This is a genomic window from Deltaproteobacteria bacterium, from assembly GCA_021737785.1.
In the GTDB taxonomy this organism is placed as follows: Bacteria; Desulfobacterota; DSM-4660; order Desulfatiglandales; family Desulfatiglandaceae; genus AUK324.
Genome location: JAIPDI010000035.1, coordinates 1 through 57,507, shown reverse-complemented (window position 1 = coordinate 57,507; position 57,507 = coordinate 1). Strand labels below are relative to the sequence as shown.

51 protein-coding genes and 2 rRNA genes are annotated in these 57,507 nt (G+C 54.0%); 36 read left to right on the top strand and 17 right to left on the bottom strand.

Translation table 11 applies throughout. The features are described 5' to 3' along the window. Positions 1-414: 414 nt before the first annotated feature. Both K9N21_16705 and K9N21_16700 read left to right on the top strand, forming a co-directional pair. Complete coding sequence (locus tag K9N21_16705; GenBank protein ID MCF8145555.1) at positions 415-897, top strand: cyclic nucleotide-binding domain-containing protein; 483 nt, start codon at positions 415-417, stop codon at positions 895-897. Positions 898-1,138: 241 nt separating this feature from the next. Next, the gene (locus tag K9N21_16700) at positions 1,139-2,671 is read left to right on the top strand and encodes an SDR family oxidoreductase (protein MCF8145554.1); all 1,533 of its coding nucleotides are present in this window, start codon (positions 1,139-1,141) and stop codon (positions 2,669-2,671) included. Positions 2,672-2,839: 168 nt separating this feature from the next. On the opposite strand, the gene K9N21_16695 is transcribed toward K9N21_16700, so the two are convergent. From K9N21_16695 to K9N21_16670, 6 genes are all read right to left on the bottom strand, one after another. After that, positions 2,840-3,505, bottom strand: coding sequence for a nitroreductase (locus K9N21_16695; protein ID MCF8145553.1), 666 nt, complete (start codon positions 3,503-3,505; stop codon positions 2,840-2,842). An 82-nt stretch (positions 3,506-3,587) separates the two neighbouring features. After that, the gene (locus K9N21_16690; protein MCF8145552.1) at positions 3,588-5,426 is read right to left on the bottom strand and encodes an aldehyde ferredoxin oxidoreductase family protein; all 1,839 of its coding nucleotides are present in this window, start codon (positions 5,424-5,426) and stop codon (positions 3,588-3,590) included. A 2-nt stretch (positions 5,427-5,428) separates the two neighbouring features. After that, positions 5,429-6,724 carry an iron-containing alcohol dehydrogenase gene (locus tag K9N21_16685; protein MCF8145551.1) on the bottom strand — a complete coding sequence of 432 codons (1,296 nt, stop codon included), beginning with the start codon at positions 6,722-6,724 and terminating at the stop codon, positions 5,429-5,431. 29 nt (positions 6,725-6,753) lie between these two features. Continuing rightward, positions 6,754-7,107: a hypothetical protein gene (locus tag K9N21_16680; GenBank protein MCF8145550.1), complete on the bottom strand. Its 354-nt coding sequence runs from the start codon at positions 7,105-7,107 to the stop codon at positions 6,754-6,756. 52 nt (positions 7,108-7,159) lie between these two features. Next, entirely contained in the window at positions 7,160-8,944 is a 1,785-nt protein-coding gene (locus K9N21_16675) for an MBL fold metallo-hydrolase (protein ID MCF8145549.1), read from the bottom strand. A gap of 362 nt (positions 8,945-9,306) precedes the next feature. Then, a complete protein-coding gene (locus K9N21_16670) occupies positions 9,307-10,332 on the bottom strand; it encodes a hypothetical protein (GenBank protein MCF8145548.1) in 1,026 nt (341 codons plus the stop codon). Between the two features lie 679 nt (positions 10,333-11,011). On the opposite strand from K9N21_16670, the gene K9N21_16665 reads away from it, so the two are divergent. The 15 genes from K9N21_16665 to K9N21_16595 all read left to right on the top strand — a co-directional run bounded on the left by K9N21_16665 (position 11,012) and on the right by K9N21_16595 (position 26,962). Beyond that, entirely contained in the window at positions 11,012-11,491 is a 480-nt protein-coding gene (locus tag K9N21_16665) for a sigma-70 family RNA polymerase sigma factor (protein ID MCF8145547.1), read from the top strand. An 82-nt stretch (positions 11,492-11,573) separates the two neighbouring features. Beyond that, positions 11,574-12,020, top strand: a complete 447-nt coding sequence (locus K9N21_16660) for a zf-HC2 domain-containing protein (GenBank protein MCF8145546.1) — start codon at positions 11,574-11,576, stop codon at positions 12,018-12,020. Further along, positions 12,010-12,510: a periplasmic heavy metal sensor gene (locus tag K9N21_16655; GenBank protein ID MCF8145545.1), complete on the top strand. Its 501-nt coding sequence runs from the start codon at positions 12,010-12,012 to the stop codon at positions 12,508-12,510. The genes K9N21_16660 and K9N21_16655 overlap by 11 nt, the downstream gene beginning before the upstream one ends. A 94-nt stretch (positions 12,511-12,604) precedes the next feature. After that, on the top strand, positions 12,605-13,855 hold the full coding sequence (locus tag K9N21_16650; GenBank protein ID MCF8145544.1) for an ABC transporter permease: 1,251 nt from the start codon (positions 12,605-12,607) through the stop codon (positions 13,853-13,855). Further along, positions 13,848-14,516 (top strand): ABC transporter ATP-binding protein, encoded by a 669-nt coding sequence (locus K9N21_16645; GenBank protein ID MCF8145543.1) that lies wholly within the window; start codon positions 13,848-13,850, stop codon positions 14,514-14,516. Before K9N21_16650 ends, K9N21_16645 begins: the two co-directional genes overlap by 8 nt. Beyond that, the gene (locus K9N21_16640; GenBank protein ID MCF8145542.1) at positions 14,513-14,932 is read left to right on the top strand and encodes a hypothetical protein; all 420 of its coding nucleotides are present in this window, start codon (positions 14,513-14,515) and stop codon (positions 14,930-14,932) included. The genes K9N21_16645 and K9N21_16640 overlap by 4 nt, the downstream gene beginning before the upstream one ends. Positions 14,933-14,939: 7 nt before the next feature. Continuing rightward, positions 14,940-16,178, top strand: a complete 1,239-nt coding sequence (locus K9N21_16635) for an ABC transporter permease (GenBank protein ID MCF8145541.1) — start codon at positions 14,940-14,942, stop codon at positions 16,176-16,178. 155 nt (positions 16,179-16,333) lie between these two features. Next, entirely contained in the window at positions 16,334-17,038 is a 705-nt protein-coding gene (locus tag K9N21_16630; protein MCF8145540.1) for an ABC transporter ATP-binding protein, read from the top strand. Beyond that, positions 17,031-18,269: an ABC transporter permease gene (locus K9N21_16625; GenBank protein ID MCF8145539.1), complete on the top strand. Its 1,239-nt coding sequence runs from the start codon at positions 17,031-17,033 to the stop codon at positions 18,267-18,269. Before K9N21_16630 ends, K9N21_16625 begins: the two co-directional genes overlap by 8 nt. A 111-nt stretch (positions 18,270-18,380) precedes the next feature. After that, a complete protein-coding gene (locus tag K9N21_16620; GenBank protein MCF8145538.1) occupies positions 18,381-19,115 on the top strand; it encodes an outer membrane lipoprotein-sorting protein in 735 nt (244 codons plus the stop codon). After that, positions 19,112-20,428 (top strand): hypothetical protein, encoded by a 1,317-nt coding sequence (locus tag K9N21_16615; protein ID MCF8145537.1) that lies wholly within the window; start codon positions 19,112-19,114, stop codon positions 20,426-20,428. Before K9N21_16620 ends, K9N21_16615 begins: the two co-directional genes overlap by 4 nt. Positions 20,429-20,589: 161 nt before the next feature. Continuing rightward, on the top strand, positions 20,590-21,009 hold the full coding sequence (locus K9N21_16610) for a hypothetical protein (protein MCF8145536.1): 420 nt from the start codon (positions 20,590-20,592) through the stop codon (positions 21,007-21,009). Between the two features lie 143 nt (positions 21,010-21,152). Then, a complete protein-coding gene (locus K9N21_16605) occupies positions 21,153-22,532 on the top strand; it encodes a TolC family protein (protein MCF8145535.1) in 1,380 nt (459 codons plus the stop codon). After that, positions 22,529-23,788, top strand: a complete 1,260-nt coding sequence (locus K9N21_16600; GenBank protein MCF8145534.1) for an efflux RND transporter periplasmic adaptor subunit — start codon at positions 22,529-22,531, stop codon at positions 23,786-23,788. The genes K9N21_16605 and K9N21_16600 overlap by 4 nt, the downstream gene beginning before the upstream one ends. 81 nt (positions 23,789-23,869) lie before the next feature. Beyond that, a complete protein-coding gene (locus K9N21_16595) occupies positions 23,870-26,962 on the top strand; it encodes a CusA/CzcA family heavy metal efflux RND transporter (GenBank protein MCF8145533.1) in 3,093 nt (1,030 codons plus the stop codon). Between the two features lie 371 nt (positions 26,963-27,333). Here the strand turns inward: K9N21_16595 and K9N21_16590 are convergent, their stop codons facing one another. Continuing rightward, on the bottom strand, positions 27,334-27,990 hold the full coding sequence (locus tag K9N21_16590) for a magnesium transporter (GenBank protein MCF8145532.1): 657 nt from the start codon (positions 27,988-27,990) through the stop codon (positions 27,334-27,336). A gap of 633 nt (positions 27,991-28,623) precedes the next feature. Here K9N21_16590 and K9N21_16585 point away from each other — a divergent pair. From K9N21_16585 to K9N21_16560, 6 genes are all read left to right on the top strand, one after another. Beyond that, complete coding sequence (locus tag K9N21_16585) at positions 28,624-31,122, top strand: plasma-membrane proton-efflux P-type ATPase (GenBank protein MCF8145531.1); 2,499 nt, start codon at positions 28,624-28,626, stop codon at positions 31,120-31,122. A gap of 126 nt (positions 31,123-31,248) precedes the next feature. After that, complete coding sequence (locus K9N21_16580) at positions 31,249-31,857, top strand: hypothetical protein (GenBank protein ID MCF8145530.1); 609 nt, start codon at positions 31,249-31,251, stop codon at positions 31,855-31,857. Between the two features lie 34 nt (positions 31,858-31,891). Continuing rightward, complete coding sequence (locus K9N21_16575) at positions 31,892-32,275, top strand: hypothetical protein (GenBank protein MCF8145529.1); 384 nt, start codon at positions 31,892-31,894, stop codon at positions 32,273-32,275. Between the two features lie 224 nt (positions 32,276-32,499). Further along, positions 32,500-32,976, top strand: coding sequence for a hypothetical protein (locus K9N21_16570; protein ID MCF8145528.1), 477 nt, complete (start codon positions 32,500-32,502; stop codon positions 32,974-32,976). Between the two features lie 196 nt (positions 32,977-33,172). Next, positions 33,173-33,697: a DUF302 domain-containing protein gene (locus tag K9N21_16565; GenBank protein MCF8145527.1), complete on the top strand. Its 525-nt coding sequence runs from the start codon at positions 33,173-33,175 to the stop codon at positions 33,695-33,697. A 651-nt stretch (positions 33,698-34,348) separates the two neighbouring features. Then, positions 34,349-34,927: a diheme cytochrome c gene (locus tag K9N21_16560; GenBank protein ID MCF8145526.1), complete on the top strand. Its 579-nt coding sequence runs from the start codon at positions 34,349-34,351 to the stop codon at positions 34,925-34,927. A 299-nt stretch (positions 34,928-35,226) separates the two neighbouring features. Here K9N21_16560 and K9N21_16555 read toward each other — a convergent pair whose 3' ends face one another. Genes K9N21_16555 through K9N21_16540 form a run of 4 tightly spaced genes read right to left on the bottom strand, consistent with a single transcriptional unit; the run spans position 35,227 to position 38,272 of the window. After that, positions 35,227-36,186, bottom strand: coding sequence for a sulfite exporter TauE/SafE family protein (locus tag K9N21_16555; GenBank protein ID MCF8145525.1), 960 nt, complete (start codon positions 36,184-36,186; stop codon positions 35,227-35,229). Positions 36,187-36,231: 45 nt separating this feature from the next. Further along, complete coding sequence (locus K9N21_16550; GenBank protein ID MCF8145524.1) at positions 36,232-36,966, bottom strand: ABC transporter permease; 735 nt, start codon at positions 36,964-36,966, stop codon at positions 36,232-36,234. Then, positions 36,963-37,958, bottom strand: a complete 996-nt coding sequence (locus K9N21_16545) for an ABC transporter ATP-binding protein (GenBank protein ID MCF8145523.1) — start codon at positions 37,956-37,958, stop codon at positions 36,963-36,965. Before K9N21_16545 ends, K9N21_16550 begins: the two co-directional genes overlap by 4 nt. Then, positions 37,931-38,272: a metalloregulator ArsR/SmtB family transcription factor gene (locus K9N21_16540; protein MCF8145522.1), complete on the bottom strand. Its 342-nt coding sequence runs from the start codon at positions 38,270-38,272 to the stop codon at positions 37,931-37,933. The genes K9N21_16545 and K9N21_16540 overlap by 28 nt, the downstream gene beginning before the upstream one ends. 305 nt (positions 38,273-38,577) lie before the next feature. Between K9N21_16540 and K9N21_16535 the strand changes: the two genes are divergently transcribed. Next, on the top strand, positions 38,578-39,483 hold the full coding sequence (locus K9N21_16535; protein ID MCF8145521.1) for a substrate-binding domain-containing protein: 906 nt from the start codon (positions 38,578-38,580) through the stop codon (positions 39,481-39,483). Between the two features lie 31 nt (positions 39,484-39,514). After that, positions 39,515-40,210 carry an ABC transporter permease gene (locus tag K9N21_16530; protein MCF8145520.1) on the top strand — a complete coding sequence of 232 codons (696 nt, stop codon included), beginning with the start codon at positions 39,515-39,517 and terminating at the stop codon, positions 40,208-40,210. 788 nt (positions 40,211-40,998) lie between these two features. On the opposite strand, the gene K9N21_16525 is transcribed toward K9N21_16530, so the two are convergent. Further along, on the bottom strand, positions 40,999-41,562 hold the full coding sequence (locus K9N21_16525; protein ID MCF8145519.1) for a hypothetical protein: 564 nt from the start codon (positions 41,560-41,562) through the stop codon (positions 40,999-41,001). A 209-nt stretch (positions 41,563-41,771) separates the two neighbouring features. On the opposite strand from K9N21_16525, the gene K9N21_16520 reads away from it, so the two are divergent. The 7 genes from K9N21_16520 (at position 41,772) to K9N21_16490 (ending at position 48,404) form a co-directional block, all read left to right on the top strand. Further along, the gene (locus tag K9N21_16520) at positions 41,772-42,221 is read left to right on the top strand and encodes a hypothetical protein (GenBank protein ID MCF8145518.1); all 450 of its coding nucleotides are present in this window, start codon (positions 41,772-41,774) and stop codon (positions 42,219-42,221) included. 277 nt (positions 42,222-42,498) lie between these two features. Continuing rightward, positions 42,499-42,843, top strand: a complete 345-nt coding sequence (locus tag K9N21_16515) for a YtxH domain-containing protein (protein MCF8145517.1) — start codon at positions 42,499-42,501, stop codon at positions 42,841-42,843. A gap of 34 nt (positions 42,844-42,877) precedes the next feature. Next, complete coding sequence (locus K9N21_16510) at positions 42,878-43,366, top strand: hypothetical protein (GenBank protein ID MCF8145516.1); 489 nt, start codon at positions 42,878-42,880, stop codon at positions 43,364-43,366. Between the two features lie 247 nt (positions 43,367-43,613). After that, positions 43,614-43,790: a DUF1328 domain-containing protein gene (locus K9N21_16505; GenBank protein ID MCF8145515.1), complete on the top strand. Its 177-nt coding sequence runs from the start codon at positions 43,614-43,616 to the stop codon at positions 43,788-43,790. Between the two features lie 225 nt (positions 43,791-44,015). Beyond that, positions 44,016-44,327, top strand: coding sequence for a hypothetical protein (locus tag K9N21_16500; GenBank protein ID MCF8145514.1), 312 nt, complete (start codon positions 44,016-44,018; stop codon positions 44,325-44,327). Positions 44,328-44,907: 580 nt separating this feature from the next. After that, the gene (locus K9N21_16495; GenBank protein MCF8145513.1) at positions 44,908-46,494 is read left to right on the top strand and encodes a peptide chain release factor 3; all 1,587 of its coding nucleotides are present in this window, start codon (positions 44,908-44,910) and stop codon (positions 46,492-46,494) included. Between the two features lie 425 nt (positions 46,495-46,919). Then, complete coding sequence (locus K9N21_16490) at positions 46,920-48,404, top strand: sodium:proton antiporter (protein MCF8145512.1); 1,485 nt, start codon at positions 46,920-46,922, stop codon at positions 48,402-48,404. Between the two features lie 22 nt (positions 48,405-48,426). Here the strand turns inward: K9N21_16490 and K9N21_16485 are convergent, their stop codons facing one another. The 3 genes from K9N21_16485 to K9N21_16475 form a co-directional block, all read right to left on the bottom strand. After that, complete coding sequence (locus K9N21_16485) at positions 48,427-49,584, bottom strand: cation:proton antiporter (GenBank protein ID MCF8145511.1); 1,158 nt, start codon at positions 49,582-49,584, stop codon at positions 48,427-48,429. Between the two features lie 83 nt (positions 49,585-49,667). Continuing rightward, complete coding sequence (locus K9N21_16480) at positions 49,668-50,165, bottom strand: cation:proton antiporter regulatory subunit (GenBank protein MCF8145510.1); 498 nt, start codon at positions 50,163-50,165, stop codon at positions 49,668-49,670. A gap of 187 nt (positions 50,166-50,352) precedes the next feature. After that, a complete protein-coding gene (locus K9N21_16475) occupies positions 50,353-51,207 on the bottom strand; it encodes a universal stress protein (protein MCF8145509.1) in 855 nt (284 codons plus the stop codon). A 346-nt stretch (positions 51,208-51,553) separates the two neighbouring features. Here K9N21_16475 and cdaA point away from each other — a divergent pair, with 346 nt between their 5' ends. From cdaA to corA, 4 genes are all read left to right on the top strand, one after another. Then, positions 51,554-52,756, top strand: coding sequence for a diadenylate cyclase CdaA (cdaA, locus tag K9N21_16470; protein ID MCF8145508.1), 1,203 nt, complete (start codon positions 51,554-51,556; stop codon positions 52,754-52,756). Positions 52,757-52,840: 84 nt separating this feature from the next. After that, positions 52,841-53,146, top strand: a complete 306-nt coding sequence (locus tag K9N21_16465; GenBank protein MCF8145507.1) for an isoamylase early set domain-containing protein — start codon at positions 52,841-52,843, stop codon at positions 53,144-53,146. A 279-nt stretch (positions 53,147-53,425) separates the two neighbouring features. Continuing rightward, positions 53,426-55,705 (top strand): mechanosensitive ion channel family protein, encoded by a 2,280-nt coding sequence (locus tag K9N21_16460; protein MCF8145506.1) that lies wholly within the window; start codon positions 53,426-53,428, stop codon positions 55,703-55,705. Further along, positions 55,702-56,766, top strand: a complete 1,065-nt coding sequence (corA, locus tag K9N21_16455) for a magnesium/cobalt transporter CorA (protein ID MCF8145505.1) — start codon at positions 55,702-55,704, stop codon at positions 56,764-56,766. The genes K9N21_16460 and corA overlap by 4 nt, the downstream gene beginning before the upstream one ends. Before the next feature lie 48 nt (positions 56,767-56,814). On the opposite strand, the gene rrf is transcribed toward corA, so the two are convergent. Continuing rightward, a 5S ribosomal RNA gene (rrf, locus tag K9N21_16450) occupies positions 56,815-56,931 on the bottom strand. Between the two features lie 57 nt (positions 56,932-56,988). Beyond that, positions 56,989-57,507 (bottom strand): 23S ribosomal RNA (locus K9N21_16445); the annotation flags it as partial.

Here is a 57,507-nt window from a genome sequence, read left to right as displayed (position 1 = left end):
CCTCAATCAAGCACCATATGCCAATAGCCGAGGCTAAGAGCCCTTGGGTGTGACGACCTAACCGCTGGAATCGCCCAGTCAGAAAAATGAGCCCAGCGTCAGCACCAAATTAGGGCTCTAAGCCCGACAGGCTGCTAGGTTTGTGATTGGATTTTGTGGTCAGGTTGTAATAAGGATCAGGTCTCCTTTTGAATCATATTTCTGAATGGCATAGACTTACCCTGAAAAGACACTATTGTCAATCTAAGGAAAAAAGGGCGAAACGGATGGGATATCTCCATCGGCATTACATAATCTTTTTTCATTTTCTTTGTTATCAGAGGCTGATTGCTGTATATTAGGTATTCTACAACCCGTCTGGCTGGACAGTTTTCTGAGTTTACCATGTCTTAATCCTGAAGAGAGTAAGGAGCCATGTTCAAGAGCAAAATTGCAGAGATCTTATCACACGTGGAAGTATTTTCTGGATTGACAAGAGATGATTTAAAGGTCATTTCCAAAGAGTGCCAGCGGGTCCGTTTCTCAGAAGGAGAGATCCTGATCGAAATGGGAACGCCGTCGGCTGCTTTTTATATCCTCATCAAGGGGCAGGTCAAGGTCATTCTTCCGAAACGGATCGAAGGAGGGAGGGAGCGTCGGGTATCGGAAATCACCCTGAATACCTTGAACCAAGGCGATTGCTTTGGTGAGTATTCCCTCATTGAAAAAAAGCCTGGATCCGCTTCTGTTATCGGATCCCAGCCTGGTGAAGCCCTGAAGTTGGAGAAGAGAAGTTTCGAGGAGTTGATGACCAATGATCGTATCGGCAAGACCGTATATCGAAATCTGCTCCGGATACTCATTAGAAGGCTTCGGAAGAAAGAGGAGGAATTGGATCTCGTGCTGATTGCGGGGTAGAAGAATGGCCGGCTGGCGGATTGGTCGGCGCGATGATTATATTTGATCCGGTGGGATAATGGCGTGCAACCGGCTTGATCGGCCTCCTGGCAGAATGCAGATACTTGAGCAAGGCTATTTTTTGCCAACGCCACGCAGTCACCTGGGTCCAGGACTTCAGAACAATAACTTCAACTGCCGTTTTATAAGTGTTCTGCAGCCGTGCATATGACAACTGACAGACCAGAGGAGGGATAGACGCATGAGATCCGAACCGGTTTTGGTTACCGGGGCAACCGGATATGTAGGCGGCCGGCTTGTTCCTCTGCTGCTCGATTCAGGGCACCGGATCAGGGTCATGGGCCGTTCAATGGCCAAGCTCGACTGCCGTCCCTGGGCCGGACACCCGAATGTAGAATTGATAAAGGGCGATGTTTTTGACGCGGATTCCTTGAAAGCGGCAAGTCATGGCTGTTGGGCAGCCTTTTATCTGGTCCATTCCATGACGTCCCGCACCAGGGATTTTGCCGAGGCCGACCGAAGGGCGGCCCACAACATGGCCGAAGCATCTGCCGCCGCGGGGATTGAGCGATTGATCTACCTGGGAGGGCTTGGGGATGATAGCCCGGATTTAAGTGAGCACCTGCGTTCGAGGATCGAGGTGGCCCGCATCCTGGAATCCAGCACGGTCCCGGTCACCTTCCTTCGTGCAGCTGTTATTCTGGGTTCAGGCAGTGCCTCCTTTGAAATGCTCCGCTACCTGACGGAGCGCCTTCCGGTCATGACCACGCCCGCATGGGTGCGAACGCCCTGTCAGCCGATTGCCATTCGAAATGTCCTGGGTTACCTGAAAGGGTGTCTCGAGAATGAAGAGACTGCTGGCAGACGCTTCGATATCGGCGGCCCGGATATCCTGACGTACGAGTCGCTTATCCAGCTCTATGCAGAGGAGAGGGGACTTTCCAGACGCATCATTGTTCCAGTTAAGGCCCTCTCGCCCCGTCTTAGCTCGTGGTGGGTCCATCTGGTGACGCCCGTCCCGTCATCCATCGCACGGCCCCTTATCGAGGGGTTAAAAAGCCCGGTGGTGTGTAAAGAAAACAGCATCCGTGAGCTGATCCCTCAGGAGCTGATAAGCTGTCGCCAGGCCATCCGCTTTGCTCTTCAGCGGGTTAGGCAGCAATGCGTGGAAACCTGCTGGTCGGATGCCGGCGCACTTGAGATGCCGGAGTGGACCCAGTGCGGGGATGCGGATTATGCAGGCGGCACGATCTATGAGTGCGGATATCGGGCGGTTATTGAGGCCTCGCATCAGGAGGTTTGGGACCGCATCAAGGTCATCGGGGGCCGCACGGGCTGGTATTTTGGTGATTTTCTCTGGAAGATCCGCGGCGCCCTGGATCGTTTGGTCGGGGGTATCGGTCTGAGGCGTGGTCGACGGGATTCGGCTGAACTAATGATCGGCGATGCCCTCGATTTTTGGCGGGTCCTGGATATGAAGCCCCCATCGAGCCTAAAACTGCTGGCGGAGATGAAGCTTCCCGGAGAGGCAGTGATGGAGTTTCGCCTGCACCCCCTCGGGAAAGATCGGACGGAACTCCAACTCCTCTCTCGATTTCTGCCAAAGGGCCTCTGGGGCATGATCTACTGGTATGCGCTTTATCCTTTTCATCAATGGATCTACGCAGGCATGTTGAAACAGCTCGCCCTGTCCGTAGGAAGACCTGTTTCGGAGGGTCCGGACCGGTTTGCACCGCGCAGACAGCATGTATGCCATGTCCCGCCGAAGGAGTGAAAACTTGACCGGTAAATTCTTCGCATGTTCCGCCAAAGGCGAGAACGTCATGCGCAAGGACGCACGGTCATGGTCGGGACTGTCCTCGAAGGACGGGGGATGTTGTGAGACAAGCCCTCCACGGTACAACGTACCTTTGCCTGTCAGTGTTGTTCGTTTATGGTCGCATCAACTCAACCAGGTTACAAACTCCTCCAATCCCGCCCTTTTCCTTTCGAAATTATTGACCGGCGAGTCCCAGTCGGGGTATCCCATAGCCGTTCCGATAACCACAACCCGGTCCTCAGAAATAGACAAGATTTCCCTTAAAAGGTGTGGGTATCGTACGGATGCGGCCAGCATACAGGTTCCAAGTCCTTTGGCATGGGCAAGGAGGCAGAAAGTCTGCATCATAAGCCCCACATCCAGCATCGCATATTCTATTTTGAGGCTTTTGCCAAGGCATACCAGAATCATGCACGGAGCACCAAAAAGGTTAAACATCTCCCCATAATATTGATTACGGGCGGCGGCATCTTCCCGGGCGATAGAGAGAGCGGTCAAGACACTTTTTCCCACGTCAACATATCTTTTTTTCATAATCTCCGGCCATACTTCCGGCATTGTGATCTCAGACATGTGAGGCTCGCCGTCCAGGCACTTGTCACGATTTGCCTTTTTAAATCTCTCCAGCGCCTCTCCGGTAACCACATAGAGTTCCCAAGGCTGAGAGTTACCCCACGAGGGGGACCAACGGGCGTCTTCCAGGATTTGACGGATAACCTCCTTCGCTACCGGTTCCGGTTTGAACATGCGAATACTTCTTCTTTGTCTGACTGCAGTCTCAATATCCATGACTAAACCTCCCAGAAAAGATTACAGTCAACGTCAGGGGATAACCAAACCACAGGCAACATTGTGGTCGCACAGTGCAGTGTTAGGCATATAAATCATCCGCCACGCGATCCAGCCCCAATTCCTTCAATTTTTCCTTTTGGGGCTTTCCGGTCTCCGGGTCCCACTGGCTCACGGCGTAGAATTCCTTGAGCATCCTATCCATGTCCGGCTCAATGCCGGCAGTGGCGCCTTCGGAGAGCGCCTTTCTGACAATGGCAGGGATGCGGTCATCGACGCCGGTGACCCCCAGCTTGTTGTTGATGGCGCGTTTTAAATTCAGGGACCGTTCGCCGAATGTCAGCAGGTCCATGGTCTTGAAATCGGTCCCCGTAATGTCGCCCATGATCCGGGCAATGATGGAAGCGGGCAGGGGGGAGAACTGGCAGAGGGTGAAGCTGTTATACAGTTCGCAAAACTGAAGCAACTTTGCGGTAAGCGCTCCTTTCTGATCGGGATCGTTTTTGTCGGTAAAGGTGATGCCCAGAGAAAGCCCCACTTCAGTGCCCGGCGCATCCAAGCTGTAGAGGGCACCTTTCAGGTGGCAGGCCCCACGGGGTCCGACAGCATATGCCAGGGCCGCGCCCTGGTAGGCGCGGGGATCGTGCATGGGAAACTCGAGGCCTTTGACATGGGCGGCCATCTCCGGATCCGCCTCCAGTTCCGCGGCCATCTGCTTCACCCCTTTGGACAGCATCTTTCCGATCCCTTCCTGTCTGATAATCATTCGAACCAGTTTCAGGATGGTTTCCGCATCGCCCCAACGGATTTCCATGCCGGCAGTCTCCTGAGTAAGGATGCCATGTTCATACAAATGCATGGCAAACGCGATGGATACGCCGGTGGAGATGGTATCAATGCCGTGAGCATTACACAGATGGTTGGCCATGACAATGGAATCCATGTCAAAATTCATGCAAAGCGGGCCGAATGCGGCCACCGTTTCATATTCCGGGCCGTCCACCTGTTTGATATCTTTTGAAAATTCCTTGATCGTTCTCCCGCATCCGATGGGGCAGCCGGTACAGGCGTAATTGGACATTCGATAGCGCTCCCGAAATGCCGGCCCGTGGATCCTGGCCGCAGGGAATACGCTCCTGGTAAAGTATTTGGCCGGTGCGTCTCCCAGCCGCATGCCCAGATCCATATAGATATTGGTGCCGTAGAGCTTGTATGCCTGGGTGTAGGCATTGCTTTCAATGGCGTCTCTGGCCTGGCTGATCGCCAGCTTGAGTCTTTCCGGGTTGGCAATTTCCGCTTTTCGGCCTCCTGACACAACCAGTGCCTTTAGATTTTTGGCGCCCATCAGCGCCCCCATTCCGCAGCGACCGGCGGCACGGCCCTCGTCGTTCATGACACCGGCGTAATGGATACGGTTTTCGCCCCCCAAACCGATACAGGCCACGGCGGACTTTCCATCCACTTCGGATTTGATTTGTTTCTGCGTTTCGTAAATGTCGCCCTTACCCCAGAGGTGAGAGGCATCCCGGATTTCCATCCTGTTTTCATTTATGTAAAGGTAAACCGGTTTTTCCGCGTTGCCCACAACCAGGATGGCGTCATAGCCGGTGCCTTTCAAACGCATGGGAAATTTTCCGCCGGTGGTGGCTTCGCCCCACAGGCCCGTACTGGGCGAGATGCCGCATATGGCGGCCCGGCTGACCATGGGCACATTGGATCCGGTAAATGGGCCGGTGGCAAAGACAATAGGATTTTCAGGGGCCAGGGAATCCATATCCGGTTTGACATCATCATAGATCATGCTGGCGGCCAGGGTCGATCCGCCCACATAGATTTTCTGATCCGCATCGCTGATGGGTATTTCTTCTGTTTTGCGGGCGGTAAGATCGATTTTCAGGAATTTTCCAAAATGTCCTTTCATGGCTACCTCCACGGTTTCGAGCACATATCCAGCAGTCGGCCTTCATAGGCATGTAAGAATATATCGTTGAGCTGGGCTTTGTTCAGGTCGTACCATCCAAAATAGAATGCCGGATCTGTAGGGGTCTGCTCTAGAATCATATCCATATGCTTTTCAAGGTCGTCCCTTCTCACACCCGCATCCTTGAGGCCGATGGGAAGCTTTAACGATGTCATAAAATCCCGGATCTTTTCGATAAGACCGGACAGGCGCTTCTCTTTCGAATCATGGTCCCAGACACCCATCAGGTCGCACAGTTCCAGGTAGCGGTCGGTCACTTTGGCGTACACCTGAAGTTCATAGGGAATAAACAAGAGGACCAGAACGCCGTGGTGGATGTGAAACAGTCCGCCGATGGTATGACCCAGGGCGTGGGAGATGCCCGAACCCGCGTTTGCCAGAGGGATTCCCGCCATCATGGCCGCCTGCTGCATTTTCATTCGGGCCATGATGTCAGATCCGTCCGCATAGGCCCGAGGCAACCATTTAAAAATCATCTCTATGGTTTTTCCGGCAATGGCTTGGTTGATTTCATCACATTTCGGGGCCATAAAGCCGTCAACGGCATGGGCCAGGGCATCAGCCCCCGTGCCTGCCGTCAATTCCGGGGGCATCCCCACCGTGAATGTCGGGTCCAGCAGGGCAAAGTCTGGTACAAACTCCGGCAGTGCCCCTGCCACCGGCAGTTTGACCCCGTCCGGAAAGGAGATGACCGCCACACCCGAGACCTCGGACCCGGTCCCGCTGGTGGTCGGGATGGCTGCCAGTTTGGCCTTGTTTCTCAAATTCAACGGGATCAGGGGGCTCAGTATTTCCAATTTTACATGGGGATGTTCGTACAACAGCCAGGCCGCCTTGGCCGTATCCATGGCCGATCCTCCGCCAAGGCCGAAAATCAGGTCCGGGGCAAATCGCTTCATTTGCTCCGCGCAGTCTGTTACGGTCTCAATGGGCGCGTCCGGCTTGGCGTTGGCCCAGGTTTCAAAGGAAATGCCATGCCGCTTTTGATAAGGGCTCATGACCTTTTCGGCAAACCTGACCGCGTAATCGTCGGTGACGATAAACGCCCGCTTGCTTTTGCACTCACGGGCAATCAGGTCCACCGCATCCGGCAGAAGCTGGGGTACATCCAGAAAGAGATTGAATCCGGAGAATACCCTCGGCACGAAAAACGGCTTCATCACGTCCCTTAAAAATGCCGCCTGCACCATAGGGCCGCCCCATGTTTTCAGTAAATATTCATGGGTCCAGTAGGTCATATCGCCTCCTTTTTGAATAAAACGGGGTTTTACTGCATGACAAACTGAATGGCCGCACCAAACCAGGTGAATGCATGGACCTTCCCTTCAATGCCGACCCTATGGTTTTGAAGGGCATCCATAATCCCTTCTTCCCCCTTTTTCATGGCATGAAAGGCGGTTTTTGAATCGGTCCAGACCATGGCCGCGTCATATTCGTCCAGAATCGCGTCGGATGAAAACTTTCCATCCTTGAAGATGAAGCGTCTGCCTTTCTTATTGCCATTTGTTTTGACCACAATCCGACACTCATGCCCCATCAGGAATTTTTTGAATCCTGGATCGATCTGGGAGGATTTCTTGAATTTGGATGCGAGGAGGGTGAGAAGCAACAGGAATCTCATGATGTTCTCCTTTCAAGAGGTTTATATGCGGATCATAAGTGCCCGTTCGGGCCTAATCCGCGAGCACGGAAGCGGGTTCATAGGCCAGTTTCATTTTGCCGGTCTTGAACAGCTTCATGAAACGGGCGAAGGAGGCCACATTGCCCCTGGGGTAGTCATAGCCGGCCATGATCTTGAGCGGGTTGCCATAACCGGCCAGCATTTCCCGCCAAACCCTGCTATCCGCCTCGACCAGAATCGAGACATCCTCAGCCCGCAGATCCTTGGGGGCCTGTTCGGTTATCTGGGCTACGCCGAAGCGGACATGTATCAAAAAGCCGCGGTTGGCGTCGGGGAATACCAGACCGACCTTCTGGTCGACCTCGGCCGAGGCCTTCGGGTCCAGGTTCACGGACAGGGAGTCCATGAAACGTTCAAGGGGGAACCTATGAAGTGACTCCGGCGAGGCCGCATTTCCCTGTTTCAGCGACTCGCCTTGAGTGATCTCCACCGCCTCGGAAAGATAGTAGTTGCGTGCGTTGGGGTTTTCTTCGTTTTCAGCCAGGGCAATAAGGGCCTTCACCCGCAGGTCTTTGGCGGCCTGGTGAGTGGAGTTAAGGCGCAGTACGTATCCGGTAAGTTCCAGGGCAGCCTGGGGGGTCTTGTCGTCAGCATATTTCTGCGCCCTGGCCAGCAACTTTTCCACGCCCCCGGCCAGGTCGGCGATCATGGCGGCCTTCTCCAGGCGGGTCAGAGGCTGAAGGTTGGCCGAGTCGCCGTCGAACCAGCCCAGGTTGCCGGAAAACATGGCGCGCACCGACCAGGAGACCTTGCCGTAGAAGGGCTGAAGATACGGTGCGGCGGACAGGTGCGGGGGCAGATGGATGGTCTCGGCCAGTTCGTCCGGGGTCAGACCCATGTTGATGCCCCGTATGGCCTGGTCGTGGACGTACCCGATGGCGTCGGCGTAGTTGATGAGTATCTCGCGGATTTTGGCGGCACCCGATACGGGCCGGGTATGGCAGGGAACCAGATGCTCCGGATTCAATTCCCTGGCCGCTATCAGGCTGCTTCGCCAATTCTTGAGACTCCTGAAAGGCGTACCGCGAATGGTGTACAGGTTCGGGAAGGTCCAGTAGAAGTTGTCGCCCGAAATGAGAATCTTCTGATCGGGGAGCCAGACGTTGATCTGGTCGTCGGTCTCACCGGGCGCGTGAAAGAGCCTGAACCTCACGCCCGCCACCTCGGCGTCCAGCTCACCCTCAAAGGTGATGGTCGGCGGCACGAAGCCAAGGGTGCTGTCGGGCAGAAGGCCCAGACGCGGGCCGATGCCGGCGTTGACAAACTGCTCGGCGGGCAGACGGCTGCCGAACATGCGCAGACTCCTGGTGCCGATGATGGGCCGCAGCTCGGTCACGATGCGCATCACCAGGGACTCGGTCGAGGTGTGGGCGTACACCTCGGGCGAAGCGCCCCGAGCAAAGACTTCGGCGCCGAACACGTGGTCGGCGTGGTTGTGTGTATAGATAATGGCCTTGACCGGCTTGTCTGTGATGCGCCGGAATTCGGCCAGGACCTCGGTCGCCTCCTCATTGGTGGTCATGGTGTCCACGACGATAACGCCGTTGTCGCCGACGATCATAATGGAATTGGCCAGACCATAGCCTATGGCGGCATACACGTTTCTGCCAACCTTTTCCACGCCTTTTTTGAAGATGCCGGTGTGTTTGGCCAGATCGACGTGTATCTTTCGGGCCGGCGGGGGAGTCGCTTTTTTAGGGGCAGTGGAGACAAACAACCAAAGGCCGAAGGCCATCAGTATAAGGAGCAGGAACGCCGAAAACGCAAGCTTTTTCATCAACTCCTCCATGCTGTCCTGATCTCGAATGATGCGGCAGGGAATGTGAATCCGAACCCGGATCGACCACAGGCGAAGACTTGCTTTCCTCTAAAAAAAATGTACAACGTCACGGCTTCCGAGTCAAGAGAATCCAAGTGCAGGAGGGATTGAGAATGCTCGTGCAGCGCGTGGCATAGTGGGACATTTCAAATTGTTTTAGATTACATGAAAGGCAACCTCTGCAGAGAACAGGGTCCAGCGGCCCGGCCTTCAAATTGGGGATCGTGCCGGAAAGGGTTTCTACGGCCTTGCCGCCCCATCCACAGGGGCCGATAATGGGATGAGACTTGACCCTGGACCTCAAGGCATTGAAGGCCCGGCTATGTATAGGTATTTCTCAAGAGGTCCGCCATCTGATTCACCGCGGCGAACGCGCGCTCTACGGTCTTTTCCTTGTCCGGGTTTACCAGACAGCAGGTGGCCGGGGAGAGCATGCTGCGGGCGATCATCAGGTCCCGGTCGATCCCCCTGGACCAGAGGATCTTCCAGACGTCTTCCAGGCGTTGGATCAGGGAGGGGATTTCCTCTTGGGCAAAGGCCTCGGAACCCGTGGGCACCATGCCCCAGACGATGACGCCTCCCCGGTCGAGAAATTTTTTTATAGCCCCGGCATAGGAAGCGAAGATCTCCCCGTTGGTATAGACATCCAGGGAGAGCACGTCGAGGTCCATCCTGAGCAGGAAGTCCCAATCCGGGTTGCCGCACAGATGAATGCCCCGGGGCCGGTCCACCTGGGCGAAAAACCGGTCCAGGTCTGCCCTGGCATTTACATCGCCATATCCTGCCATGGCGGAAAAAAGGAATTGGAGCCCCGGCTCATCCACAAACATGAATGCATTGGGGTTGCGCTCTTTGAGCCTGGTCAATTGCACGTTCACCCGCCTGGCCATGAAGTCGAGCATAAACGGCCGAACCGTATCATCAAAAAGGATAGGGCGGTCGTCCTGGTCCAGCACATTGAATCCGAAGCTGATGGGGCCTTCCAGCTGGCCCCGGATGGCGGGCCTGTCCGACAGATCCAGTGCCAGAAAACGGTGGTACACCACTGAATAGGTCTCGCTCACGTCAAAAAAGGTCGGGTCGTCAAATCGCAGGAGGGTCTCTTCCAGCTCCTCGGTGAACTTATCCGCGGAGAACCGGAGGGTCCGCTTTTCCATATCCAGCACCATGCCGGGAAAATGTTCGGCCGCCTGCACATACATATCCTCATAGTAGCTGTAAAGGGGCAATTGCGGCCAGAAAGGCACATCCATCGACAGGGCCATGTCCAAGGCGCGCGCCACATCAGTATGGGGCATGACCGCCATGGCGGTGGTCAACAGGTTTCCGGGGATGGTGCTGGTCATGAAGGTTTCTCCACAGGGTTCGGATCGATGCCCGGCTAAAAGGGTTCGTCATTGTCGACAGACAGCTTCCATCTCAAACCTCCCTGGTAATCCCACACGGCGTGAGTCTCTGAAGTATACGGACTTGATGAGGGAGTTATCACTCCCGGCAAAGAGAATGGATGAATATTGATCAAGAAACCGCCGAATGTCAAAGGAAAACAGGGTCTGTTTGGTGGGGGAGAACGTACCTCATGGTTTGACATTTCTTGTTCAGCGTTCGATATTGTTATGAAGTCCTGCGATAGAAAAAGTGTAATTGGTCACAGGGGGCCCTTCAGGACCTCTACCCCCCGTGATCAGATATAAGAGAGTTCTGTCACAAGAGAGTTCTATCTGGCAGAGATCAAATTCGACAAACTTGTCGAACCAGCATGATCATTTCGACTTTTCTTGTTGGACGGTATGAGAAAACACGGATGCATGGCGGTTTCCATTCGATCAGAAAACCTTTAAATTACATATGCTTATTACGATGAAGCGCGTTCCTTTCCATCTGGCATGAAGGGTGCAAAAGAGGTTTGAGAACCGGGCCATGTGGTCAACATGAATCATTCGCGCAAAACCTATGACCTCTACTGACGATAACGATCTGATCAGACCATTCACGAAGCGAACCCTCCCTGCCTTTGAGGTGCTTGTGCGAAGATATCAGGACAGGGTCTATAATTTCTGCCGTTACATGCTTCAAAATCCAGAAGATGCCCAAGACGCCGCCCAGGATGTTTTCATGAAGGCATACAGGGGCTTGAAAGACTTCCGGCCGGACTCGTCGACTTACACATGGATTTATCGAATTGCCGTAACCACCTGTCTCGATTACAAACGAAAATCTCGTCGGGAGCGATTCAGGAGGGAGCCTCTTCCCGAAGACCTCCCTTCGGACGAGCCGTATCCAGACCAACTCTACGAATCAAAAGAGAGCACCGAGGCTGTACAAGTGGCCTTTCAAAACTTGCCGGAGAAACTGAGAGCGGCCATCGTGTTGAGGGAGATGGAAGGACTTTCCTATGAAGAGATCGCTCGAGTTCTCCATACATCCATGGGCACGGTGAAATCCCGGATATCCAGAGGGCGCGAGCAGCTTCGCCATCTCCTGAAAAAAATAGAGGCGGAATGAAAACTTTTTGGAACAAAATCGACTCTCAGAACGTTTAATTAGGCAAAGGGAAGAAAACATGAAATGCAGGCATGCGAAAAAATTGATCTCCTGGTACGTGGATGATGAGTTGAGTCCGGATGAGAAGAAGGATTTCGACTTCCATATCCAAGAGTGCGCCACGTGCAGAGAAGAACTGGAAGAAACGCAGGCGCTACTCCGGATTTTTGCCTCCGCCGAGAGATTTTCCGCACCTTTCGGATTCACCACGAGGGTATTGGGAAACCTGGGAGAGAAAGAGGAGTCACCACTCCGGGGCCTTCTCGCTGTCAAGCCCTTCTTTCTTCGGTCGGCACAAGTGGCTTTCGCGCTTGTCGTCATAACCATAGGCATAATCTCGGGCAACCTTCTCTTGGCGGAAAGGACAGACACCATCGGACAAGCGGCCGTGGTGCAGGAAGTCTTTTCTCTCGACCTGTTTCAGGCCACGCCTCCTGATTCGATAGGCGGGATCTATAGCACCCTCATGAGACCGAGCCATGAAAGTTAATCATTTGAAGTATACACTCGTTCTGTCCCTGCTCATGAACTTTTCGCTCCTCGGCGCCGCGGGGTACACATATTATTATCAACGGAGCCCGCATCTACCGGCTCCATTGGATTCCGGCGCCCCGGGACGGGTTCCGGTGGCCGCCCCCTTGATCCAGCCCCATCTTTTTGAAGCCCTCTCTCTCAAGCCGGAACAACGAAAGCTGTTCGAGCAAAAAGCGCCGCTGTTCCACGAGGCCCTTGATAAGAGGAAAAAAGAAGTTAACCGGCTCCGGGGATCACTCTTCGACCTCTTGAGGGCAGATCATCCCGACAGCAAAGCCATCGAGGCGACCATAGTCGAAATAAACGGGGTCCAAGAAGAGATGCAGAAAATGATTGTGGCCCACATGCTCGAATTTAAGTCCATGCTGGACACAGGCCAGCAAAAAAAATTCTTCGACCTAATCCGGGGGGCGATGACGAAGAGCCAGGATATCCAGTGTCCCTGATGCGCTATTCGGGCTTGTTTCAGTAAGCGGCGGTTCCGAGACGGCCTTCCTCAGAGTAGAGAAATGTTGAATATGAACGAGATGGAGGGGTGTAATGAACCTGCGTTACTTGAGGAATGAACTTTATTACCAAAAACGGAGAACCCTGGCGGCCGTCATAGGCCTCTCCATCGGCATTGCGCTTCTGATTATCCTTAATGCACTGTCCATGGCCTACCGCCGAGCGGCCCAAGTGCCCCTTCAGGAGATCGGGGCGGATGTCACTGTGCAGCGGTCCGGGAATGTTCCGAAAGATCTGACGGGGGCCGTTTTTCCTTGTTCCGCGGTGACAATCAGGAACGAGGAGGTAAAAAGGATCGAGGCATTGCCGGGGGTGCGCGGGGTGGGCAAGGCCGTCTTGCTGTGGGTCTTCGATCCAGACAGGGCATGGATCGTTCTGGGGGTTGAGCAGAAAAATGCAGTTGGCCCGGCGATTCTCAGCGCTTCCGTGACAGAAGGGAGATTTCTCGAAGAAGGGAAATCAGAGGCCCTGGTTGAGGTCGCCTATGCCCGGCAGTTTGGGATGAAGCTGGGAGATACCCTCTCGGTGGCCGGCAGGGAGTTCCCGGTCGTGGGTCTCGTGGATGCCTCCCGGGCCACAAAACTCGCCGTGGCGAATGTCTACCTGCCTCTGGCGGATGCACAGGACCTGGCCGGTTCCTCTAAACCACTTCAGTCGGTTTCCCCCTTTGATCCCGGGGACGTGAACCTGCTTTTCATTAAGGCCGACCAGGAAAAGATTCCGGAACTGGCAGCCTCCCTCAGGGGCATCCTGGGCAAAAAAGCAACCGTAGCCACCCCGGATTCCTTCCTGAAGCTCCTGGGGAGTCTCTTTGCCCTGTCGGACAAATTTACCATGGCTGCGTCTCTGATTGCCATTATCGTCGCTGTCCTGATTGCCTTCAAGACCATGGCCGGAAACATAGCAGAGCGGGCAAAGGAAATCGGGGTCTTGAAAGCGGTTGGCTGGACCAACCGCAACGTAGTTGTCCAGCTCTTGACGGAATCCGTTGTGCAGTGTTTCCTGGCAGGCCTTCTGGGAATCCTGATTGCCCTGGCGGCGGCATTCGGGTTAGGCTTTATGCAGGTCAGTATCCCCATCCCCTGGGACATGAGCCCGACCCCGCACTTTCTCCCCGGCGGGGGAGACCAGATCTTCAAGACCCTGCGGCTCCCCATTCACGTGCCCTGGACACTGGCTGCCTTTGCGGTTTTGCTTTCCATCGTCATTGGAGGCATGACAGGGGCGTTGCTCGGCAGACATACGGCAAAGATCAAACCATCGGAGGTTCTAAGGCATGAGTAGATCGACGATTTTATCGGGCATGGATTTGAGCAAGAAATATGAAACCCTTGAGGTGGTGAAAGGGGTTTCGATCCGCATTGATACAGGAGAATTTGTTTGTCTCGTGGGAAAATCCGGCTGTGGCAAGACGACCCTGCTTTCTCTTCTCTCCGGATTGGAGCGTCCTACAAAGGGGGATGTTGTCCTCAACGGCAAGAAGATCAACGGCGCCACCGAGGATGAGCTGGCGCTCTTTCGCCGGGAGAACGTGGGTTTCATTTTCCAGTCTTTTAACCTGATCCCCACCCTTTCCGCATGGGAAAACGTGGCACTGCCTCTGTTTCCAATGAAGATGACAGGCGACGAGCGACGCAGGCGGGCGTCCGAACTCCTGGATCAGATGGAACTGGGACAAAGGATGGACCACCTTCCTTCGGCCCTCTCAGGCGGAGAGAAGCAGCGGGTGGCCATTGCCCGGGCCCTGATCAATCATCCCAAGATCGTTTTCGCCGATGAACCCACCGGCAACCTGGATTCCGCAACCGGCGACGCCATTATGGATATCTTAAGAAGACTGCACAGGGAAGAAGGGGTGGCCATTCTCATGGTTACCCACGAGGCCGAGCTCGCCGAACAAGCGGATCGGCTCATACGCATGCATGACGGAGAGGTTATATCATGAAAAAGATTCTTTTAGGTTGCCTGCTGCTGGCTTTCATCTCCTTTTTTTCAAGCACTTACGGTGCAAGCGCCTATGCTGCAACGACCAGCAGGGTCGAGGTGCTTTACATGAACCACGGCCCTCTTATGGACACGCTCGACAGGATTAAAGCCGTCTTCTCTGCTTACGGAGACAGGATCAGGGTCTCCTGGTATGACTTTGAGAGCCGGGAGGGAGAGGCGTTCATGGCAAAGAAAGGAATTCGCCGGCACATTCCCCTGGTCATCTGGTTAGACGATCGGGTCCAGTTCCAGATAGACGGCAAAGAGATCATCTTCGCGGGATTTCCCACAGGGTCAGGTCCCCGGTTTTTTCAGGGAAAATGGACACTCACGGACCTGCAGAAGGTCCTGGATCAATTGACCGGGAATAAGTGAGGGACCTATGAATTATCGCTACGTGTGGAATGAGTTGCGACATCACCGGCACCGCACCCTCGTGAATGTGCTGGGTATCGCAATCGGGATCAGCCTCTTTGTCTCCATCAATGCCGTATCCACTGCCTACCAGGATGCGGTCAGCCTCCCCTTAAAGAACCTTGGAGCCGATCTGGTCGTGCAGCGGCCGGAAAGGCGGGCCGTAGACTCGGCGCAGTCTCCCGCGTCGATGCGGGGCATCCGCGTGCCCTTTTCCAATCAGCTTCTTTCAGTCCGGGATCTTGAGAATCTCAAAACCATTGCCGGTATTGATTCGATGGCCGCTTCTCTGCTGCTCTGGGAATTCGACCAGGGTGGGTTCCGGACCATCATGGGCGTGGACACGGCCCAACCTAATCTGGGACCGGTCAAGGTGAAGGAATGGCTCAAGGAAGGCCGATTTCCAGAAAATCCCGGAGAGGCCGTTCTGGAAAAGCACTATGCCAAGTTTCGCCACGCTCGGCCGGGAGGTTCTTTTCCCATTGGGGAGCGATCTTTCAAGATAGTCGGGCTCCTCGATGTCAAGGAAGGGTCTCAAATCGCCTCAGCCAATATCTACCTGTCCCTTGCAGATGCCCAGACTGTCTTTTCCGGAGAGACAAGAGGTGTCAACGTGGTCTATTTGCACCTCAAGACCCCCTCCCTTCTTGGCCGGGTCAAAACCCGGATTTCCAAAGAACTGAGCGGGGTTTCGGTCACGAGCTCAGACTCATTTCTCGAGCTCATGGGGGGAGTCTCCAAGATCTCAGATCAATTTTCCCTGCTCGTCTCCGTGGCCGCCCTGGCAGGCGCCATATTCCTGATCATCAAGACCATGCTCTCCAACCTTGTGGCCCGTTCGAGCGAGATCGGCATCCTCAAGGCCGTAGGCTGGAGAGAGAAAGACATTCAAAAACAACTGATGGGAGAGGTCTTGCTGCAGGCTCTCCTGGGAGGTATTTTAGGGGTCATGGCCGGATATGGCATCTCTTATCTCCTGGGATTTCTCTCCATTCCGGTCTCCACTCCCTGGGAAGTGAATCTGATGCCCGCCTTTGCCAAGGACCCGGAGGCCGCCTCCCAGCTTGTTCGACTTCCCGTGAGCGTATCCGCAGGTCTGGTTTCAGCCTCCTTGGCTTTGTCTCTTCTTGCAGGAGGCCTGGCCAGTTGGTTCATGGGAAGGCGTACCGCGCGGATGAAACCCGCGGACATACTGAGGAGGCTGTGAAGATCGGTAAGTTGACTTTACCGACCGATGTGCCGATCAGGGGGTTTGGCGTGATATCATAAGGCTCGCCATGTGGAGCAGGCTGGCCTGGGATGATCACGAAGAAAGAAATTTCTCTTCAGATGTTTTTTCAACCACATGAACGGAGGTGTATATTGGAACTGATCGTGGGAAAAGATGTAAGCAAGGTCTATCAAAGCGGGGAGGTGTCCATACAGGCCTTGAAAGAGGTGAACTTCTCCATTGAAAAAAGGGCCTTTGTTTCTTTTGTGGGACCCTCGGGGAGCGGAAAAACGACGCTCCTGAATCTCATCGGCTGTCTCGACAAGCCGTCCGGGGGCAGGCTTTTTGTGGCCGGGATGGATGTGTCGGGGCTCGGCAAGACGGATGCGGCCCTTTTCAGGGGAGCGCACATCGGGTTCATCTTTCAGAGCTTCAACCTGATCCCCATACTTACCGCCTATGAGAACGTGGAATATCCCTTGATCGTGGTCCGGAATATCCCCGCATCCGGACGGCGGAAACAAGTGGAGGACCTTCTTGCGGCCGTGGGGATGAGCGATCAGCAGAAAAAGCGGCCCGACCAGCTCTCAGGCGGGCAGAAGCAGCGGGTGGCCATTGCCAGGGCGCTGGTGACCCATCCCCAACTGGTGCTTGCCGACGAACCCACGGCCAATCTGGACCACGACACGGCCATGGGGATCCTCAGGCTTATGAAGAAGATCCGGGATGAATTGGAGACCACCTTTGTGTTTTCAACCCATGACCACCGGATCATCGGGGAAGCCGAGCGGATCTACCGCATCGAAGATGGCGTGTTAAAAACAAACGGAACCAACGGAGGGCGAGGCAATGGCTAATCTCATCAAGATTGCAGGAAGGAACCTGTTCCGGTACAAGAGGAGAACCCTGTTGACCCTGTCCCTCATCGTCATCGGGGTCCTGTTCGTGACGGGCTTCGTGGCAGTCACAGGCTCCTTCAAGGGGATGATGATCGGCCAGATCACGGATTCCTTTGTGGGTCATTTGCAGATTCATCGGAAAGGATATCTGGCCGCCATCGACACCCTGCCGCTTACCATGAACCTGAAACCGGGGGCCGTTCGAAAGGTTGAAGCCGTACTGAAGGAGATGCCGGAGATTGAGGCCTACTCTAAAAGGATCAAATTCGGCGGCATGTTCAGCAACTTCATTGAAACCACCAATATACGGCTCAATGGAGTGGATCCGGAAATGGAAGCAAAAACGGTCCCGCTCCTCCTGTCCAGGGTCATCGAAGGTGAAAAAGCGCTCAAAAAGGGGGAGATTTTTGTACCGGAGCTTCTTGCCAGGGGCATGAAGGTGAAGGTGGGAGACATGGTGGTGGTCATCGCCACCAACCGGGATGGATCGGTGAACGGGAAACAGCTCAAGGTGGGCGCGATCCTGGAGAGCGCCACCGGCCCCGGCGGGAGGGACGGATACGTCCACATGGATGACGCCGTGGACATCCTGAGGATGGAGGCGCCCGAGATCAGCGAGATCGCCGTGAGGGTCAAGGATTTCGGAAGGCTTCATGAGGTATTCGCTGCCCTGGCGGGAAGGCTTTCCGGCGATGTGAACAAGGAGGGTAAGCCCATCTTTGACGTGCATACCTGGGAGAAAATTTCACCCTTCTACAATATCGCCCGCATGATCGACATGATGACCCTGTTCGTCAAGATCATGCTGGTGGCCATTGTGCTCATCAGCATCATGAACGTGATGATCATGGCCGTGTACGAAAGGGTCCGGGAGATCGGGACCATCGCCGCCATCGGGACCCTGCCGAGGAAGATCCTCGCCATGTTCCTTCTGGAAGGGTTCCTCATGGGGGCCATCGGCGCCGTCATCGGGAGCATCCTGAGCGGTGTGACGATTTACGCCCTCCATGGGGCACGAATATCCTTTGACTTCGGGCGGCAGACCGGGCTCATCCTTGCGCCGACCATCGATCCCGCGGCGCTCATCACCATTTCGGGGATCGTCATTGGCGTGTCCATCCTGGCAAGTTTGCAGCCAGCCCTCAAGGCCGCACGGATGGACCCTATCGAGGCCCTGGGGCATGTATAATGAAAGGCTGGAGGGACGAGGCGCAAGGCGTAAGGAAATAAAACGAACCATTGTTGTTCAACTTTCAGAGAGTTCTTTTGGGTCTCTCGCGGTTAAGGATAGGAGTTTAGAATGACGAAGACCTTTTTTTTCATTATTTTAGTCCTGCTGGCGCTGACAACCCCGGCCTATGCAATGGATGGAAACGAGATCCTGGCCCAGGTGGATAAAAATCTGGCGCCCGATTCCTACGAGATGTACCGGAAGCTCGTCAACGTGGAGCCGGACGGCAGGAAGAAGGAGTTCATCCTCTTTACGGTGAAAAAGGGAAGAGATAAGATCGCGGGTCTCTTTATCTCCCCCGCCAGCGACAAGGGTCGGACCACCCTGAGGCTGGGAGAAAACATGTGGCTCTACATCCCCAATGTGGGAAAGCCGGTCCGCATCACAAGCCTTCAATCGGTTGTGGGCGGCGTTTTCAACAACTCGGATATCCTGCAACTGGACTACACCCAAGAGTATGACGTGACTCGGGTGGAGGACCAGGAAAAGGAACATCTTCTCCACCTGAAGGCCAAGACGAAGACCGTGGCCTATGACCAGCTCCGCATGTGGGTGGACAAGGAGAAGGTGCTCCCCACCAAAATCGAATGTCTGACCGAGGCCGCCATGCTCATCAAGACCCTCTATTTCAAAGAGATGAAGGACTTTGGGGGAGGGATTGTGCGGCCGGCAGTGATGGAGACGGACAGCCCGCTTTACAAGGGATATCGCTCCTACATGATCTTTGCCAAAATTGAGGCAAGGGAGATCCCGGACGAGGCGTTCACCCTCAACTTCATGTCGAGACTCGAGAGCCTTCGATGAGGATAGGGGTGGTCCTCATGGCGACCCTGAGTCTGGTCGGCCTCCTGTGCGGAACATCCATGGCGGAGGAACCCCCCACCTTTGACCTTTCCGAGATTGAAAAGGAGGTGGAGAGGAAGCCCTATACGTTCGGCGGGTTTCTCCAGGCCCAACCCACTGTGTCCGGGCTTGACCGCGATTCCCCCCTATATAAGCTCCGGTTCTTCCCGGACGAGCCCGGGGCGGCCCTTGAGGAGTCGGATGTGGGGGCCCGGCTGGAAGGATCGCTACACTATGGAGACCTGAGCGCCTTTGCCAGGCTGGACAGTTTTCTCATCCACGACCATGACGGGTGGCATGGCGAAATGACCCTTATGGAAGGGTTTCTTTCCTATAAGCCCGGTCCGCACATGGCCGTGGAAGCAGGCAAGCGGGTGACCAAGTGGGGGAAAGGATATGCCTGGAATCCGGTCGCCTTTGTGGATCGTCCCAAGGACCCGGAAGACCCGGAAGAGGCCCTCGAAGGCTACTATATTCTTGGGGGGGATTTCATCCGGAGTTTTGACGGGCCGCTCCAAACCCTGGCCTTCACCCCGATAATCCTTCCCGTCTACGAGGACCTCAACGACGACTTCGGGAAGACCGGCCACTTGAATGTGGCGGCCAAGCTCTATGCCCTCCTCTGGGACACGGACCTGGACCTCGTTTTCTTTACCGGGGACAGCCGTACCTCCAGATGGGGATTTGACTTCTCCAAAAACCTTCTCTCCAATCTGGAGATCCATGGCGAGGTTGCCTGGATCCAGGATTTCCAGGAGATGACCTTTCTGGAAAACGGCCAGGTCCTGACCCATGAATCCGATGTCTGGAGTTATCTGGTGGGGATGCGGTATCTCACGGAAACCGATCTGACCGCCATCTTTGAATACTACCACAACGGCGAGGGCGTGGACCCGGCCGATCTCAAGAACCTGTACGCCTATATTGAGCGGGGCTACGACACCTACAAGCAGACCGGTGATCGTTCCCTATTCGGCCCCATCAACCGGCTCACCAAAGAAGGCTTTACCTGGCGCAACCCGCTCAAGGACTACCTCTATCTCAGGCTTATGCAGAAAGAACCCTTTGACATCCTCTACTTTACCCCGGCCTTCACCACCATGGTCTGCCTCAATGACCGGAGCTTCAACCTGATCCCCGAACTCAACTACAGCCCCGTCACAAACCTGGAACTGAGGCTCCGGGGCGTTATCCCCGTGGGAGGGGACCAGACCGAGTTCGGCGAAAAGCAGAGTGACTGGCGCGCGGAATTCCGGCTTCGGTATTTTTTCTGATACCGCGGCCAACATATCCTGGAATAATGTCCGGTGGTTCCTTTTTCATGGCGGCTTCGGAAATAATTTGATTGCTCAAAAAATTCTCCGGACGCTCGGTGCCGATGACCTGTTGACAGATGGGTCCGTTAAGACTATATTTTTACACGAGCATTGAAAATATGAAAAGAAACCCCCTTACCCCTTTTATAATATTGATTCTGACATGGTCCCTCCTGGCCGGAGGTTCGGTGCAGGGAATGCTTGTCTGCATTCATGAATGCATCCATCATGAAACAGGCGCCGTCCATTTTCATCCGGGCGATTTTCCCCAGCACGGGCATCATCCCTGCGATCCATCCCGGTATGAGACCTGCGAGGCGCACAGGGATACCACTTACCGGCATATTCCGCTCAGCCTGGATGCCATCAGAAATCTTTCAGGCGACGCCGATACCCCCCTTAACACGCCGGTCCTGGCGTGCGGTGATGCTCCCATTCCCCCGTCGCATGTGACCATGCCTTGGTCAAAGGGTTCCTCTTTTCCCCTCCTTAATGATGGAGCCCCAGCATTTCGTAAGACCACTGTTCTGATCATCTGATTACCTCCTCAAAACCCTCATTTAAGATCCTACAGGTGCGGTTTCGGTCTGCATTCGCACCTGCCGAAGGATTCATATCCCAAAATGGGTTTTACGCGCCCGCCCTCTTTTTCGCAGGACGGGGTATACCGAGGAGGTCAGCAATGCTTTGGAAGTCGAGTCTATTCACCACGGGGATGGGTATTCCCCTCCTGTTGCTGGGCATCTTTTGCCATTGTCCGAAGGGCCTGGCACAGGGCCAGATGTTGAAATCACCCTCGACCGGGGAGATTCAGGACCGGGCTGGGACGGAAGCCCTACTTGATGGAGGGGTCCTGACCCTTCAAAAGGCGATCGCCCTGGCCCTGGATTACAATCCTGATCTGAAGGCATCTTCCTGGGAAGAACGGGCCATGGAGGGCCGCATCCTTCAGGCGGGTCTCCTTCCCAACCCTGAAATCGAGGTGGAAACAGAGGACATCGGCGGCTCGGGGGTGTTGAGCGGTTTCAACGCCGCAGAGACCACGATTCAGCTCAACCAGTTGATTGAACTTGGGGGAAAGCGCGCCAAGCGGAGCGCGTCGGCGACGCTCACCCGCGATCTGGCCCGGTGGGATTACCATATTCGGCGCGCGGATGTCCTGGCCCGTGTGGCCATTGCGTTTGTGGACGTCCTCTCAGCTCAGGAACGTCTCGTGCTTATGAAGGAATTGCTTCATCTTGCCGAAGAGGTCTTCAACACCACATCCGAAAGGGTGAAGGCAGGCAAGGTATCACCGGTGGAAGAAATCAAGTCCAGGGTCGAAAGGGCGGCGCGTCAAATTGATCTGAAGCAGGCCGCATTCGATCTCCAGGCGGCCCGAAGGCGGCTTTCAGGGAACTGGGGAGCCGCCGCCCCCCAGTTCCAGGAAGCCCGGGGAGATCTGGATGCGCTTGCCCCGATCCCCCCCTTGGACACTCTGGAAACCCTCATCTCCCAGAACCCGGACGTGGCGCGGTGGACCGTGACCATCCATCAACGGATCGCTGAGATTGAGCTGGAAAAGGCCAGGGGAATCCCCGATCTGACCGTAAGCCTCGGGGCCAAACACCACAATGAGATGGACGATACCGCCTTTGTAATGGGGGTTTCCATACCCATACCCCTCTTCAATCGTAATCAGGGGGCGACCCTTGAAGCCCGCGATCGATTGTCTCAGGCCAGGGAGGAGGCGAGGGCCGTCCAATGGAGTGTGGTGAACACCCTGGCGGAAACCTATCAGAGCCTTTCCAAGGCCTTGATGGAGGCGACCGCTTTGCAGAATGAAGTCCTCCCGGGCGCGCGGGCCGCCTTCGGGGCCACCAGAGAGGGCTACAGGTTGGGAAAATTCGATTATCTGGACATGCTGGATGCCCAGAGAACCCTGGTGGCCGCTCGACTGCGCCATATGGAATCGCTCACCGCCTACCATCAGGCCCGCGTCCGGATGGAGCGGCTGATCGGAATGAATATGGAGGAAATCACCCCCGGGACAGGCATCAAAGAAGATGGAGAAAACTCATGACAAGAAAAATCATCATTGCATCTCTTGCGGTGGTCCTCTCCGCGGCAGCCCTTTATGTCCTCTACCATGGACGGATCGCCGGGGCCAAGCATGCCGCGGACCCGATTCATGGAACAGAGGCCCACAGAGAGAAGGATCTCACACCACCGGTCATGGAGGTCCATGAGGCGGAACAGGACCATGAACCCGGGACCCATGTCTCCCTGAGCGAGGAGCAGATCCGGACCCTGGGGATCGTCGTGGCAACAGCGGGACCCGGCAGGCTTCAAAACGCCTTGAGGCTTAAGGGCGAAATCCTTCTGGACGGGGATCGCGTCGCCCATGTGACGCCCTATGTGTCCGGGTACGTGAAGCAGATTTCAAAGCGAATCGGCGACCCTGTTCGCAAAGGGGAGGTGATGGCGGTCCTGGAGAGTCGCGAGTTGGCCGATGCCAAGGCGGCCTATTTCGCCGCCCTGGAGAAGGTGGTTCTGGCCCAAACGCGGTTTGTTCGTGAGGAGAAACTGTGGAAGAAGCAGATCTCGTCCGAAGAGGATTATCTGGAGGCGAAGCAGGCCCTTGCAGCCGCTCGAATCGAAAAACGATCCGCAAAACAGCAGCTGCTGGCACTGGGCCTGTCCATGACCGCGGTGGATCGATTGCCTCAACAATCAGATACCTCTCTGACCCGCTACGAAATCGTTTCTCCCCTGAAAGGAGAGGTCCTGGAAAAAAACCTCACCCTTGGAGAGATGGTGGAGAGTGACAGGGTGGTTTACCGGGTGGCGGATATGGATGCCGTCTGGGTGAGGGTCTACGTGCACCAGAAGGATCTTTCCCTGCTGAAAAAGGGAATGCCCGTGCGCATTTCGGGGGACGACGGCATGGAGGGGGCCGATGGCAACCTCTCCTATATCTCCCCTGTGGTCGATGAAGAGACCCGAACGGCCACCGGCATGGTAACGCTTCACAACCCGGGGGGAGACTGGAGACCCGGACGCTTTGTCACCGCCGGGATATATTCGGAGTCAGAGGAATTCCCCGTGGTGGTCTCCAAAGATGCGGTTCAAACCATCACCGACCAACATGTGGTCTTTGTCCCTGCAGAAGAGGGATTTGAGGCGAAGGCCGTTTCCCTAAACAGATCCGACCGGAAGCATGTAGAGATCGTTTCCGGTTTATCCGCAGAGGATCCATACGTGGCTGAGGGGGCCTTTGAACTCAAGGCCGCCATGCTGTCCGAAACCTTGGGGGATCATGCAGGACATGGCCACTAGGCAGAAGCGGGCAGCAACCGCCGGCAACGATCCATCGGACATTTCCTGAAGGGCATAAGTCGGCCGGAAAAGGGGACCAAAATGATCAACAGACTGGTTGAAGCAGCCATGAAGTCCCGTATGCTGGTACTCCTGGCCATCGTAGGGGTTATCGGCGTGGGCGTGTACGAATATGAAAAAATGCCGGTAGAGGCATTTCCGGACATATCACCCATCATGGTGCCCATCTTTGCGGAAGCACATGGCATGGCCCCCGAAGAGATGGAGCGTCTCATTACCTATCCGATTGAATCCGCCATGAACGGCCTGCCGGACGTCGCCCAAATCAAGTCCACATCCGCATTCGGTATGGCCGTTGTCTACGTTTACTTTAATGAGGACGTGGACATCTATTTCGCGAGGCAGCTGGTATCCGAAAGACTGGCGAGCGCTGTGGCGGAACTGCCGGAGATGGAGGAACCCCCGATTCTGGGGCCCATATCCACCGGTCTCGGGCAGATTTTCATCTATTATCTGACCCTCGATGGCGATGCAGACACCGGGGGAATGGATCCGGACGCCTATCTGCGAACCATCAACGACTGGGTCGTCAAATTTCAACTCGGGACTGTTTCCGGTGTAACGGATATCCTCTCCATGGGGGGACATGTCCTTCAATATCAGATCCGGGTAGATCCTGATGCCTTGCACAAGTATTCTATTTCGCTGGCGGACCTGGTGGAATCGGTGAGGGCGAACAACCGAAATGCCGGCGGCCAGTTTCTGGTGCTGGGCTCCGAAGAGCACCTGGTCCGGGGGATCGGGCTGTTACAGGACCTGGACGATATCAGGGGCATCCCCATCAAGGTGGTGGACGGCGTGCCCGTTAAGATGGAAGACGTGGCAAGGGTGCGCTATGGGGATGCCATCCGCAGGGGCGTCGTCACCCATAACGGACAGGAGGAGGTGGTCTCCGGCATCGTTCTCAAACTGTTTGGTGAAAACAGCTCCCAGGTGATCGAAAGACTCTACGGCAAGGTGGCGGAGGTGCAAAAGGCGTTGCCTCCCGGCGTTACCCTGGTTCCCTACTACGAGCAGGCCGAACTGGTGCATCTGGCCACGTGGACCGTGAAAAAGGCCCTGATTCAGGGGGCGGTGCTGGTCCTGCTGACGCTTCTTGTGTTCCTGGGCAACCTCCGCTCCGCGCTGGTGGTTGCCCTCTCCCTCCCCCTCTGCGTCCTCATTTCCATCATCTGCATGAGGGCATACGGCATTTCAGCCAATCTCATGAGCCTGGGAGGGATAGCCATCGGCATCGGCATGCTTGCGGATGGCGCCATCGTCATGGTGGAAAATATCTATCGTCACCTCTGTGACCCGAAAAACGAGAAGGAAAGCAGAATTCATACGGTTCTCAAGGCTGCCAAAGAGGTGAGCCGGCCGATTGTTTTTTCCATCTTCATCATCCTTATCGTCTTTCTCCCGATTTTTTTACTCCAGGATATAGAAGGAAAGATGTTCAGACCGATGGCCTTCACCATCTGTTTTGCCCTTTTCGGTTCCCTTTTGGTCGCCCTTTTCGTGGCACCGGTCCTGTCTTCTTTCTTACTCAAAAAAGGGGCCAAGAAGGAGTTCGCTTTTATGACCCGGCTCAAAAAGGTATACCGCCCCATGCTCACCTGGGCTATCGGAAAGAAATATTTTGTGGTCGGTTTCAGCCTCCTGGCATTTCTTGCGAGCCTGGCCGCACTCCCGCTTATCGGCACCGAGTTTATCCCCACCCTCGAAGAAGGCTCCATCATGATCGGCGTTACAATGGCCCCTTCCATCTCCTTGAAAAAGGCTACAGAGACTGTCATGACGCTGGAGCGGCGCATCATGAATCATGGAGAGATTCAGGAAACCGTGTCTCGAATCGGCCGTCCCGAGGCAGGGAGTCACCCGCATCCCGTCAACTATGCAGAGATTCACCTGAAACTCAAACCGATGGCAGAATGGCCGGATCACCAAAGCAAAAAAAGACTCATCCAGGCCCTCAACCGGGACCTTTCCGCGTATAAAGGGGTAAAGCTGAGCTTCACGCAGCCCATCCAAAATGCCTTTGATGAACTCCTTTCCGGTGTCAAGGCCCAGCTGGCCATAAAGCTGTTCGGGGAAGACCTGGGCATTCTGAAGGAGAAGGCCGGGGAGATCCAGGAGGCCATCGAGGCCATTCCCGGTCTGGCGGATTTGACCAAAGAAGAGGCACTGGGTCAGCCCCAGCTGCAGATTATTGCAGATCGCGACGCCTGCTCCCGATTCGGGATCACGGTGGGACAGATCCTCCAAATTGTGGAAATGGCCGTGGGCGGTGAGGTGGTGGACCATATCTACCTTAACACCAGGCGTTTCGGCATCCATATCCGTTATCAGGAAGCTTACCGGGCCGATGCCGACGCCTTGAAAGCGCTGCTGATTCACACCCGGGACGGGTCCCTTATCAGGCTTTCCCAAGTAGCACAGATCAAACGGGTCACAGGACCGATGCAGATCAGCAGGGAAAGAAATCAAAGGCGCTGGATCGTGCAGGGGAATGTGCGGGGAAGGGACCTGGGGGGCGTCTTCAGCGACATCCGCCAGGCCATTGCCCGGGAGGTGGTTCTGCCGCCCGGCTATTATATCGAATATGGCGGCCAGTTCGAAAATCAACAACGGGCCATGGCGCGCCTGGCGATTATTGTGCCCTCTGTCATGGCTGCGGTATTCATCATGCTCTGGATCTCCTTCGGAACCCTTCGCCATGCCTTTATGATCATCCTCAACATTCCCCTGGCGCTGATGGGCGGCATTTTCGGACTCCTTGCAACCGGGGAGTATCTTTCGGTACCCGCCTCGGTCGGATTTATCGCCCTGTTCGGCATTGCGGTTCAAAACGGCGTGGTCCTTGTAAGCATCATGAATGGACTTCGGAAGGAGGGGAGGGGGGTGAAAGAGGCGGTCATGGAAGGGGGGCTCCTTCGCCTTCGTCCGGTCCTGATGACGGCGATCACCACTATTTTAGGGTTGTTGCCCCTTCTCCTGGCCCGAGGCATCGGATCGGAGGTGCAACGGCCCCTTGCCGTTGTGGTCGCCTTCGGACTCGCTACCTCAACCTTCCTGACGCTCTTCATCATTCCGGCCATGTACGCCTGGATCGAGAGGAGAAGGGTTCCATAACACCAAAAGACGTATCCGGCAACCATAAGGAGGCATTTATGAAGATGACAGGGGGGTGTATGGCGCTGGTATTGATCCTCGTTGGGATGATCACAGGGGGGGTGGGATGCGCATCCGGTAGAGTGAACCTCGTTGACCAGGGCCTTGTTACTGTGGAGCGCATTGATCCTGAAACGAGCTGCATTTCCAGGCCGACCGTCTACCAGAACGGCGATGAACTTGTGATCAGCGGGAAGGTGAAGTGCACGCGTTTCCGGGGTTTCAGCCTGGGGCATATCGATATTGCCATTGTAAGTGCGGAAGGCGGACTCCTCCAATCCCTCAGCGTGTTATATTACCCGCGAATTATCCCTAGAAAAGGGGGCCGTGAATCACGATTTCAGGTAAGTCTTCCTCTCAGGCCTCCCAAGGGAACCGTGGTTCGGTTGGCATTTCACAAGACCAAAACCCCCTCGGTTGAGACATACCATTGTGATGATAATGCCGCAATTGCCGGCAGGTAGAAAATCGGATGGCAATGGTAAGGCCTTCGGGTCGGGCAGGTACAGAACCCGCAGATAATATCCGGTGAAGACCCCCGGCAGGGTGCCGACGATCACCACCCAGGTCAAGGGCCACGCCGTAGGACCCGCTTTGAGGTAGGGGTAAACCTCGCTGGGGATGGCCACGATATTGCGAAATTGGTGGCACTGACCCAGGGAGAGGTGAAGAGCTAACGGAACGCCCACCTTGAACTCCTTCCAGAGCAGCTTCAGGATGTCGCCCGTGGATACCTCCCGGACGGCAAGGGCGCGGACGACGAGTGTTGCGGACTGACTCCCGCTGTTGCCCCCCGTATCCGCCAGCATGGGCATGAAGGTGGCCAGAACCGCAAACTGGAGAAGCAGTCCTTCATAGCTTTGCACAATATAGCCCGAAACCAGGCCCAGGGCCGCCAGGGCGATGAGCCAGAGGCATCGGTTTTTGAAATGGCCCCAGGAAGAGGTCTTGAGATAAGTGCCTGTTTCATGGCTCCCGGCAATGGCCATGAAATTTTAAGTGTCCTGAGATCATGATGGGTGTATGATAGGGTGCATGAAGTGGATCTGGGGAATCGCTCCGCATTAATGTTTACACGTTAAGGCAAATATGGGGTGCCACCATCGCAACATTCATGGCAAAATTCATGTTCGCCATGACTTTCGTAGTGCCGGTTCTTTTCCTGCCTCTCTTGACAGCCATCGTCGTGTGTCTTGCGTGGGGATTGTCCGTTCTTATGGTTCTGAGCTACTTCATTGCAAAGTCTCGGGGTGAGCGGCCATGGAAGGCAGTTGGCGAGCATGTCCTGATAGCCATCGCTGTCATTGCCATCACCCACTGGGTTTGGGATTGGGTGGCTACACTCGGAGCATGAACCAGCAGCCAATCATTCTTATGCGGATCAAAATATTTATTTTAAACGAAAGGGGTGGCTGTAAAACTCGTTAAAGTTCGATCCCGCCTGGGGGGATACCCTGTGAAGGAGGCTTTACGGAGAGGGAAGGGAAGACAGGAGTTTCCTCAATTGACAAATCAAGATCCGACCCCCATTTTTTTCTCCTGGGAATATACGTGAAAGCCTATGCCCAAGTTTCTTGATACATCTGGGTTGGCCGGGTCACGGTGAAGGGAGGGCGTGTTCCATGGTTTCGCAATCAAGTCATGACAGTATCGGTGATGCCGGCGGCAAAGACATTGAGGAGGTTCTCCAAAACCTCGAGAGCAACCGGGAAGGCCTTAGCCCGGAACAGGCCATAGAGCGCCTCGATCAGTACGGACCGAACACCATCGAGGAGAAAAAGGAGAACCCTCTCCTTAAATTTTTGGGCTACTTCTGGGGTCCCATACCCTGGATGATAGAGGCCGCTGCGACTCTTTCCGTGATCGTTCGGCATTGGACAGACTCTATTATTATTTTTGTCATGCTGTGTTTCAATGCGCTGGTTGGGTACTGGCAGGAACATCAGGCGGCAAATGCCCTGGAAGCCCTCAAGGAGCAGTTGGCGCTCAAGGCACGGGTGAAGCGCGGGGGGAGATGGCAAGAAGTCTCTGCGCGTGAGCTGGTCCCCGGAGATGTCATTCGGATCAAAGGCGGCGATATTGTCCCTGCTGATGGAAAGCTGTTTGACGGCGACTATTTGAGCGCTGATGAGTCAGCCCTTACCGGGGAGTCCTTACCCGTGGAGAAGGAATCTGGAGACATTGTCTATTCAGGTTCTGTTGCAAAAAAAGGGGAGATGAATGCCGTGGTGGTTGTCACGGGGGAGAAGACCTATTTCGCCCGAACTGCGAAGCTGGTCGAATCCGCAGGGGCAGTCTCTCATTTCCAGAAGGCCGTTCTCACCATCGGTGACTATTTGATCTATATGAGCCTGGGGTTGGCGGGCATTTTAGTCCTGACCCAGCTTTTTCGAGGGGATCCTTTTCTCACGGTGTTCCAATTCGTCCTCATATTGGTCGTAGCCGCTATCCCCGTGGCCATGCCCGCAGTACTCTCCGTTACCATGGCCCTGGGCGCCCTTGCCCTCTCCCATAGCAAAGCGATCGTGACTCGCCTTCAGTCCATAGAGGAGATCGCGGGAATTGACATCCTCTGCTCAGACAAGACCGGAACCTTGACCCAAAATAAGCTCACTCTGGGAGACCCCATAATCGTCGAGGCCGAGAAGATCGACGAATTGGTGATTGCAGCTGCATTGGCGTCAAAGGAGGAAGACCAGGATGCAATTGACATGGCCATATTGGCAGCCCTTAGAGACAAAACCGCACTCGAATCCTACAAGCAGGTCGAATTTGTTCCTTTTGATCCGGTGAGCAAACGTGTGGAGGCCACCGTCAGAAGGGGCGAAGAAGTGTTCAAGATCTCTAAAGGGGCGCCGCAGGTTATCTTCAAGCTCTGCGAAATGTCTTCAGAATCAAGGAAGCGAAGCCAGCAGGTTGTTGACGACCTTGCATCCAAAGGTTTCCGCACCTTGGCCGTCGCCCGGGGGAGCAAAGAAGGCAGGGACTGGCGTCTGCTTGGGATTTTACCCCTCTACGATCCTCCGCGAGAGGACTCTGCGGAAACAATCAAACGGGCAAAAGATCATGGGGTTGACCTGAAGATGGTTACGGGCGACAATGTGGCTATTGCCAGAGAAATCTCGCGTCAGCTGGGCATGAAACCGAATATCCAATCCGCTGAACAAATATTTGCCGGAGACGTCGACCTTGAGAAACTCAGCAGCGAGACCGTGACCAGGATAGAGCAGTCTGACGGTTTTGCAGAGGTCTTTCCCGAGCATAAGTACGGCATTGTCAGGGCTCTACAGGAGCGAGACCACCTCGTGGGGATGACAGGAGACGGGGTAAATGATGCCCCCGCCCTCAAGCAGGCGGAGGTAGGGATTGCCGTATCCGGAGCCACAAATGCCGCCCAGTCCGCGGCCTCTCTCGTACTTACCGCACCGGGGTTATCGGTGATTATCACAGCAATCGAGGAAGCCCGACGAATATTCGAACGGATGAACAGCTACGCCGTTTACCGCATCACCGAAACCATCCGTATCATGTTTTTTGTTGTCGCGGCCATGGTGGCGTTTAATTTCTACCCGATCAACACGATCATGATCATTCTCCTCGCCCTTTTGAATGACTTGCCCATCATGACCATCGCCAAAGACAATACCTGGCTTGACCCAAATCCGGTAAGATGGGATATGCGTCGTGTCCTTACCATATCCACGGTGCTCGGATTGATAGGTGTCATTGAGACCTTCGGTCTCCTGCTCATCGGAAAGCTTGCCCTGGATCTCACCCAGGCACAGCTTCAGTCTTTTATCTACCTCAAGCTGGCTGTGGCAGGTCACCTGACGTTGTTTGTCGTACGCACGAAGAAAAGGTTCTACCAGGCGCCGCACCCTTCGCCGGTTCTGTTCGCGGCTATTCTGGGAACCCAGCTGGCAGCCGCTGCAATTGTGGGCTTTGGCTTCTTGGTGGAGGCGATCCCATGGTCCTATGTGGGCTTCATATGGGTCTATTGCCTCATCTGGATGTTTATTGAAGACACGGCCAAATTGCACCTTTACCGGCATCTGGAATTGAGCAGTAGACACCACCGGAGTTTTCTGGAGCGTATTCAGGCTTCCCTTCACCGTCCATAATCTTCATGTGCCGGGCTGGCAATAGTGAGCTGTGTTTTTCTTGAGCCCCGTAGCAAGCGGCGCCTCCCAATCCCGCGGTATCCGATAGAGGATGGTTTGATGAACCAGTACGTATTTCAGAATCACATGAAAACGATCCTGGGAAAGCTCTATCCGGATAAAGATGCACTCCAGATCCTGGATCGCGTTATCCGAACGATCGAAAGGCATCAAGATCACGAGATCATTCTCGAAAAGAGAAAACAATACGGCGACAGGATTTCGCTCAGTGAAGATGATGCCATTTTGATCACCTATCCCGACACCCTTTGCGCGACAGGGGAAAAACCGCTTCGCACCCTTCACCGGTTTTTGAAGACTTATGTAAAATCGGCCGTTACCTGTGTGCATATTCTTCCCTTTTTCCCGAGCAGCTCGGATGCCGGCTTTTCTGTGATAGATTATAGCACCGTGGCCCCTGAATTCGGTGACTGGGATGATATCCAGGCTATCGGAAGAGACTATCGCCTTATGGCCGATCTGGTCATGAACCATGTGTCGAGCCGGTCCGCATGGTTCCAGGGATACCTGAACGGCGATGAGCGCTATCGCGACTATTTCCTGAGCTTTGATGCACCCGTGGACATATCCGAGGTATTCAGGCCACGGAACGGCACGTCTCAAATCCATGGTCAGGAAGATGTTGGATTTTGGACGACCTATGGAGATATAGCACTCCGAAACAGATTTGAATGACCTTGTGGGGGAAATCCTAAAGACCAGCAGTCCAATGACGGGAAAGCTTCGAGTCGAGTTAAAGGCTGACCTGGAACCCTCTTTGCCCACGCTTTCCATGGACAGTCAGAAATTCAAACAGGTGCTCTTAAATCTTACGGTAAACGCCCTGGAGGCCAGTCCACCGGGAGGGCTCGTCACTATTAAGACGACCAAAGAGACTGGGTGGGCGAATATACACGTGATTGACAGGGGTAGTGGAATCGATATGGAAGACGAAGACAAGGTATTTCAACCCTTTTTTTCAAAGAAAAAGGGGGGAACCGGTTTGGGTCTGCCCATTGTCAAGAAAATCGTGCAGGCGCACGGAGGCGAGATCAGCTTTCAGAGAAATGCTGAAGCGGGTATGACCTTTACGGTAAAGCTGCCTTTAAGATGAAGAGCGAAAAGAGCGCAATGAGAGACCAAGCGTATCATACGTTACATCCATGAGCGGATGTGCAACGAATTCTTGTCATTGACAATTATCGAGTGACAGCCTAGGGTTGAAACAGACCGGATCACCGCCAAAACGGGTCTTATGCGGTAGAAATCCGAAATCTATCTTTTTGTGCAGATCAATCTGCGCTAATCTTCATTGGGCGTTAAGGTGAGGACATCAATATGAAGGATTCGTTGCGCACCGGCATTTCGTTTGGGCTCACATCAGCTGTTATTACCACACTTGGGCTGATGGTAGGCCTGCACTCTGGCACAGGGTCAAAGCTGGTGGTTCTCGGAGGTGTTTTCACCATCGCCATTGCCGACGCCTTTTCGGATGCCCTTGGCATACATATTTCAGAGGAATCAAAAAATGTTTACACGTTAAGGCAAATATGGGGTGCCACCATCGCAACCTTCATGGCAAAATTCATGTTCGCTATGACTTTCGTAGTGCCGGTCCTTTTTCTACCTCTCTTGACAGCCATCGTCGTGTGTCTTGCGTGGGGATTGTCCGTTCTTATGGTTCTGAGCTACTTCATTGCAAAGTCTCGGGGTGAGCGACCATGGAAGGCAGTTGGCGAGCATGTCCTGATAGCCGTCGTCGTCATCGTTATCACCCACTGGGTTGGAGACCTTGTGGCTGCACTTGGAGCATGAACCGGCACCCAGTAAACGGTTTCAAGAGACCGTCTGAGGTCCGTTGCAGCGACCAAGCTTACCCCGGAACCCAAATGCCGGGTGTTCAGAAAGAGAGATGATAGCCGATAAACAGCGAGTAGGCTTCTGTCAGCCTTAATCGCGCCATTCGTAAAGAGCGGCGGATTAACCCAACCATAAAAAAGGAGAGTTTCCCATGACTAAAGAAATGGCGTTTTCAAAACCCAGGCACACGATCCGCCAACGAATAGCCGCCGGTCTGGTGCTGTTCTTTGCCATTTGTATGTTACCGGGCCTGGCTTTGGCCCAAGGGATCTCAGGTGATCGGCCCCAACTGGTCCAGGTCATACAGAGTAAAAAATCGTTTCCCGAAACCCTCAAGGCTTTCAAGGAAGAAGTGAGCAAGGCTGGGTGGAGTCTGCTTAATGTGAACAATCTGGCGGGTGTGCTCTCCGAGCGTGGTTTCACCCTACACCCTGTGGTGGTACTTGATGTGTGCAGCGGCAAGCACAGTTCTCGAATTCTGAGCAATGACGACTATCGCCCGTTTTCCGCGTTCATGCCCTGCCGTGTGAGTATCTACCAGAAATCCGACGGGAAGGTGTTCATCGCCCGAATGAATGCCGCTGCCGTCACAGAAATGATGCTCACCGGGGTAGCCGAGGTGATGCTGGCGTCAGACAAAGAAATAGCGGAGATCATCGCCAATACGGTCCGCTGATCCGGGGTATATTCGGCGACCCGGTTTTGTTGAGAGCGGTGCATTTGCAAGCCTGTTTTTTGTCGCTGCCCAACAGAAAAAAGTAGGATGACCTTTTGGCCTTAATGGCAGGACCCTCATGGGATATCGAAAAGCACCGAATACACTGATCGCCTTGCTCCTAATCTTGGGCGTTTTCACGAACAGCGCATTGTCAGAAGCCTGTTTTTGCGGAGAGACCTGTTTACATTATCTTCAACCGGACGCGAAGGCAGGTTCTCCCATTCACATGCGTTGCTCAGATATCCCCTGTAAAAGCTGTGAGTTGGAAAGGGGCCAAACGCTTAAGGCAGCCAACTCTGTGAACCAGACATGTAGTGCGAAACTCCTTGATAACGCATTATTTTTATTTGCCCTCCTCGATTCTCCCTCGACTTCTCATACCCTTGTGAATGTTGAATCATCTTATTCCCTCAGAGCAATCCCTTCGTCACCCATCTACCTGCAAAACCTATCGATCCTCTGTTAACCTCTGAATCATCTCTGCCCACTTTAATAAGACATTTTCCTGTTAAGTCCGCCCTGCATTCCTACAGAATTGTGAATAGATGCAGTCGATAAGGATTTGAAACCGTCTCGTTAAAGGAACCGATGGCATGAAAGGAATACGATATGAAAAATTTACAGATACATCAGTGGATTCTGTTCTTGTTGATATTCTTACTGTCACCAAGTGGGGTCTTTTATGCCGCTTTTGCCGATCATGATGATGGCAAAGATGAGCACCGGTATGAGAAAAGGGAGGGAAAACACGCTGAACACAATGGTAAACGTGATTTGCCAATTGCGAATAACCCAGCATATGTAGAACATTGCGGCGCCTGTCATTTCGCTTACCAGCCGGGCCTTCTGCCTTCAGGGTCATGGGATAAAATCCTGAAAGGCCTTGCAGACCATTTTGGGGAGGCCCTCGAGCTTGACCAGGAATCAATGAACGCAATTGATGACTATCTGAAGACCCATGCGGCGGATAATTCCTCCGCGAAACTATCCGGCAAAATCATAAAAAGCGTCGGCAGTCAAACACCGTTACGAATCACGCAAGTTCCCTACATCCAAAAAAAACACTATGAGATCGAGCCCAGGGTATTTGAACGTGAATCCATCGGTTCTTTTTCCAACTGCGCGGCCTGCCACACCACCGCTGAAAAGGGAATCTATGACGACGATGGGGTTCAGATTCCAAATTAGCAAGGCAGCGGGACATTCCAAGGTTGGTCGGATGAGCTAACCTCAAGGTGCATGCAATGGGACCAAAGAATTGTCTATGCTGCCAAGGGGCTGCGTTTGGTAGTTTCATTCTCTTTTGCCTTATCCATAAGACTTGGCAAAGGTATTAAAAGAATGTGGCGCATCAAAAAGTAGAAACGGACCTCCGTTCGTCTCCCTGGTGATCGTATGTAAGCCCGTTCACTTTCCATCATGGACAATGCCGGAGCTTAATGCCGGGCGTTGATACCGGCGCCCATAACCGGGGGGGTGAGAGTTCGTTAAGCGAAAAAGTGGAGGATATACCTGCCGGCCAGAAAGGTCATGATCACTCCCAGCATCAGCTTGATGATTTTTTGGGGGACATATTTCTGCAGTCTCGCGCCGCAGTACATGCCGGCAAGCCCTCCGGTCCCGAAGAGAAGGCCCAAGAGCCAGTCCGGCCTTGTGGAAAGCCCTTCTGCCGCGGGGATGACGCTGTAGAAAAAGACCCCTGCGATGGAAGTGAGAAAAGTACCCATGAGGGCGGCGCCGGCCACCGTGTAAACCGGCAGATTGAAAACCGCCACGCAGAAGGGCGCAATAATGGCGCCCCCGCCGATCCCGTAGGTTCCGCCGATAATGCCGACTGCAAAGGCCAGTAGAAACATGCCGATGGTGTGGAAGGAAAACCTCTGCCCCCAGAACTCATATTCCACTCTCGAAAGGGAGAATGAGAGGGTCTTAATCACGGCCTCCTGAGGAAGACCGGACGACATCCGACTGTTCTGGGATTCTTTGAGCGTTTTAACGTGTTGATTAAATTTTTCCTCCAGGGCCTTCATCTCGTGTTTCCCCTTCTGGGAATAGGGGGTCATCTCATAGAGGAGACGGCCCCCGATGTAGAGAAGCACGCATCCCACAAACAGTTTGAAGGCCTTTGGGCCGGGCAGATACAGAACCCGCAGATAATATCCGATGAAGACCCCCGGCAGGGTGCCGACGATCACCACCCAGGTCAGGGGCCAGGCCATACGGCCCTCTTTGAGGTAGCGGTAGACCCCGCTGGGAATGGCCACGATATTGAATACGAAATTGGTGGCGCTGACAGACGGAGAGGTGAAATGGAGAAAGCTCACCTGAAAGGGGAGGAGAAGAAATGCGCCGGACACCCCGCCCATGGAGGTGAAAAAGGAGACCACAAAGGCCACCAGCGGCGGCAGGAAGACCCATGTGTCCACCCCTGAGACGTCGAAATGCATAAAAAAAATATCCATATCCTTTTTACGACCTCCGCACAGATAATCTCAAAGTATCCAGCGTCTTCCGATGTTGCGAAGACTGATCAGAAACAGGCCAATACAGAATAAGGAAAGGGCTGTGAAATCAGTGGAAAACGGCATCAGGTGGTCGCCGTGGAAGGCCCCGTGGAGGATGTCCACGCCGTAGGTTAAGGGAAAAAGATAGGAAAGGGGCCGTAGAAACACGGGCAGTTGTTCAATGGGGAAAAACAGCCCGCAGAGAAAGATCATGGGGAAGCGGAAGAAGTTGGAAAAGGTCTGGGCCTCGAAGACTTCGCTTACGGAAACCGCCACAAAGAGCCCCAGAAAGGTGGAGCTTGCCGCGATGAGCACAATGGCAGGGATGGCCGCACTCCAGGCGACCTGTGAGAGATCGGTTAGAAATGCCGCCAGGAGGATGGGAACAAAGGCGTTGACCACGCCGAAGAGGATGGCGCCCGAGGTCTTGGCCAACATTAAGAGTTGAAGGGGTATCGGCGCCAGGAGAAGCCGGTCAAAGGATTTTCCCTTCTTTTCAAAGGTGACGGTTACGGAAAGGAGGGAGGTGGTTCCGAAAAGGACCGAAAGGGCTACCACGCCCGGAACCAGAAAAAGGACGTCTTTCAATCCGCCTGACTTGATAAAGAACATTCCGGTCCAGGCCAGGGGGAAGATCAGGCCCCAGCTGACATTGGGCGGTTTGAGATAATAGGCACGCAGGTCCTTGACGAAGATGTTCCAGAAGGCGATCCAGCGCTTCACCGAGGGCCTCCTCCCTTTTCTTTTTCCGTTTTCATGGCATGTGCCTCGATTCCCGTAATCCGTACGAACACATCCTCCAGAGACAGGCGCATGCGGCGGGCCTCGTTGACCTCAATACCCTCCTCCTCTATAAACCGCACCACAGGGCCTACATGGATGGGCCTGTATGACTCCACCCGGATCAATCCCCGGTCAAGGCGCTGAAATGACAGATGGGGAAATGCTGTGCCCAGCTTGGGGTATAGTGTGGGTTCGGTATTGGATACGGCAATCTGCATGACATGCGTATCCTGGACGGGCTGAATCAGGTCGGCCACGGTATCGATCCGGATGATCCTTCCCTGCACGATAAAGGCGACGCGGCCGCAGAGCCTCTCTGCCTCCTCGATGTAATGAGTCGTTAGAAAGATGGTGGTTCCGGCCCGGTTCAGGTCTGCGATGCGCTGCCGGATCTGCCGGGCGCTGGCCACGTCGATGCCGGTGGTGGGTTCATCCAGGAAAAGGATTTCAGGGTTGTGGATGATACCGGCGGCGATGGTGAGCTTGCGTTTCATCCCCTTGGAATAGCCTGCGAACTTCCGGTCCCCCGCCCCGGCAAGACCGAATGTTTCCAGCAGTTCGCGGGCACGGGGTTCCCGCTCCTTTTTCCGCATTCCATAGAGCGCTGCGCAGAAACATAAATTGTCGAAACCGGTGAGTTCCGGATACAGGTTGCTTTCGTCCGGAACCACGCCGATGAGATGCTGGGCTGCTCTGGGAGTGCCTGTGCAGTCTATGCCGCCCATCCGGATCATCCCCGCGTCCGGCCGCGCCAGGCCTGTGAGCATGTTGATGGTCGTGGTCTTGCCCGCACCGTTGGGGCCGAGAAACCCGAATAATTCGCCCTCGATTACCTCAACGCTTACATCCGATACGGCCTGGACCTCGTCGAATCGCTTGGCCAGTCCCTGAATGGACAGCGCATTCACCGGTTTTCTTCCTTGGTCAGGCATGTATGATCCGCTTCATGAAAAGATAGAGGAAACATCTTTAAATCAGGCGCCAGGTCGGCCTTCTCCATCAACGCCTCAGCAACTTGATGAAGCAGGGCCCTGTCAATGCTGTAATGGGTCCAGTATCCCCGTTTCTCTCCCCTTACCAGACCGGCCTTCCGCAATATCCGGAGATGTTGGGAGACGGCCGCGGCGGAGATATTTAACCGAGTGGCCAGGGCGCCTACACACAGGTTCTGGGTCAGGAGGAGGTCGATGATCCGGAACCGCGTCCCATCCGCCAGGGCCTTCAAGGTTTGAATAATATTGTTCACAATACATCCAGTTAGGTGAATACTTAAATGGATGATTGCATGCTTAATTGGATCTGTCAACAAAGAATTGCAGAGGTTCACAGGTTCCAGGTTTCCCGGCGTAGCAGATTCAGGGTTGAGGGAGGGGGACGGATTATCGATGATCGCCCGAAGTGGCCGTGACGGAGGGCGGGATCCAGCGCTTTTGCCCTTGACCGGACATGTGGGTTTATTCTAACGTAACAGACCGATCGCTCACTTCTTGACGGAGGTAAGAGACGGTGTTCCTGTGCAAAAGACTTTTAAGCGTAGTTTTCAGAGGTGATATGCAATCCATTATCCGGGTGATCTTTATATCCACGGCCCTGGTGATTTGTCCGGGAGGTATTTCCGTGGGGCAGGATAAGGTCCTCAAAATGTCCACCACCACGAGCACTGAGAATTCGGGGCTGCTGGATGTGCTCCTTCCGGAATTCAAGAAAGATACCGGCATCGACGTCAAGGTGTTCGCCAAGGGTACCGGTGCGGCGATCCGGGACGGCATGGACGGCAATGTGGATGTAATCTTTGTCCACGACATAGAGAGAGAAAAAAAATTCGTCGCGGACGGCTACGGGACAAAACGATTTGCGGTGATGCATAACGACTTTGTGATTGTCGGCCCCAAGAAGGACCCGGCAGACGTCAAAGGGAGCAGGAACGCGTTCGAGGCCATGGCAAGAATCGCCCGGAGCAAGTCCGGCTTTGTTTCCCGGGGGGATGACAGCGGGACCCACAGCATGGAGCAGGCGTTGTGGAAAGGGAGCGGGGTACAGCTGGAGAAGAAAAGCATGGACATGGTCAAAGGGGGCAGTAGAACTACCCTTTCCTTCGAGCATCCACAGGATCTCGGTGGGTGGTATTACGCCATCGGCCAGGGGATGGGGAAGGCCCTCATCTTTGCCGAGGAAAAACAGGCCTATACGCTGACCGACCGCGGCACCTATCTGGAATACAAATTCGGTCGAAAAGAGGGGCTGGATCTGGAAATCGTCCTCCAGGGGGACGGGAAACTCCTGAATCCCTACGGTGTGATCCCTGTGAATCCGAAAAAGCAGCCCCATGTGAAGGTGGATATGGCGACGGCGTTTGCCGAATGGCTCGTGTCGGCCCGGGGGCAGGGTCTGATCGCCGACTATAAGATCCATGGACACCAGGCATTCTTTCCGGATGCGATTCCTGACGTGAAATAGCAGGCGAGATGGACTCTTTGGACCCCAGCCGATGGAATTTCTCTTAGACAGTTTCTTATCCGCCGTTCTTCTTCTCTGGTCCTTCGATCCGGACCTGTATTTCATCATCTATGTCTCGCTGAAGGTCAGTTTTTTTTCGACGCTCATCAGCAGCCTGCTGGGGGTGCCGGCCGGCTTCCTGGTGGCATTCAATGAGTTCAGGGGAAAACGGGCGGTCATCACGGTCCTGAACTCCCTTCTGGCCCTCCCTACAGTTGTCGTGGGCCTGGTCGTCTATGCGTTCATATCGAGAAGAGGCATCTTGGGAATCCTGGATCTCCTCTATACGCAGACTGCCATAGTCATCGGACAGGTCATCCTGATCATGCCACTGGTGGCGGCCTTGACCATCGCGGCTGTCGGCAGTATCGATGAAAAATACCGGAAAACCGCCATGACCCTCGGGGCTACCGGATTCCAAACCGCCCGGGTGATCTTTCGAGAGGCCCGGTTCGCGCTGGTGGCCGCAGTTATCGCCGCTTTTGGAAGGGTGATCGCCGAGGTAGGCGTGAGCATGATGCTCGGCGGCAATGCCAAAGGTTTCACCCGGACCATTACCACGGCCATGGCCCTTGAGTACGACAAGGGGGAGTTCGTTCTGGGGGTCGCCCTGGGCCTTGTACTTCTGGGGATCAGTTTCAGTATCAATATATTGTTCAACTTCGTACAGGGGAGGGCGAGGTCGTGATGCCGCTTTTCGCAGCAAGTGAACTCACAAAGGCCTATGGAAGGAGGATTGTTTTGTCTCTCCGGGACCTGGTGATCGAAAGCGAAAAGATCTACGCGCTCCAGGGACCGAACGGATCGGGCAAGACCACCCTTCTCGAGATCCTCGGCCTCTTGATTCCGCCGACCGCGGGAAAGCTTCTCTATCGGGGGAAAAAGATTGATTTCGCCAATCGGGAATCAACGGCGGTTCGCCGGGAAATCGTCATGGTGCACCAGAACCCGGTCTTGTTCACCACCTCTGTGAAAAAGAACCTGGAATTCGGCCTGAAGATCAGGGGGGTGACCGGAGCCGCGACACAAAAGGCTGTGGAGGAGGCGCTGGATCTTGTGGGGATGCACGGATTTCTCCATGCGGAAGCCCACAAGCTCTCCGGAGGAGAGACCCAGAGGGTAGCCATCGCCCGTGCCCTGGTCTGCTCGCCCAAGGTCATCCTCTTTGATGAACCCACATCCAGTGTGGACGTGGAAAACCGGATGATCATCGAGGGAATCATCCTGGACATTAATGCCGAAAAGCGGATTTCGGTGATTTTTACAAGCCATGATTCCACTCAGGCATCCAGGCTCTCCGATGACGTCATCCCGCTGTTCGAAGGGAGAAAGATCTCTTCCCCATACGAGAATATATTCACCGCCAGCGCCTTTCCAGAGGGGGGACGGAAAATCAGGTTTTTGATCGGAAAAGGTCTCGAGTTGCTGGGTGAAGGACCGGCGGAGGCCGGAGAGGTGAAGATATCGATCGATCCGTCAAAAATCAAGTTGCATAAGGGCAACGGTCACGGCGCGGAGGTTAACCATTTGCCGGGCATTCTCTTTCAATTGACCGACGATCGCGACGGTGTTCGAGCCACAGTGGATGCCGGGATGCCGTTGAACTTTCTCATTCCCCGGGAGACCTTCAAAGACGCGTCTTTGACCATAGGGGACCCCGTGACCGTGACTATCCCGGTAGACGCCGTCTCGGTATTCTAAAAGGTTGAATATCTTGCCGTCAGCGGGATCCAGCACCCCCAGCCCCTTCAAAATAGTGGCCCGATATCCCATCCATTCGGCATCGTCCTCAGGAAGCCTTACTGCCAGAAACCCCCATGCAGAAAACACCCGGTGATTTCCTTCAGGCATATGGCAGGTCTGGCAGCGGGGGGCGCGATCTTTGTTTTGGGGATCGACATCCCGGTTGATCAGATAGGTCACGCCGTGCTTTGCGCCGGAATACATCTCCCACTTTGCGTGATCAAAACCCATGTGACAGGTCTTGCAGGCCTCCGGCTCGGAGACTTCGAGCACGGAAAATGCGTGGCGAGATTCCAGGTAGTCGGGTTATTGAGAGAAATAGGGTCTTTACCCCATTGAAGGGCCGGCACCAACCATTTAACATGACCAAAAGTGTCAGCTGAAGCTTGCCGTATTGTACGGATAGCGTTTCTTGGGTCATTCATGGAGAGGAAAACTGGGAGCCACCAGGAAATTTTTACCGACAATGGCGGCGCGTAATTCCTTAAGATCATAAGGAGGCAAATATGAATTTGAAGCGAGCGGCATTTCTGTTGGTAGTGAGCGGTTCGATGTTTCTGCTGGCCGGATGTGGTGACAAGGAAGAGCAACCCGAGCCTAAGCCAGAGGTAAAGGTCGGTGATGTTCAAAAAGAAGCCGGACAGGCCATGGCAACAGCCAAGAACTACACCCAGCAACAAATGGAAGAATACCAGAATCAAATTGAAAAGAAGCTGGAGACTTTTAACCAGGAACTGGGTGAATTAAAAGTCAAGACGGACTCAATGAAGGAAGATGCCAAGGGTAAATATGAACAGACGCTCATAACATTGCAGGAGAAACAAATGGAGATCACCGAAGCACTCAAGGGACTCAAACAGGAGACCGGAGAAGACTGGGCCAGTACCAAAGAGAAATTGGATCAGATGATGGATGATTTACAAAAGGAGTTCGACCAAGCAAATACGCCGTCCTGACCGGGTGGCATTGTGGCGTATCTGTCCAAAGCAGCAAACGGCCGCAACCAAATTGGTGGATAGCGTTCAGATGTTGGGTTTGAGCGAACAACCTCTGACACCCGGAACCTGAACTCGTCAAACCTCAATTTCTAGTGGGTCAGCTGGGGTTGGCTTCAACAAAACATATTCGCTTCTTTCGCAGAAGCTATAAGCAAGAATTCTATATGGTGAGGTAGTGCTCAAGGGTGGGCGATTCCGCCCGGACAGTTGGCAACCGGCACTAAGGAGGTTTGAAATGTCTGACAAAAGAGAGGAAAGCAGCGGTTCTGACCATCGATTCAAGTATTTTTTGTATGGTGGTATCGTGGGAACGCTTGCAATGTTATTGTTTGCTCCGAAATCCGGCAAAGAAACGAGGGAAATCATGGCCGAAAAGGCACAGGAGGGAAAGGAGGCCGTGGAAAAAGGCATCCGCAGGGCGCAGGAAAGCATTAAGGAGAAAAAGGAAAGCCTGCAGGCAGAGGCCGAAGATCTCTTGGACAAGGCGAAAAACCTGACAAAGCACGAAAAAGAAACGATTGTGGCAGCCATCGAAGCCGGCAAGAATGCCTACAGGGAAGAAAAAGGGGCACATGAATAGCACTATAATATGTGGGCGGTCTTTGGGTTAAGCGATGGAAAATCCAATTCTCCTTCTGATCCTAGGTGTACAAACAACGGTCATCCTGGCCATTGCGCTGGCTATTTTCACAACTGCCAGAAGGGTGACGAGGTTATCAGACAAACTTAAGGGGCTGGTCGATGCCTATGCACCCAAGGTAGACGAGATTGTAGAGGATACCGGAGCCTTTATTCGCTCTTTCCAAAAGGTGGGAGAAAACATGATCGATTTGTCTGCCGAGCTGCGGGACATCGCCGAAACGGCGAAGGAAACCGCTGACGATGTGGCAGATGTTGTCCAGGACGCCGCAGTCCGTGCGGAACGGCAGATCGATCACGCGGATCATGTGCTTTCAGATGCAATGGACAGGACCCAGTCCGCTGCCGAGTATGTTACCCGAACGGTCCTTCCACAGTTTGTGGAAATAGCTGCGATGATTAAAGGTATGTATGTAACCATCAACTACCTACGCGGCAGAAGGCATTTTCCATTTGGTGAATGACGGATCTCTGAAAAATGGGGCCTTCAGAGGACGCATGATTGGAAGGGCCGGGAATGACGCCAGCCCTCGACCAAAATCGCATGGGTTTTGAAGACAGAAATGAGAAAAAAGGCAATCCGGTACGCACTGCGGACACAATTAAAATCCACGAACCAGCACCCCAGACACAAGTGTCCCGAATCCCCTGCTGACCTACTGCCAATTCACATGGGCAAAGTGTTTACTTTAATCTTTAGTGAGGCGCATCATGCTGAGATGGGTGATTATCTTCCTTATCGTGGCAATCATTGCGGCGCTTTTCGGATTTACCGGAATCTCTGCTGCAGCGGCAGGGATCGCTAAGATCCTTTTCTTTGTTTTTCTGATTGTCTTTATTGCTTTCTTGATCATGGGTCTAATGGGGAGACGGCCGCCGCCTGTGTGAACGGATGGTGCGGTTCCTGGCCTTCAACCGGGCCCTGTCCGTCCTTATCCCGGCGCAACCCGTCGGAAGTCAGTAAAGGATCGCTGCTGAAGATTTTCACTGTGAGCATCAGTGAGATTCGCGTTATTGAAGAAAAAATCAGTAGAAGTGAAGGGAAGGACGTCTATCCTATCCTGGTTTAAAGACAAGAAGAACCGGAAACGTCAGTCAGAACAGGAGGAAAAAATGCAATCTCAAAAAGTGGAGAATCGGAAACCACAGGATGGCCCTCGCAGAATTTTTCTACCCAAAGCACGGGTGCTGTCAGGCAAGGAGGTTGATGCGCTTTCAGAAAAGGAAAAAACGTTTGCCGAATCCTGCAGGGAAAGGGGCGTCTGGCTGGAACTTTTTTGCCCGGATGACGCCTGCTTGATGGAGGAGGAGCGGATCAAACTCCCGGTATTCTGCGATCGACCAGAGCATGACCACAGCCTTTGGCTTGAAATCTTCTGCCCCGGGGGGAGCTGCGAGGTAACTGAGGCCACAAACCTGCCGTGACCGCGGAAGAATACGGTCGTTCCTGCTGCTTTTACGTAACAGGTATTCAAAGGCCCGCGGCCGCCGAGCGTTACACACCCATTTTGTTGCAGCTCTTGAAAAGAAATCTCCACGCGCTAACCGCAAGGATCTTAACCGATGAGGTACTGACTTGTTCGCCCTGTCTGCTGAAAGCGGGCAAATAGGCAAATCCCACCTGGAGACGACCTCCTCGGTCTTCGAGACAGGGGCAAGTCTTTTGGCGCAAAGTGCATTTGAAGGTTGACATATCATGGGAAAACAATTATATAGAATAATTCAATTGGAGTAATTTTTTGAAAACTTGAGGACGATTACCAGTGAACATGTCACATCGCATAAAAGAAGGTCTCTCCCTGTTTTTCGCTTATACGATTTCTCGACTGCGCCAAACGCCGCCCTGATCACCCATGTTTCAACCCCCTTAATTGCCAAAAGACAAGGACCGGATCTCGGAATCCGCCCCGTAAGGAGGCTGTTTCGGGACGAACGGGGGATTGTTAATTCTGAAGACGCCCCACTGCGTATGGGACGCGTTAAACATGGTTCTAAGAGGTTTTTAATGGATAAATGTTATCAAAATGAAATCAAAAGGCGTCGGACCTTTGCGATTATCAGCCACCCGGATGCCGGCAAGACCACATTGACGGAAAAGCTGCTCCTCTTTGGCGGCGCCATTCACATTGCCGGAGCAGTCAAGCCCCGCCGGGCGTCCCGGCATGCCGCCAGCGACTGGATGGACATCGAGAGGGAGAGAGGCATCTCGGTCACCACATCGGTGATGAAGTTCAACTACAGGGATTTTGAGATGAATCTTCTTGACACCCCGGGACACCAGGATTTTTCCGAGGATACCTACAGGGTCCTGACCGCGGTGGACAGCGCTCTCATGGTCATCGACAGCGTGAAGGGGGTTGAATCTCAGACAGAGAAGCTGATGGAGGTCTGCAGGATGCGCAACACCCCCATTATCACATTTATCAATAAGCTTGACCGTGAAGGGCTGCCGCCGCTGGATATCTTAAGCGAGATAGAGGACAAACTCCAGATCGAGTGTGCGCCCCTTTCATGGCCGATCGGCATGGGCAAGGGCTTTAAAGGGGTTTACAATCTCTACGGCAAGGAACTTCATCTTTTTACCGCCGGACAGGAGACCCGAAACCATGACGGGATTCGGATCACCGATTTGGCGGATGCCAGGCTGGATGAATGGTTGGGCAGCCGGGCCGGTGCACTGCGCGAGGATACGGAATTGCTGGAAGGGGCGGCCAATCCCCTGGAACTGAGCCATTTTCTGAATGGGAGCCAGACGCCGGTCTTTTTCGGCAGTGCTCTCAACAACTTCGGGGTCAGGGAACTGCTCGACGCCTTTGTGGAAATGGCGCCGGCGCCACGTCCGAGACCAGCTGAGAGCAGGGAGGTCTCTCCCTATGAGGAGCCTTTTTCAGGATTTGTTTTCAAGATCCAGGCAAACATGGACCCGGCCCACCGGGACCGGATGGCATTCCTGAGGATCTGCTCCGGGAAATTTACCCGGGGAATGAAGGTTGTTCACCATCGCGCCGGCAAACAGATAGCCCTGGCCAATGCCACTATTTTCATGGCCCAGGACAGGACCAATGTTGATGAGGCCTATCCCGGCGATATCATCGGTATTCACAACCACGGCACCATCCGGATCGGAGATACGTTCACCGAAAAGGAGGCGTTGAGATTTACCGGCATCCCCAGCTTCGCCCCTGAACATTTCCGGCGGGTGATCCTCAAGAATCCCTTGAAACAGAAACAGCTTCAAAAGGGATTGGCCCAATTGGCGGAAGAGGGCGCGGTGCAGTTCTTTCGGCCCCTGACGGGCACAGACTATGTTCTGGGGGCGGTCGGTGCCTTACAGTTCGATGTGACCGTAGCGAGGCTCAAGGGAGAATACGGCGTGGATGCGGTCTACGAACCCGTAGGGTTTTCCACGGCGCGCTGGATTGACTGCGAGGATCGGAAAAAGCTCAAAGAATTTGCCAACAAACACACCGGCAATGTGGCCCGTGACGCACAGGGGCGGTTGACCTATCTGGCCCCTAATGCATGGCGTCTCGGTTTCGTCATGGAAGATTGGCCCCATATCTCATTTCATAAGACCCGCGAGCAAAACTAAGACCAAGTCTCTTACCCTCTTTCTCCAAATCCTCATGGAGAAAGGTTTATTATTTCTACACTGGAAAATTCCCTGTGTGAGTGGCGTCCTCGTCACGAGGATCGAGGCTGGAAGGCCTGTCTCATAAGACAACCGGGCGCTTTGCTCATTCGAATCAGTCGCGTGATTCGTGGTTCAAAACGCATTTTCACGGTAAAACCACTTGACAGGATTGGCCTAATTAATTAATCATACGCGCCATTGTCGGCAATGAGGTCTGCCATGAACCGCCCTTTGTAAGGGATGATGACTTCTACCTTTTGGACGATCCAGGGGTAGAAGTGCAACTATCTGCCCCACCCGAACTTCCGGGTGGGTTTTTTTTGTTTAACACCCTGCGATCCCGCCGATTCAGGTTTTTTTTGTTTTTTTGGGGAGGCTTTTTTATGGCTATCAGTATCGCTTTGATCATTCTCCTGGGGTTGTGCGGGGATTACTTGTTTCGACAATTCAAACTGCCGGGCTTGGTGGGGATGCTCCTGGTGGGAATCCTCATAGGGCCTTATGCCCTGAATCTTATGGCCCCGGAGATGATGACGGTTTCCGGAGATTTTCGCAAGATCGCACTCATCGTCATCCTCCTCCGGGCCGGGTTTGAGCTGCGGCGAGATACCCTCAACCGTGTGGGCAGGCCGGCGCTCATCATGAGCGCCGTGCCAGCGGTTTTCGAGATTTTGGGCGTGATGCTGGCAGCCCATCGGCTCTTGGAAATGACCTATCTGGAAGCGGCCATCCTGGGGGCTATCCTCGGGGCGGTGTCTCCAGCCGTGGTGGTCCCCCTCATGATTGATTTCATGGATCGGGGACGAGGCACGAAAAAGGGGATTCCCACCCTTATCTTAGGCGCTTCATCGGTGGATGATGTCTTTGTCATTGTGCTTTTTACCGTATTCTTAGGCATGTACGGAGGCGGGGAGGTGAATCTGTGGGTTCAGTTCGCCGAAATTCCGCTCAGTATCGTCCTCGGGATCATCGCGGGCCTGATTCCGGGGTATCTCCTCTATCGTTTCTTCACCAAATACGACTGGCGGCCGCCCAAGCGGACCATTGTAGTGATGGGGGCCGCTATTGCGCTGACCTGGCTGGAAGTCGCAGTGGCGCATTGGGTCCCCGTCGCGAGCCTTCTGGGCGTGATGGCCATCGGTTTCGTGATCCTGGAAAAATCCGAGCCCATCGCCCATATCGTCTCACAGAAATTAAAGAAGCTCTGGGTGTTTGCGGAACTCCTCCTGTTTGTGCTGGTGGGCGCCCAGGTAAACATCCACGTGGCCTGGCAGGCGGGCCTTGCAGGTGTCGCCGTGATCACGGTGGGCCTCCTGTTCAGGAGCGTCGGGACCTATATCTCCCTCTTCGGTACGGACCTGACCCGAATGGAGAAGCTCTTTTGCGTGGTGGCCTACATCCCCAAGGCCACGGTTCAGGCCGCCATCGGCGCGGTGCCTCTCGCCGCAGGCGTGGCTTCAGGAGAGGTCATCCTGGCCGTGGCGGTGCTCTCGATTCTTTTGACCGCACCCGTCGGGGCTATCGCCATCTCCGTGCTGGGAGAGCGGATCCTGGACAGGGAGGCGCAATCCGCTTACCGGTTCAACGAACTGAGGGAGAGGCTGGGTCTTCCGAGGGTGGGCGAGCGAGTTCGAAACAAAGATTCTGACGCCGTCTGGAAGATCATCGAGGAGAAGGAGATGTGGATCGAGCCCCCGGCAACGGCCGGTGAGCATGATGCTGGGCCGCAGTCCATCCCCGCCATATCCCTCCGGTACTGGAAGGAAGATTCCAGCAATGGACCCGGGACGGGGAAAACCCTCGTCTGCCGCTACAGCCAGATGGACGCACCCTTTGATCTGGGCTGGGAGATCCTTTACGACTGGTAAAGGTCTATGCACCGATCATGGATCAGCTAGGTTGCGGGCCGGGGCTTTTGTTCTCCGGTGTCAGGGGGGGACGCGGAAACCATCTTTTCTGGTACCAGTTGGCGATATTGGGCGCGCGACCAAACAGATAGACGCCGATGAAGGCCGTGGTCAGGATATAAACGCCGCTGAATACCCGTAGCTGAGGCGGTGCCAGGCTGGCGATAATGGCTGAAAATTCACCTCGGTGCACCATTGAAAGCCCCGCCCGCAAGGAGACCTTCGGACTTAATCCAAACCACCGACTACCGATATAGCCGGTAATGATCTTGCCGACAATCGCCAGGAGCACCAGGGCCGCCAGCATGCCGATAAAAGAGAGTCCTTCTCCCAGATGAATGGTTGTTCCAAACCAGAAGAAGAAAAAGGGGAGGGTGAGGTCTCGAACGGGCAGGAGAAGATGTTCGATTTCAGAAGACCTTCCGGTCTCGGACAGCATAACGCCCGCCATAAAGGCGCCCAGGATCTCTGAAAGTCCCAGGGCAATGGCCAATCCGGCATATCCCAGGGCCACACCTACAGCCAGGAGGGGCATGAAGTCGCTCTCGATATATTTGGCTATGAAATTATTTAAGTGTTTAAATCCGAAATGTCCCATGAGGATGGCCCCGGCGGTAAGGGCTATGATTTTTAAGACGAGAAGTCCCACGAAGCCTGCTGAGAGGGCCTCATCTCCGTTGACGCCGGCAATGAAAGAGACCACGAGCGGGGCCACCAGGTCTTCGAATATCAGCAGGGCCAGGATGAATTCGGTCTCCGGATTGGCCAGCCGTTTTTTTTCGTCCAGCATCTTGACAGATATGGATGAACTGGTGGCATAGGCGATCGATCCGACGACGAATGCCGAAATCATGTCCAGCCCGAAAATGAGGGCGATGCCCATGGCGCCGCCCAGATTCAATGCCACATCCAGGCACCCGGACGGCCAGATTCGCCTGGAAATGACAACGATTCGGGTTAATGGAAATTCAAGCCCAAGGATGAAAAACAAGAGGGCAATGCCGATTTCCGCAGCAATATGGAGCAACTCACTCTTAAGAAACAGAGGGGAGACCGCAACGCCCAATACAATAAAGAGGAGGACCGATGGAAGTCTGAATTTTTGCGAGGCAAAGCTGATGGCGAAAAAAGTGAACAGCATCAGCCCTTCCACGAGAAGAAAAGGGATATTTTCCACGAGTTACCTTTGGTTATCCATTTGGAGTCATTCTTCCCAACACGATCCTACGACGTCAGGGTGCATGAATGGCACAGGGAATCAACATTTTTTGTCTGTTCCCGGTTCCCGATAATCATGAGCGTATCGCCGGGCAGTATCACCTCGTCGACATCCGGACTGCCGATAAAATCATCACCTCTTTGAATGCCGATAATGGTGGCGCCGGTCTTGGTCCTGATGCGGGTATCGATGATCTTCTTATTGGCCACCTCACTGTCCGGCTCCACCGTAACCCATTCGATCCTCATCTTTTTCAGGAATAATTCCACGCGGTCGTCGGCCACCGGCTGGTAATCCACCCCAAGAAGGAGGGTTCCGAGCTGCCGGGCTTCCTCGTCACTCAATTTCAAGGTGAAATCCGGCTCATCCTCATCGGATCCGGTAAAATGGTACATTTCCCGTTGCCCGCTCTGATGAAGGATGACCACGAGATTTTCTCCTTCCGCTGTTTCAAAGGAATAGCGTTTTCCGATTCCCGGCAGGTCACCGGTCTTGATCTTCATGTCCACCTCCGCATGATATGGGTTATGTGCGCATCTTAAATGTCCCGCCCCGGCGGAAAAAGAGACCCTCACGCGCCAACAAAGACGCTAACCGATAGGGCATCAATGTCTCCGCATGGTGTCCTCCAAAGCGGGATGACTGACATGGCGTCTGAGGTGTTCCAATCGGTAAACGGGGTTGGCCGTATCAGGCCAGCCAGAGGGCGGCGCCTTGAAGTTCTTGAAACAGGGCCTGGCTGACAGAGCCCACAAAAATCCTTTTCAGGAGTCCCTGGCCCGTTCCGGTCCGGCCCACGGCCACCGCAGCGAAACGCCCTTCGTCGGCCTCCTTCATAATAGCCTTACTGACAACGCCTTCTTCGATCCCTTTAAGATGAATTCTGTCAGATGAAAACCCCCTGCTGATCAGCATTTCTCTGCATCTTGAAAGGATCGTATTCACATTTTTGTCCGCGATTTGATCCTTCTTGCCCACCGCAAGGAACGTTACGGATTGGCGCCTTTCCTGATTAAGAATATGCGCGATGTGATCCACCATGCGGTCGGACGCAGCCGAGCCATCCACGCAGGCCAGCACGTTTTGCCTGTCCAGATCAGGTTTGCGGCAGACCCAGATCGGAAACGTACATTCTTGTTCAAGGAGGCCTTTGGTAACGCTTTCGTCAAAGGCCTGCTCCAGCCATGACAACCCCCTCCTACCCAGGACGACCGCGTCATACAGACCCTTTGCGCCTTCGTGGATGATCTCCATTACCTTGGAGACCCTCCGCTCCTGGAGTTTAGTGATAACCTGACCCGGATCAAACCCCTTTTTGAGGAGATGCATCTTTGAGGCCTCGAGCGCCTGACGCCCTTCTGTCGCTGACTTCCTCATCTGCAAATCCGCGTTTGGGTCTCTTTCCCACAGACTTGGGGCCTTGGGGGTTGTATACAAGAAGGTGATTTTCACGCCTTCTTTATTGGTAAAAAAGTTCCCGACAAATCGAACTCCAAAAAGGCCGTCCTTCCTTTCACTCAGCGTCACAAGGAGATGTCTTTCCATTATGAATGCCTCCCCTCTCTACATGGTCATGTCTACCCGCTAAAGCCCCCCGGAAATGCAGAAAGGCCATCGGGCATGGTTACTCCAAGCATCCGTCGTCCCAGCACGTGTCACCTTGTTTTTTCTTTGAAACACAGATAAAATGGATCCCTAATGTTTTTTAAACGATTGAAGGGAAAAAATCAATCGACGTTTCAAACAGCAAAAGGCCCCGACCTGCTGCTTCGGGCGCTCGTTTTGGAGACACCCCGATGGTCGGTCAGGGGAAAAGGGATTCACCGCATCGAAATCAACAGGCCCTGGATAATGAAATCATTTCTAGGGTTATTTTGTACATGAGGGGATCATGAACCTTTTGGCCATCATTTCCAACCTGAGGTTTCAGGACATCCTCGATATCCTCTTTCTTACTTTTGTGGCCTATTATCTTTTTGCCTGGTTCCAGGGGACCAAGGCATTCAAGGCCATTGTCGGGCTCCTGATTTTGGGGGTTGTATTCACGATTGCGGAGACATGGGGTCTCTTTCTCACCACATGGGTATTTCAATTCCTGTGGCAGATTCTTGTTATTCTAATCGTGGTGCTTTTCCAGTCAGAGATCCGTCAGGTCCTGGAAAAAGTGAACCCCCTTCAAAGACTCGGATTGCGACGCCATACCGAAGCCGGAGAGTGGGTGACGGAATTTGTGAAAGGCATTTTCGCCCTTGCTGAAAAGCGGACCGGTGCCCTTGTCATTATCGAACGCAGTGAAAAGGTCCAGGAGCATGTGACAGCGGGTCAGGACCTCGAGACCCGTCCCACACCGGAGGTTCTGAAGAGCATCTTTCAAAAGGAATCCCCACTCCATGACGGCGCCATCGTGATCAAGGATGGGCGGATTGTGGAGGTCGCATGTTATCTTCCTCTCAGTTCGGATGAAGGGCTTCCCGTGGAATGGGGGACCCGTCACCGGGCCGCGTTAGGCCTTTCCGAACGGTGCGATGCGTGGGTGGTGGTAGTATCCGAGGAGCGGGGGCAGGTCTCCATGGCCGAGGGGGGGCGCATGACCGCAGTTAAGACGCCCCAGCAGCTTTACCAGATCATGCGCGAGGCCCTGACCCTCACGCGTCCAGAGCATCGGGGATGGAAAGATGCCCTCCGGCTGTTTCTGGTCCACCGCTGGCGTGCCAAGATGATTACCTTCTTTTTGGTCAGCACTGTCTGGTTGACACTGGCCGGGCAGCAGAATTTTGAGGTCAAGTTGCGGATTCCCGTTGTGACCAGAAACCTCCCCTCAAAGCTGGAGATCGTACAGCCTCAAGATGCCCATGTCGAGATCACGGTTCGGGGGCTTCGCAAAGATGCCAGCACCCTGGCCAAGGAAAATGTAGTTGCGGAGCTGGACCTTTCTCATGTATATCCTGGCAAAAGGAGGTTTGCCATCACTCGGAATCTGATACAACTGCCGGATGACGGGCTCCAACTGGTGGATATTAAACCCCAAGAGGTGGATTTCACTTTTCAGAACAAACCGGAGGCGGAAACGCTTCCCGATCGGAACGCGGATTGAGAGTCAACCCGGATTAAGGAACTTGAGTAACCTTTGATAATGATATCCGGCAATAAATATGTCGGTATCAAGGGAGGTATTGACATGGCAAAGAAAAAAATGGTGAAACCGGCAAAGACCACCATCCACCGAAAGAGGGTCACCTTGGCTCTGGAAGCCCCGGATGCCGGGTCCGTTTACTTGATGGGGGACTTCAATCGATGGAACAAGAAGGTCCATCCAATGAAACTGGGGGCAGATGGGACCTGGAAAAAGACCATTATGGTACCTCCCGGAAAATACGAATACAGGTTCCTGGTGGATGGCGAGTGGCGGAATGATCCGGCCAACGATTCCGTCTGCCCCAACTGCTATGGAACAGACAATAATGTTCTGGAGATCTCGGGCTAAAGTCTAATAATCCGGTTTTTAAGCTGGACGGGATGCAGCGGGTGGCGGCAGCGAGGATGTTTTCGGCCCTGTCACGCCTTGGGGGCGCACCAGGGTAATCGGGTATCTGTTGCACATTTTCCACATAGGAGAAAATGAATTATTTTTGGTTGAGATTCGTGTCGTGTGGTGGATTGGGGGGCGAACCTGTTGTTGCAGTGATGGGCATGTTGGATCTGCATGACGCCTTCCATGTGGGTTTGCGGGGTCCATCCAGATTCAACAGAAAGTGGGAGTGTCATGATGCGCCGAATAAACCATAAAGCCCATTTCTGCCCACTGGTACTGATTGTTTTTTTTGTTTTGCTGGTCACCCCGGCACTTTCTCAGGAGACTGTGAAAGGATCTTCACTCAATGAACTGGAAGATTTGCTCGGGGTCATCGAAAACCCGGAAAAGCGAGAGGCCTTTGTCAAAGACCTTAAGGGCCTGATCAAGGCCAAAAAGACATTAGATGCCAAAGGCGATAGTGACGCCGGGGAGGAAGATAGGCAGCTTTTGATTGTCCGCTGGGTCTTTGATCATTTTGAAGAGATGGCCACAGAGGTGAGAAACGCTGCAATGACCATGGGCGAGATGATGGAACAGGCGCCCGATGGCGCCCGCAGGATACAGGCGTTTTTCGCGCAGCCGGAAAATCGGTCGCGCCTGCTTATCCTCTTCTTAAATGCCGGAATTGCCGCAATGCTTACCCTGCTGTCGACCCTTCTCCTCAGGGGTTGGGTTCGATTGGCAATAAGCAAGATGGGGACACTCCCGTCCAAGATAGGGTGGGGTTGCGTCTACATCCTCCTGAAAGGGGTTCCCTATCTGATCCTGTGCATCGCTTTCGATCTATTATTTGAACTGTGGCCTTCTTTTCTCACGGGTCATTCGGTGGTGCTCCTTTTCTTTACCCTCCTTTTCTTTTACCGGGTTGCCGTCGCCGTCTTTCAGGTCCTGTTCTGCCCGGACGATCCTCATCTCAGGATCCTCGGTGTTTCAGATGAAAACGCCCATTATCTCTGGATATGGGTGCGGCGGTTTGCGATCTATGCCTTTTTCTACGTTATGGTCACCCGGACTTTTTTATTGACCCATACGGCCCAGTACTATTTTTTACATCTGCGAGGTCTGCTGCTGATTCCGTTTCCGATTATGTTGACCGTTTTTATCCTTCAGATAGCCCGCGAAATGAGAATCAAATCGAAAAGAAAAAAAGAGGAACAAGATACAATTGAAAAGGCTTCAAAACAAAGGAAAGACCGGCTGACACAGGCGTTTATCCAATATTGGCCGATCCTCGCCGTGGTATACACCTGGGCCATTTTTCTATCTCTCCTGTTTAAGTATGAAAAGGGGTTTGAATATCTCTTTCACGCTACCTTCGGCACGGCAGTGACGATTCTGATCATGCTTTTGTGCTTTCGAGCCCTGGACCTCACGTTCGCGCGGTTATTCCGGATCAAGGAAAGGGTCAAACAGCGTTTCCCTTTTCTGGAAGAAAGGGCCAACCGGTACGTATTGATTGTGAAGAAAGGATTGGTTGTGGTTCTGACGGTCGTCGGATCCGGAGTGATCGGCGAGATATGGGGCGTTCCTGTCTCTGATTTCGTCGGCTCTGATTCCGGGGGCATGATCCTCCTCCGGGCTGTGGCCATTGTCCTTACGCTGGCTGTGGTTGTTTCCATTATTCAGATATGTAACGCCCTCTCTGCCTATCTTCTGAGAGAGCAAAGGGGGAGATGGGAAAAGGAACTCACCCAAAAGCAGAAAACGTTGATCCCGGTCATTCAAACGGCCATCAATATCGGCGTCGTGTTTGTGGGGGGCATTATCGTCCTGGATCGTCTGGGCGTCAACACCACGCCTATTCTGGCAGGGGCCGGGATTGTCGGGCTGGCCGTGGGTTTCGGATCTCAAACCCTGGTCAAGGATCTGATCAACGGACTTTTTATCCTTTTTGAAGAAAGCATTCGAGTCGGGGACTGGGCTACGGTGGGCAATCAAGGGGGCCTGGTGGAGTCTGTCGGGCTTCGAACCGTGAAGTTGAGGGATCTTTACGGCACCGTCCATGTAATCCCCAACAGCACCATCGATTCCCTCAGCAACTACTCAAAGATTTTCTCCAGAACAGTCATGGATATCGGCATCGCCTACCGGGAAGATGTGGATGAGGTAATGGAAATACTGAGGGAATTGGGCGAGGAGCTTCAAAGAGATCCTGAATATGGGCCCAGCATCCTGGAGCCGCTGGAGATCTTCGGCCTGGATCGATTCGAAGACTCGGCCGTGATCATACGCGCCCGTTTCAAGACCCGACCCCTCAAACAGTGGGGCATCAAGCGTGAGTTCTACCGCCGTATGAAACGGGTCTTTGACGAACGGGGCATCGAAATCCCCTTTCCGCACCAGACCCTCTACATGGGAGAACCGAAGCATGGGAAGGCACCTCCGCTCCATATTTCAGTTGATAATGGGCCGGAAGGGGAGGGGCCGTTGGCCCCGAATACCGCCGCCTTGAATGGAGAAGAGGCATGATGAGGCACTTTGAAAGCAGCTCAAGGAAAGCAGGGCTCCCCCCCGGCACCCTCATTCATGTGGGGGAAAGACGTACCGAAGAGGTGGAAATCACGCTTATCGACTATGATGAAACGAATGTGGAGGAAAAGGAGGATGTTAACCTGGAAGACTGCCTTCCCTTTAAGGCCCTCCCAACGGTGACATGGGTCAATGTCACGGGCATTCATGACGTGGATGTCATAAAGGAATTCGAGGCGTCTTTTGACATCCACCCCTTGGTGTTAGAGGATATCGTTCATACGGGACAGCGTCCCAAGCTTGAAGATCATGGGGACTACATATATATTGTGCTGAAGATGCTGCGCAGTGCCGACACGGAGAACGGTATCGATGCGGAACAGATCAGTCTCATCCTGGGGGCCAACTTTGTGCTTTCCTTCCAGGAGCGGGAAGGGGATGTATTCGATTCCATACGTCAGAGAATAAAGAAAGGGAAAGGCCGCCTTCGGAAAGCGGGTAGCGATTATCTGGCCTATGCACTGATCGACGCCATTGTGGACAACTATTTTGGCGTCCTCGAGACAGTGGGAGATGAGATCGAAGGGATTCAGGAGGATGTCCTGGATGACCCTGACCCGTCAACACTCAAGGAGATTCAGGACAAAAAACGGGAGATGATCCTGCTGAGGAAATTTGTGTGGCCGCTCCGAGAGGCTATCAGCAGCATGGAGCGGACCGAGTCCCCCCTCATCGGAGACGGCGTGAGGCCTTATCTGAGAGATGTTCACGACCATGCCATTCAGGTCATTGAAACCATCGAGACGTTCCGGGACACGATTTCCGGGACCCTTGATATTTATCTTTCCAGCGTCAGCAACAGGATGAATGAGGTGATGAAAGTCTTAACGATCATCGCCACGATTTTTATCCCCCTGACGTTTATTGCCGGAATTTATGGAATGAATTTCAAGTACATGCCCGAGCTGGAATGGGAATGGGGCTACCTGACGATCTGGATCGTCATGCTGGCACTCGGGTGTCTGATGCTGTGGGGCTTCAAGAGAAAGAACTGGCTGTAGCAGGGCAAAAAAAAGCCCCCCGTGTGAACGGGGGGCTTTTTGATTGAATTTCGGCGATGACCTACTCTCCCACGCAGTCTCCCACGCAGTACCATCGGCGCTGAAGAGCTTAACTGCCGTGTTCGGGATGGGAACGGGTGTGTCCTCTTCGCTATAATCACCGAAAACTGTAAAAACTGAAATATAGAGTAAACAACCAAAGGGTATAAATAGAAAATTTTTATGGCCAAGCCGCACGACCGATTAGTACCAGTTAGCTCAATACGTTACCGTACTTACACACCTGGCCTATCAACCTTGTCGTCTACAAGGGGTCTTCAGTTCCCGTGTTTCCACGGAAAAGGGATATCTAATCTTGAGGTTGGCTTCCCACTTAGATGCTTTCAGCGGTTATCCATTCCGAACGTAGCTACCCAGCTATGCCGCTGGCGCGACAACTGGAACACTAGAGGTTCGTCCATCCCGGTCCTCTCGTACTAGGGAAAGATCCTCTCAAATATCCTGCGCCCACGAAAGATAGGGACCGAACTGTCTCACGACGTTCTAAACCCAGCTCACGTACCGCTTTAATTGGCGAACAGCCAAACCCTTGGGACCTGCTCCAGCCCCAGGATGCGATGAGCCGACATCGAGGTGCCAAACCGCGCCGTCGATGTGAACTCTTGGGCGCGATAAGCCTGTTATCCCCGGAGTACCTTTTATCCGTTGAGCGACGGCCCTTCCATGCGGAACCGCCGGATC

Excerpts from the sequence above, each read along its gene's own strand:
- K9N21_16690 (MCF8145552.1), bottom strand. The coding sequence starts at position 5,426 with ATGAAAGGACATTTTGGAAAATTCCTGAAAATCGATCTTACCGCCCGC.
- K9N21_16570 (MCF8145528.1), top strand. The coding sequence starts at position 32,500 with ATGAAGGATTCGTTGCGCACCGGCATTTCGTTTGGGCTCACATCAGCT.
- K9N21_16615 (MCF8145537.1), top strand. The coding sequence starts at position 19,112 with ATGAGGATAGGGGTGGTCCTCATGGCGACCCTGAGTCTGGTCGGCCTC.
- K9N21_16700 (MCF8145554.1), top strand. The coding sequence starts at position 1,139 with ATGAGATCCGAACCGGTTTTGGTTACCGGGGCAACCGGATATGTAGGC.
- K9N21_16535 (MCF8145521.1), top strand. The coding sequence starts at position 38,578 with ATGCAATCCATTATCCGGGTGATCTTTATATCCACGGCCCTGGTGATT.
- K9N21_16600 (MCF8145534.1), top strand. The coding sequence starts at position 22,529 with ATGACAAGAAAAATCATCATTGCATCTCTTGCGGTGGTCCTCTCCGCG.
- K9N21_16490 (MCF8145512.1), top strand. The coding sequence starts at position 46,920 with ATGGCTATCAGTATCGCTTTGATCATTCTCCTGGGGTTGTGCGGGGAT.
- K9N21_16465 (MCF8145507.1), top strand. The coding sequence starts at position 52,841 with ATGGCAAAGAAAAAAATGGTGAAACCGGCAAAGACCACCATCCACCGA.
- K9N21_16680 (MCF8145550.1), bottom strand. The coding sequence starts at position 7,107 with ATGAGATTCCTGTTGCTTCTCACCCTCCTCGCATCCAAATTCAAGAAA.
- K9N21_16655 (MCF8145545.1), top strand. The coding sequence starts at position 12,010 with ATGAAAGTTAATCATTTGAAGTATACACTCGTTCTGTCCCTGCTCATG.
- K9N21_16670 (MCF8145548.1), bottom strand. The coding sequence starts at position 10,332 with ATGACCAGCACCATCCCCGGAAACCTGTTGACCACCGCCATGGCGGTC.
- K9N21_16545 (MCF8145523.1), bottom strand. The coding sequence starts at position 37,958 with ATGCCTGACCAAGGAAGAAAACCGGTGAATGCGCTGTCCATTCAGGGA.
- K9N21_16575 (MCF8145529.1), top strand. The coding sequence starts at position 31,892 with ATGACGGGAAAGCTTCGAGTCGAGTTAAAGGCTGACCTGGAACCCTCT.
- K9N21_16495 (MCF8145513.1), top strand. The coding sequence starts at position 44,908 with ATGGATAAATGTTATCAAAATGAAATCAAAAGGCGTCGGACCTTTGCG.
- K9N21_16510 (MCF8145516.1), top strand. The coding sequence starts at position 42,878 with ATGGAAAATCCAATTCTCCTTCTGATCCTAGGTGTACAAACAACGGTC.
- K9N21_16580 (MCF8145530.1), top strand. The coding sequence starts at position 31,249 with ATGAAAACGATCCTGGGAAAGCTCTATCCGGATAAAGATGCACTCCAG.
- K9N21_16620 (MCF8145538.1), top strand. The coding sequence starts at position 18,381 with ATGACGAAGACCTTTTTTTTCATTATTTTAGTCCTGCTGGCGCTGACA.
- K9N21_16605 (MCF8145535.1), top strand. The coding sequence starts at position 21,153 with ATGCTTTGGAAGTCGAGTCTATTCACCACGGGGATGGGTATTCCCCTC.
- K9N21_16675 (MCF8145549.1), bottom strand. The coding sequence starts at position 8,944 with ATGAAAAAGCTTGCGTTTTCGGCGTTCCTGCTCCTTATACTGATGGCC.
- K9N21_16520 (MCF8145518.1), top strand. The coding sequence starts at position 41,772 with ATGAATTTGAAGCGAGCGGCATTTCTGTTGGTAGTGAGCGGTTCGATG.
- K9N21_16695 (MCF8145553.1), bottom strand. The coding sequence starts at position 3,505 with ATGGATATTGAGACTGCAGTCAGACAAAGAAGAAGTATTCGCATGTTC.
- K9N21_16460 (MCF8145506.1), top strand. The coding sequence starts at position 53,426 with ATGATGCGCCGAATAAACCATAAAGCCCATTTCTGCCCACTGGTACTG.
- K9N21_16515 (MCF8145517.1), top strand. The coding sequence starts at position 42,499 with ATGTCTGACAAAAGAGAGGAAAGCAGCGGTTCTGACCATCGATTCAAG.
- K9N21_16625 (MCF8145539.1), top strand. The coding sequence starts at position 17,031 with ATGGCTAATCTCATCAAGATTGCAGGAAGGAACCTGTTCCGGTACAAG.
- K9N21_16645 (MCF8145543.1), top strand. The coding sequence starts at position 13,848 with ATGAGTAGATCGACGATTTTATCGGGCATGGATTTGAGCAAGAAATAT.
- K9N21_16500 (MCF8145514.1), top strand. The coding sequence starts at position 44,016 with ATGCAATCTCAAAAAGTGGAGAATCGGAAACCACAGGATGGCCCTCGC.
- K9N21_16640 (MCF8145542.1), top strand. The coding sequence starts at position 14,513 with ATGAAAAAGATTCTTTTAGGTTGCCTGCTGCTGGCTTTCATCTCCTTT.
- K9N21_16685 (MCF8145551.1), bottom strand. The coding sequence starts at position 6,724 with ATGACCTACTGGACCCATGAATATTTACTGAAAACATGGGGCGGCCCT.
- K9N21_16555 (MCF8145525.1), bottom strand. The coding sequence starts at position 36,186 with ATGCATTTCGACGTCTCAGGGGTGGACACATGGGTCTTCCTGCCGCCG.
- K9N21_16505 (MCF8145515.1), top strand. The coding sequence starts at position 43,614 with ATGCTGAGATGGGTGATTATCTTCCTTATCGTGGCAATCATTGCGGCG.
- K9N21_16530 (MCF8145520.1), top strand. The coding sequence starts at position 39,515 with ATGGAATTTCTCTTAGACAGTTTCTTATCCGCCGTTCTTCTTCTCTGG.
- K9N21_16560 (MCF8145526.1), top strand. The coding sequence starts at position 34,349 with ATGAAAAATTTACAGATACATCAGTGGATTCTGTTCTTGTTGATATTC.
- K9N21_16480 (MCF8145510.1), bottom strand. The coding sequence starts at position 50,165 with ATGAAGATCAAGACCGGTGACCTGCCGGGAATCGGAAAACGCTATTCC.
- cdaA (MCF8145508.1), top strand. The coding sequence starts at position 51,554 with ATGAACCTTTTGGCCATCATTTCCAACCTGAGGTTTCAGGACATCCTC.
- K9N21_16650 (MCF8145544.1), top strand. The coding sequence starts at position 12,605 with ATGAACCTGCGTTACTTGAGGAATGAACTTTATTACCAAAAACGGAGA.
- K9N21_16585 (MCF8145531.1), top strand. The coding sequence starts at position 28,624 with ATGGTTTCGCAATCAAGTCATGACAGTATCGGTGATGCCGGCGGCAAA.
- K9N21_16565 (MCF8145527.1), top strand. The coding sequence starts at position 33,173 with ATGACTAAAGAAATGGCGTTTTCAAAACCCAGGCACACGATCCGCCAA.
- K9N21_16635 (MCF8145541.1), top strand. The coding sequence starts at position 14,940 with ATGAATTATCGCTACGTGTGGAATGAGTTGCGACATCACCGGCACCGC.
- K9N21_16485 (MCF8145511.1), bottom strand. The coding sequence starts at position 49,584 with ATGCTGTTCACTTTTTTCGCCATCAGCTTTGCCTCGCAAAAATTCAGA.
- K9N21_16610 (MCF8145536.1), top strand. The coding sequence starts at position 20,590 with ATGAAAAGAAACCCCCTTACCCCTTTTATAATATTGATTCTGACATGG.
- corA (MCF8145505.1), top strand. The coding sequence starts at position 55,702 with ATGATGAGGCACTTTGAAAGCAGCTCAAGGAAAGCAGGGCTCCCCCCC.
- K9N21_16590 (MCF8145532.1), bottom strand. The coding sequence starts at position 27,990 with ATGGCCATTGCCGGGAGCCATGAAACAGGCACTTATCTCAAGACCTCT.
- K9N21_16705 (MCF8145555.1), top strand. The coding sequence starts at position 415 with ATGTTCAAGAGCAAAATTGCAGAGATCTTATCACACGTGGAAGTATTT.
- K9N21_16475 (MCF8145509.1), bottom strand. The coding sequence starts at position 51,207 with ATGGAAAGACATCTCCTTGTGACGCTGAGTGAAAGGAAGGACGGCCTT.
- K9N21_16595 (MCF8145533.1), top strand. The coding sequence starts at position 23,870 with ATGATCAACAGACTGGTTGAAGCAGCCATGAAGTCCCGTATGCTGGTA.